This window comes from Gluconacetobacter tumulisoli, from assembly GCF_014174155.1.
In the GTDB taxonomy this organism is placed as follows: Bacteria; Pseudomonadota; Alphaproteobacteria; order Acetobacterales; family Acetobacteraceae; genus Gluconacetobacter; species Gluconacetobacter tumulisoli.
Window position 1 is genome coordinate 172,439 of record NZ_JABEQM010000005.1, and the last position, 57,671, is coordinate 230,109.

The following is a 57,671-nucleotide window of genomic DNA, read 5'->3' on the forward strand; positions in this document are numbered from 1 at the left end:
CCGGTGGCAGACCTGCCGAACATCGACTTCCCGGTGATCCAGGTTCAGGCCCAGCAACCCGGCGGATCGCCCGAACAGATCGCCAGCTCCATCGCCGAACCGCTGGAACGGCATCTGGGCCAGATCGCCGACCTGACGGAAATGACGTCGCAATCCAGCCAGGGCCAGCTGCGCATGACGTTGCAGTTCGCGCTGTCGCGCGACATCAACGGCGCCGCCCGGGACGTGGCCGCCGCGATCCAGGCGGCGCGCGCCGACCTGCCGACGACGCTGCGCCAGAATCCCAGCTATTCGAAGGCCAACCCGAACGATCCCCCTGCCCTGATCGTGGCCCTGACCTCGGACACACGGCCGCTGACGCAGGTCTACGACCAGGCGTCCAACCTGATCCTGCCTCGCCTGTCGCAGGTCAAGGGCGTCGGGCTGGTCCAGGTCAGCGGCAGCGCCCTGCCGGCGGTGCGGGTCGAGATGAATCCGCTGCCGCTGTACAAGTTCGGCATCGGGTTCGAGGACGTGCGTGCGGCACTGGCTTCGGCCAACGCCCATACACCCAAGGGCTTCATCGACCAGGACGGCCAGCGCTTCACCCTGGACACCAACGACCAGGCCCGCGACGCCCAGGCCTATCGCGACCTGATCGTGGCCTATCGCAACGGTCGCCCGGTTCGCCTGACGGATGTGGCCCAGGTCACCGACGGGGTCGAGGACCTCCGCAATGCCGGCTATTACAACCGCAAGCCGGCCATCGTCGTGCAGGTCTTCATGCAGGCCGGGGCGAACGTCGTGCAGGCGCTGGACCAGATCAACGCCGAACTGCCCTATCTGAACACGACCCTGCCGGCGGGGATCGCGATGCAAACCGTCATGGACCGGTCGCTGACGATCCGCGCGTCGCTGGCCGACACCCGCCGCACCCTGATCCTGGCGGTTGTCCTGGTCGTGGCGACGGTGCTGCTGTTCCTCGGCACGCTGCGCGCCACCATGATCCCGGCCATCGTCATCCCGGCCTCGATCATGGGCACGCTGGGCGTCATCAGCGTGCTGGGCTATTCGCTGGACAACATGTCGCTGATGGCGCTGACCATCTCGACCGGTTTCGTCGTCGACGACGCCATCGTCGTGCTGGAAAACATCACCCGGCATGTCGAGGACGGCCTGCCGCCGTTCGAGGCCGCGCTGCGCGGCGCGGCCGAGGTCGCGTTCACCGTGACGTCCATCACCCTGTCGCTGATCGCCGTGTTCCTGCCGATCCTGCTGATGGGGGGTATCGCGGGGCGCCTGTTCCACGAATTCGCCGTAACGGTGTCCGTCACGCTGGGCGTGTCGCTGGTCCTGTCTCTGAGCCTGACGCCGATGCTGTGTGCGCGCGTAACCGGCCGTCCGACCGGTCCCGGGCACCCGCCGGGGCGCCTGGCCGGCTGGGTGGAGACCGCGCATGCCGCCATGCTGGGCGCCTATGCGCGCTGCCTCGACTGGGCGCTGGCCCATCGCGCGATCATGCTGCTGTCGCTGCCGGCCACGATCGGACTGACGGTGCTGGTCTATGCCCATATGCCGCAGGGCCTGTTCCCCGACGAGGACACCGGCATGCTGCTGGGCCGGCTGATGGGGGACCAGGCGATTTCGTTCCAGGCCATGGAACGGAAGATGGACCAGACCCAGGCCGCCCTGCTGCGCGACCCCGACGTGGCGGGGGTCGCGGGGTTCCTGGGCGGACGCGGGTCGTCGAACCAGGGCAACCTCTTTATCCGCTTGACGGACAAGTCACGGCGCGGCGATCCGCCGTCGACCACCATCGCGCATCTCAATGCCCGCCTGCGGGACATGACCGGCGCGCGGTTCTACGCCCTGCAGCGCGGGGCGATCCGGATCGGCGCCCGGCCCAGCAACGCCGCGTATCAATATACCCTGCAGGACGACAGCAGCCCGGCGGAGCTGTATGCCTGGACACAGAAGCTGGTGACCGCGCTGTCGCCCCACCCCGAGCTGACGGACATCTCGTCCGACGTCCTGCTGGGGGGACACACGCAGAATATCGGGATCGACCGCGCCACCGGCGCCCGGATGCAGATCACGCCGCAGCTGGTGTCCAACACCCTGTACGACGCCTATGGCCAGCGGGCGGCGTCGATCATTTATAACAGCATGAACCAGTATCGCGTGGTGATGGAGGTCGAACCCCGATTCTGGCAGGACCCCTCATCCCTGCAACAGGCCTGGGTCAGCGTCGCGGGCGGCAGCCCCCAGGGCGGCACCCTGGCCAACACCATCCGCGTCGTCACCACGACGACGGCAACGGCGGATGCGGGGCTGAGCGCGCAATCCTTCCGCAACCAGATCGCCAACACGCTGGCCGGCGGTCATTCGACCTCGACCGGGTCGGCGGTGTCGACCACCGCCGAGACGATGGTGCCCCTGTCGATGGTCGCCCGGACAACACCGGGCCTGACCCCGCTCTCGATCAATCACCAGGGCCAGGCCGTCGCCGCCACCATTTCGTTCAACCTGCCCACCGGCGTCCCGCTGGGCCGCGCGATGGAGGTCGTCGACGCCACCATCCGCCAGCTTCACCCGCCGCCAAGCATCCACGGCGCCTTCTCCGGCAATGCCGCGCAGTTGCAAAGCTCGTCCAGCAGCGAACCGCTGCTGATCCTGGCCGCGCTGGCGGCGGTCTACATGACATTGGGGATCCTGTATGAAAGCGTCGTCCATCCGCTGACGATCCTGTCCACCCTGCCGTCGGCCGGCGTCGGCGCGCTGATGGCGCTCTGGGCCTTCGGCGAGGAATTTTCGCTGATGGCCATGATCGGGGTGATCCTGCTGATCGGCATCGTGAAGAAGAATGCGATCATGCTGGTCGATTTCGCGATCGACGCCGAACGCCACCATCGTCTCTCCCCCGACGAGGCGATCCGCCAGGCCTGTCTGCTGCGATTCCGCCCGATCATGATGACGAGTTTCGCGGCGGCGCTGGGCGCGTTGCCCCTGGTGCTGGGGCATGGGTACGGGTCGGAACTGCGGCGGCCGCTGGGCATCGCCATCATCGGCGGGCTGGCCGTCAGCCAGGCCCTGACCCTGTTCACCACGCCCGTCGTCTATATCTGCCTGGACCGGATCGCCCTGTCCGTCGCCCGGTGGCGGGCGGAACGCGCGTCGCGCCTTCACGCACCGACCCATCCGGCCCGCTGACGGCGACCGGCCGGTGCCCCCGGTCCGACGCGACGATCAGCCCGCCTGTCCCGGGCCGCGCCGCCGCGTTCCGCCCCCCGCGATCCGCATATACAACGACGGCAGGACCAGCAGCGTCAGCGCGGTGCACGATATCAGGCCGCCGATCACCACGGTGGCCAGGGGCTTTTCGACCTCGCCGCCCTCGCTGAGGGAAAAGGCCATCGGGAAAAAACCCAGGCAGGCCACGGTGGCGGTCGCCATCACCGGGCGGAACCGCTCCTTCGCCGCGCTGGTCGCGGCCTCGGCCACGCCCATGCCCGCCTGGCGCTTCTGGCGGATATAGCTGACCAGCACGACGCCGTTCAGGACGGCGACGCCGAACAGGGCGATGAAGCCGATCCCGGCGGAAATGCTGAACGGCATGCCCCGGATATAGAGGGCGACGATCCCGCCTGTGGCGGCGAAGGGCAGGTTGATGAAGACCAGCCCCGCCAGGCGCAATTCGCCCAGCGCGACCGTCAGCAGGCAGAAAATCAGGAACAGCGCCACCGGCACGACGATGCCCAGCCGCGCCACGGCGGATTGCATGTTCCTGAACTGGCCGCTCCATTCGATCCGGTAGCCGTGCGGCAACACGACCTCCCGGGCGACGCGGCGCTGGGCCTCGGCCACGAACGATCCCAGGTCGCGACCGCGCACATTGGCCTGCACCATCATCCGCCGCTGCCCCTGGTCGCGCCGGATGGCGGCGGGACCGTCCTCCAGCACCACCGACGCCACCTGCGACAGGCGCACCACATGGTCGTTGCGCGTCAGGACCGGCAGGTTGCGGATCTTCTCCACCGTGTTCCCGGCATCGTCGGCGAAGCGGACCTGGGTGGGGATCAGCGCGCCGTCCAGCACGACCGGCGGTCCGATATGCCCGCCCAGCGCCTCGACGACATCCATGATCTCGGTCGTGTCGACATTCAGGCGGGCCGCCGCCGTGCGGTCGACGTCGATATGCAGGAACGCGATCGTGCCGACATCCTGGGGCGCCACGTCGGCGGCGCCGGGAATGTCGGCGATCAGCGCCGAGGCCTGCGCCGCCAGGCGGCCCAGGGTCGGCAGGTCGTCGCCATAGATCCCGACCGCGATCTGCGAACGCACGCCCGACAGCATGTCGTCCATGCGCATCTGGATCGGCTGGCTCCAGGAAAACAGCGACGCGGGCACGTTGCGCTGCAAGGCCGCCGTAAAGGCGCGCACCAGCCCCTCCTGCGTCGTTGCGGTCTTCCACGCCGCGCGCGGTTTCAGCAGGATGAAGCTGTCGGTCTGCTCCCATCCCTGGGGATCGGTGGGAATGGCCGCCGTGCCGGTGTTGCTGACGACCGTCTGGATATCGGGAAACTCGCGCAGGGTCTTCTCGATGGCGGTGACGGCCCGGATCGAGGCGTCGAGCGAAATGCTCGGCAGGCGCGTCGAGGTCACCACAAGGTCGCCTTCCTGCAACTGGGGAATGAATTCGCCGCCCAGGCGCATCGCCAGCCCGCCCGAGCCCACCAGCAGCGCCAGCGCCAGGCAGATGACGATGGTGGAATGGGCGGTGCACCAGGCGAAGGCGGGTTCGTAATACCGCCGGCAGAACCGGATGAAGGCCGTGTCGTGATGGCCCTTCGGCACGCGCACCAGCAAATGCGTCAGCACCGGCACACAGACCAGCGAGAAGACCAGCGATGCGACCAGTGCCAGGATCACGGTCTGGGCCATCGGGCGGAACATCCGTCCTTCCACCCCCTGGAGGGTCAGGATCGGCAGGTAGACCATGACGATGACCAGGATCGCGAAGGTGACCGGGCGCACCACCTGCGACAGCGCGGTCGCGATCAGCTCGGCCATGGAGGTGCGTCGATGGGTCTGCATGCTGATGACGCTCTCGACGATCACCAGCGAACTGTCGACCACCATGCCGAAATCGATCGCGCCCAGGCTGAGCAGGTTCGCCGAGATACCCAGGTGATGCATGCCCACCATCGCGGCGATCAGCGCGAACGGGATGACCGAGATGATGACGACCGACGCCCGCCAGTCCCCGATCACAACCAGCAGGACCACCAGTACCAGCACCGCGCCCAGCGCCAGGTTTTCCTTGACCGTGCCGATCGTCGAGTCGGTCAGTTCGGACCGGCTGTAATAGACGTCCAGCGACGTGCCGGGCGGCAGGGCCCGCTGGATGCCGGGCAGGGCATTATCGATCCGCGCCAGCGTGGCCTTGGCGCTGGCGCCCTGTTGCAGCAGCACGACCGCGTTGACGATTTCGCCCTGTCCGTCACGGGTGACGGCGCCCAGCCGCGGGCGCGCCCCGCGCGAGACGGTGCCGAGATCGCGCACATGGATGACCTCGCCATTGGGGCCGGAGCGGACCTGGATCTCGCCGAATTCGGCCAGATCGTCGATCAGCGTCCGGCCGACGATGACGCGCTGTTCGTCATTATGCTCGATCCAGGCGCCGCCCGCCGCCGCGTTTCCCTTGTCCACCGCCTCGAACACGTCGGACACGGACACGCCGTACTGCTGCAGCCGGGCGGGATCCAGGGCGACCTTGAAGGATTCCTCGGCGCCGCCATTGACGTTGACGTCGGTCACGCCGGGAATCAGCTTCATGCGCGGCACGACCTGCCACGTCATGATCCGGTTCAGTTCCGGCAGCGACAGGCGCGGCCCGCGCAGCTGGAACTGCATGATCTCGCCCATCCCGGTGGCCATCGGCCCCATGGTGAACGACAGCCCGTTGACGAAGATGTGCGACCGGGCCTCGGCCATGCGCTGGGACACCAGGGTACGGTCCAGATAGATGTCCGACCCGCTCGCAAACTGAAGATAGACGACGGCGACGCCGGTACGCGACACCGAGCGCATGCCGGTCATCCCCGGGATACCGGCCATCGCGACCTCGACCGGGAAGGTGACCAGTTTCTCGACCTCCTGGGTCGGCAGGCCGGGCGCCAGCACGGACAGCATCACCTGCGTGGGCGAGATATCGGGAACCGGCTCGACCGGCAGGGTCCGCAGGTCGGCGATGCCCACCAGGGTCAGCAGCGCCATCAGCCCCAGCACGATGCTGCGGCTGCGCAACAAGGCGTGAATCAGCTTCATGTTACGGCCCGCCGCCGGGTCGCGCGAGCATCAGCTGCGATTTCAGGGTGAAGCTGCCATGGGTGACAACGGTGTCGCCGGCGGACAGGCCCTGCGTGACCACCGCCCGTCCATCGGCGGTGGGGCCGACCTGCACATCGCGGGCGGCATAGCGTTCCGGGGCGATGCGCACGAAGACGACGAACCGGCCATCGATGGTCTGGATCGCACTGTCGGGGACGATGATGCCGGATACCGGCACCGACCTGAACAGCGCGGTCGTGACCAGCATGCCCGGACGCAGCCGCCGCGCGTGGTTATCGACCAGGCTGCGCACCAGAAGCAGGCGTGTCTGCACATCGACGGAGCCGTCGATGGTGTTGATCCGCGATTCGATCCGCCCGGCCGGATCGCTGCCCGGGAAGGTCAATTGCGGGTTCCCCGGCGCAAGCTGCGTGGCGTCGCGATCCATGACCTGCGACACGACCCAGACGGACGACAGATCGTCTATTTCGACCAGCGGCAACGGACCGGAGGCAGTGCTGTCGCCCGCCGCCACATTGACCGCGCGCACCACGCCCGCGACCGGCGACACGATCAGCGAGCGATGGCCGTCGGGACGTTCGGTGCGCGACGAAAACTGGGCCAGCCGCATGCGGACATTATCCAGCAGCGCCTGCTGCTCGCGGACCGCGCCCTCGGCATGGCGCAGTACCATCCGGCGCCGCTCCACCTCGCCGGCGGCCAGCGCGCCACCGCGCAGGGCATCGGCCCGCCGTGCCGCCAGCGCCGCGCCGTCGCGGGTGGCCTGCGCCTCCTCCAGCGTCGCCTCGGCGGCACGGACCTGCTGCTGGACGTCGGTCAGGGTATAATCGTCGTACTCCATCAGGACCTGGCCCGCGGACACGATCTGGCCGGGATAGGTCCGGACCTGCAGGATCCGGCCCTGCCCGACCGCATGGATGCGCGCGACGGCCCGGTCGTCGGGCACCACATAGGCCGGACAGGTCACATGGCCGCGCAGGCTCCCCGTCACGGCCTGGGCGGTGCCGATCTCCATCTTCTTCAGGGCGTCGGGGGAAATCGTCACCACCCGATCGGCCGCCACCGCCTGGAATACCCCCAGCCCGGACAGCAGGACGGCACACGCCACAAGCGGCAGGACGGAAAGGCAGCCCCGTCCGCGGGAAACACGGGTTTTCAATCGAGACCTCACGGCGTGGATCCGGCGGAAATCATGATGCGGGCAATGGCGCTGTGCCAGGCGACCGAGGCCGTGCGCTCCTGCTCCTGCGCGGCCAGCGCATCGCGGCGCGCCCGCAGATATTCGATGACCGACACCTCGCCGACCTCCCATGCCTTTTGCAGGTCGTCCACCCGCGACGCCAGGGCCTTCCGCTTGGACGTCGCATGCGACAGGATCGTGACGGCGGACGCCAGGCGCACGCGCGTGCGGGTATATTCCGCGCGGATCATGCGCTGCGCCGTCTGCACGTCACGATCCGCCGCCGCGATCTCGCGCACAGCCTTCATCCGCATAGGCACGTTGCGCGCGGCGCTGGGCAACGGGACGCTGACCTGCACCCCCACCCGCGTATTCCAGGGGCTGCCATATTGTTTTTCGTGAATCGCGTCGACGCCCAGTTCGGGATTGGGCATGAACGATGCCTGGACAAGATTGTCCTCGGCCCGCGCCGCGGCCAGCTGCGCCTGGGCCAGGCGCAGGCGCGGGTCGCGCCCGATCGCCAGGTCCAGATTGCCCGGATGGGCCGCCACCAGGGTCTGGCCGGTAATGTCCGACAGGTCCGGAACGTCGTCGCGCCCGGTCAGCTCCTCCAGCCCCGCGCGCGCGTCGGCCAGCTGCTCCTGCGCGTTCGCCAGCCGGTTCTCGACATCCTCGCGCTCGCCGGACACGGCGTGGCTGTCCGCGGCCGAGACCTCGCCCGCCCCCAGCAGCCGCTGCATGGTCCCCTCGACGGTATCCAGCGCCCGCCGCTCGTCCGCCAGCGCCTGGACCTGCGCGGCACACAATGCCGCGGTCGTCGCCAGGTCCAGCACCCGGACGGCAATGGCCATGCGTTCCACCTCCAGGCGCGCCCGGGCCACATCCTGGTCGGCCAGGGCGCTCCGGACCGTGGCCGTGCCCTGGCCGGGCAGCCACAGCGGCACGGATACCCCGGTCTGGTAGGTCGTGTAGCCCTGGTTGCTGCCGATGAAATGGTCGTCGTAATATTGCCCCGAAACGGTCGGACCGCCGGGAAACCACGATCGCGCGGCCTCCGCGTTCCGGCCGGCGGCGTGGCCGTCGATCGTCAGGGAATGGCGCAGCGGGTCCTGGGCCCAGGCCTGGCGGATCGCCTCATGCAGGGATGTGGCACATGCGGGACGGGCCATCCCGATCAATGGCAGCAGCACGGCCAAGGCCAGCGGCGTGCCCCGTATACCTCGTATGACCCGTGTGCCGTCTGACATGCGTCGGACAATGGAAGAAGAAAAACCGGATTCCTGCATGGCTCCATGGATATCGCTCGCGTAAGACGCCACTTACGCGCCCATCAAGCGATCAAGCTTACCGCAACGAGATCGATCCATTCAGACAAAGCATGTCCAGCTTGTAAATAAGAATTTACCGTCCACCGGCTTGCCCGCATCATCGCATTTCATTTTTATTTCGTTATGATAGTGCCGTCCGAAGCATCCGCATGCCGGATCCCCCCAACCGGACGCGCCACGGCGTCTCCGCCAACGGCTGCCGGAAATTCCTTCGCCATTTCGGCGCATTTCATATCACACGCGCCATGCCGCCGGAACGATGGTCCGGACGCGATTCGGGCGCACGGCGCCCTGCCCACCGGCCGCAGCTATTTCGGGGCGGACAGGCTTTGCAGATAGGCGATGATGTCCGTGCGGTCGAGGTTCGATTCCACGCCTTCGAAACCCATGCGGGTTCCCGGGGCGAAGACCGCGGGATCTTTCAGCCATGCCGACAATGTCCCGACCGTCCAGACCTCCCGCCGGTGGGCCCGCAGGGCCGGCGAGAAATCATAGCCCGCGGTCCCGGCCACGGGCCTTCCCACGACCCCGTACAAATCGGGACCGATCATCGCCGGTCCACCCTGTACGAACGCGTGGCAGTCGGAACAGATGCTGTCGGCCAAATCCCGTCCCCGGAGGATATCCCCATGCAGGACCGGGGACGCGCCAGGTGGGGCGGCCCGCAATCCTGCCGGCAGCAGGCCCGTCGCCACGACGATGCCGACCATCATGGCGCCGCAGGCCGCGCCCAACGCCATTCCCCGCCGCGTCAGCCCCGCAACCGGCGTCCGCCCGACCGCCATGCCATCCTCGATTACCCGCAAGCCCATCTATCGGCACCTTACATGGAATTTCGGATCATTCTCGATAAACAAAAGCGATCTCCTGTTCCGCCATTCTGCCATCACCGGGCCGCAAGGGGGATATGACGGATAAATTATGCTGCGACCCGACAGGAGACTGATAAATTTGCGGCCCATTCCATCGGTTGCCCGTGCAGGCGCGTCACGGCGCGTGGCGACCGTCCCCGGAGGACAGGACAGGTGACGGAACTGACCCCGGTCGTGGCGCGACGCCCGGTCCAGGAACATCAGGACGCCCAGGCGTGCATCCGCGAAAGCTCACCGCACGCCTCTCGCCGCCCTGCCGGCGACAGGGTGATCCGGGGAATCTGCATCGGCCTCGTCCTTTCGCTGTTTCCTTGGGCGGCGCTTTTTGGTCTTGTGGTGTTCCTGCGTCATCTGTGGGAATAGAATTCGTCCGGGACAGGCAGAGCGCCGCCTCCCGGACCGGCCGGCTGGTTTCATTACCCTTCTCGAAAATATGCGCGGGCGGCAATCCGGCGTGCGGTTTCAGAAGGGCTCTCATCTTCTGGTTTCCGGGCCCGGCGGGGCGGGTGCAAGACGCGGTCCGACCTTCGCCCATATCGCCTCCGCCAGAAAGGCCTGCCCCAGGGCGGTGGGATGCGTATCGTCGTCCTGCCAGTACGTACGGTTTTCCACGCTGTACAGGGGCTGGCCCGCCGCGAACGGATCCACTTCCACGTCCGCGGGGATCGCGCCCGTCCGGACAGCATCCTGGATGGGCTGCCGCGGCGCGCCGTCGGTGTTCGCCTCATCCACGATCGCGACGGTAAAACCGTATGTCTTCAGGTTTTTCACGATCATTCCGAGAGTCGCAATCGTCTCCGCGACCGGGATATGATTCGTCTCGAGTTGATCGTTGAACCCACCGAAGATGACCGCCACGCGTGTCGAAGCCCTCCGCGCCAGCGCATCGGCCGCCGGCAGGGCCGCGCGCATCTGCCGGGTGGTGGCGCCCGATACGGAAAAATTATAGCTCTGATAACGGGCTTTCCGCTGCATGAGGACAGGCCAGTTAAGGCCGTCCTGCACCTGATACCCTTCGGTCCGGCTGTCGCCGATGGCAATCAGGACGGATTTGAGCTGGGGCATGAAATTGCCCACCGCCGCCGCCGAGGCCCGAAAGTCGCGCAGGCTGCCATCGGATATGCCGCCGTCCGCGATGACGATGCCCGTCCACTGACCGGTATTGCGTCCCTGGGAATACCAGCTTCCGCCATCCGCATTGTAGCCGACATAGCCCCCTGCCAGCGTGCCGGCCGGGACGGCCGACCGGTATGAACTGATGGCGTTTCCGGACATGAGATCATACCCGCCGGGCTCTGCGGTTACGCCGAAGGCCGCCGGGCTGTTTGTCACGACCAGGCCGGTTTTCTGATCCGGGCTGTTCGGATCGGCCAGGTGCACGAACCCGTCGAGGGTATAGCTGCCCGTGAAGAGCTTGAACGCACGCCCGCCTTTCCGTCCGCCGAGCAGTACCGGCACCGGATAGGCGCCCGAGGCGGTATTGGACGACGCATACATGCCCGTCGTGCCGAAGAAGAAACCATTTGCAGGGACCGTCAGGCTGTCGGGAATCACGAATCCGCCCGGACCGTTGTCCTCGCCCCACGAGATCGTTTCGTGTCCGGCGATTCGGATTGCGCCGATATGTGCGACTTCCCGCCCCGGAATGGCCGTCAGGTGATTGCCGTGACCGGACTGGTCATAGATCCGCAGGACGATCGCGTCGGTGCCGGGGTCCCTCTCCGCCAGGGCGGCGTCGAGCGCCCCGCCGTCGAACGTGCCGTCGGGACGAACGGCGATTGTCCGCGTACGACGCTGGCCGGATACCAGGACGGCCAGATCGAGCACCGGTCCGGCATATCCCGTCACCATCTGCATCGGCCCGCCGGCGAAGACCGTATGCGCGCCGAAGGCGTCCCCCGGACGCCCGGTCTTCAGCCCCACCCACCTGGCGGCCCCGGCCTGAACCGACGCGGCCCGCCAGACCTGTCCCTGCGCCTGCCACAGATCGCCCTCGGCATAGCCGGCGCGGCTGTCATCCTGCGCCGTCGGGCGGCGATCAAGCCTGGTGGAGGCATTGCCGGCGGGAATGCAGAGGGGCAGTCGCAGGCCGCCGCCATCGGCCGGACACGCCGGCGCCGCCGCACAGGCCGACCGGACGCCGACGACGGACAGGCAGGCCAGGACGGTACGCAGGAGAGCAGTTGCGGGAAAGATCGGCGGCCGTCCCTGTCGCCGACCGATCCGCTTGCTTCGGCAGGCTACCGGGACCGGCATGCTGGTATCTCCCCTCACTGGCCGTCGAACACATAGTGAAGCAGCAGCATGCCGCTGGCCTCCGACCAGCTTCCGGCGCGGGTATATCCGCCCTCCAGGCCCAGCCTCAACTCGGGATTCACCTGGTAGGCCACGCGCGCCCGCCCTGTGCCGGCCACACCGCTTGCACCCTGCTTGCCGAAACTGTTCGGCTGCGCCGCCATCGATGCCTGTTGCAACCCGTCATCCAGCGGATAGTACGGCGCGGCGGCATCATCGTAATTCTGGTACCCGGCCTCGCCGCGCAGGAACCACGTCCAGCGGTCGACATGCCCGGAATATTCGATCGTGGGCATGATGGCGTAATAGGATTGCGGCGAGAAATACCCCCCCTGGCCCCAGGTAAAGACGTAGGCGTTCCTCTTGTAGCCAAAATACGTCAGGTCGATGCCCAGCCGCAGACGCTGACGCTGATCCATCTCCCATACCGTCGCGCTGCCGCCGAGCCCGGCCTCGATTTCGGTATTGTCGGCAACATGGGTTCCACTGAGATACGCGAAGCCGCCGCCCGCATAGAGATTCCAGATCGGCGTCGCCCATTCCAGCGCGCCGTGGCCGCTCAGCCGCGTCACGCCGCCCCACACGCGCCCCGTGCCGGGATCGCGCATCCCGGCGTAGGAAAGCTCGCTGTCCGTCACCATGCGGCGGTCGCCGGTGATCCGCAGGGTCAGGCCGGGCGCCAGATGCGGGGCGAATTCGACACCGCCCACGACATTGGCGATCGGGAAACCCAGCGGGGTCGATCCGACATCGGCCGAAAACCAGTGATTGACATAGCGAAGGTCCAGCCCGACCCCCTGGGCATAATAGTGATGATAGGCCGACGCCGCCGCGCCGTTGACCAGGACGGTGCCGAACTGGCGCGCGGTGTAGGCGGCATCCAGCGGATCGCCGGTGAACAGCATGATCGGCGTCACCGAAAAACTCATCCGATGCAGCCAGGACGAAAAAGGCAGCGTCCCGGTCATCGGGATGGCCAGTTCGGTCAACTGCCCCAGCCCGCCGCTGCCCAGGCGGCTTCTGACATAGACATTGGCATCGACCTGCGGCGAGACGGAATCGCGCAGATAGACGATCTGCCGATTCACCGCCGCTGCCTGGCCGTCCTGCGGCCGATAATGGTAACTGGCCGGCAGGGCCGCGCCACGCTGGGGATCGTACGCGATGTCGATCTCGGGCCAGCGATCATCCGGCTGCCGTAGCGCATCCGCGCCGCATTCGGCGTCGGCCGCCGCGCGGCATTGCAGGTCGCGCAGATGCCGGAGGTCCGCAAGCTGCTGCGCGTCGTGGCCATCGGCACGGTCGTTCTCGGCCCGCACCTGCCATGAAAGGGGGTTGTCAGGATCGCGCGTCGTCAGTTGCTGCGCCATCGACCGGGCCAGGGGACGATCGTTCGTGGCAAGCGCATCCAGCGCGACGGCGGCCATCGCCTCCACGCTGTCGGGCCGCATCCGCAGGGCGCCCTGGTCGGTGCGCAGCGCAAGGTCGGATTTGCCCTGCGCGCGATAGACCCGTCCCAACGCCAGCCACGCTCGCGCGGCGTCGGGATGCGCCGCGACCACGGGCGCAATGGTGCCGTAGGCATCGTCCGGCAGTTTCTGCCCGACCAGACGGTCGGTCTTCAGGACCGCAAGGCCGACCGCCACATCCTCGCGCGCCTGGGCCTCGTCCGCCGTGGGCGACATGACCTGTTCCTGCATCAGGCGGTCGTAATCCTCCAGGAACCGCTGCGTGTCGCCGACCGATTGCAGCCGCAGGGACAGGCCGGCATAAGCCAGCCGCTGGCTGGGTCGGGGGGACGGGGTAATCGCGGCCTCATGCGCCACGACCCATCGCGCGCTGCCTACATCGTGCCCGTCCAGCAGCGCGTTCACCAGGATCGCAGCGCGATCGCCCGTGGGATCGGGCTGGTCCGCCAGGACAAGGATCGAGCGCATGTCGTTGGGCGGCAGCGCCCTGATCTGCCGGTACAGGGCAATCTGCCGCGTGATCCGCGCCATGTCGGCATTGTCCGCCGCAGGCGGCAGCCGGGCTATCAATCGTTGCGCCCAATCGATATCATGACCGGACATGGCAAAGATGATCCCGGCCTGGAGATTGGCCGCCGGCGCATGGACGTCCTGTGTCAGCCCGGCCATCAGGTCGCGGGCGTCCCGCGTCCGGCCGTCGCGGTACAGCGCCTGCGCAAGGCCCAGGGTCCGCCACGGATCGCCGGGCATCCTGTCCAGCGCCTGGCGCAGGAAGCCGATCCGTTCGACGTCGGTCCTGGCATGGGCGGCACGGTCCGCATCGTCGGCCGCCTGCAGCCGCGGCAGCAGCGCCGGCCGGTCCGTCGCCAGGCGCGCCATCAGAACCCGGGCCTCGTCCCCCTGCCCGCGCTGGAACAGCAGGTCGGCCAGGTTGAAGCTGGCGTCGGGATCATGCGGACGACGACGCAGCACCTCGCGATAGATCCGTTCGGCATCGGCGACGCGTCCCTGCCGCCGGTCCAGGCCGCCCTCCATCATCAGGACGGCCAGCGCCAGTTCGGGCCGCTGCTGCGCCAGGCGGGCCAGGGCGGCACGCGCCGCGTCATACTGGCCGTCCGCCATCAGACGGGTGATCCGGACGATGTCGGGATCATCCCCCCCGACCTCGTCAAGGCTCCTGATCGCCGCGCGCCAGTGCGGCGCGCGCGCCGCGTCCGCCGCGATCGCCCGACGGAAATAACCGCGCGCCACCGCCGGCTGCCGCCGCCGCTGGGCAGTCAGCCCCAGCCCGCCCAGCACGTCCGCATCCTGCGGATTGACGGCCAGGGCACGCTGGAACGCCGCGTCGGCCGCATCCAGCCGCCCATGGGCCAGCAGCACATAGCCTTCGGTCCGGTCGTTCCCCTCGTCGATCATCGCCTGGGTGGCCCGCGCCTTCTCCAGCCGGCCGACGATCATGGCGTCGTCGGGATGCAGCGCCAGCCAGTCCATGTAAAGCGGGATGCTGGCACCGACGATCGGCATCCACGACAGCGTATCCCGCCACGCCCGCACCGCCAGCCCGCGAATGACCGGCGGGGCGGTGCCCAGCGCCAGCCGGCGCAGTTCCGCCAGCCCCGCCGGACGCGTGACGTCGCGATAGGTCAGGATCTGGGCCAGCGTCAGGCGCGCATCCAGATCGTGCGGACTGCTGGCGACCAGCGCCGACAGTTTCGCGCGGGCGTCGTTATATCCCAGGATGGTCCCACCCAGGACACGGTAGTATTCCAGCGCCAGCCCGGGCGGGGGATCGCCATTGTGAAACAGGTCGCGGTAGCGAAGCATCGCCGCCAGCATGTTGCCCGATCCGGCAAGGCGGCGTGCCTCCGCCAGCCCCTGGGGATCGACCGGACCGAACCGCAGCGCCGCGCGCAGGCGTCCCACCTGGTCCGCGCTGCCGCCCGCCCTGACGAGGCGGTCCAGCGTGTTCCGGGCGCTGTCCAGATCGCCGCCGTCGACCTGGATGATCCCCAGCATCGCCAGCGCGTCCCCATTGCCGGGCTGGATGGCGAGCGCCCGCTGGATGCTGTCCAGCGCCTTGGCGGGCTGGCGTGCATCGATCCAGTAATGTCCTTCCTCCAGGACCAGGTCGAGAATGGATTCCGCATGCATGCGCCGCGCCTCGTCGGGCGACAGCGCGACCTGCTGGATGCCCGCCGCCAACGACCCGTCGGGCGGCCCGCCCCGCAGCAGCGCCGGCGCGTCCTGGGCAAGCGCGGACGCACCCGCGACCAGTCCGCCCAGGAACAGCCCGCCCAGCATCGTCGCCCCACATGCATGCGCCCACGGGCCGCCGTCGACCCACGCGCGGGGGCGCCCGCCCCGGCCTGGAGGGGGAGGATGACTAATGGACACGGGACAGGGCCGAGATGGAGAACAGCACCAGCGCCAGCGTCGTGCAGGCCCCCACCAGGATACCGGCCCCACGCACCCGCGCGCCCGTGGGGGCCGTATTCTCGTAATCCAGCCCCACCCGCTCGACGAACAGGTAGCTCAGCAGGCTGGCGACCATGGCGATGCCCAGCACGGCCGCCATCGTCCAGCCCTGGACCCGAAACGCCATCAGATAGTTCGCAATGACGATCGCGGGCCAGTGCCAGAGATAGATCGAATAGGAAATCACTCCGACCGGCGACAGGGGCACCAGTCCGCCCCGCGCGGCGGCGGTCTGTGGCAGCAGGATCAGCACGACGACGGCCAGGCACGGAAGCGCCATCATGTAGGACGGGCAGGCATAGTCCAGCCTGTAGGACAGCGCCACCCCGACAAGGACCGCATAGGCGGCAAGAAAGACCAGATTGGCCACCGTCCTGGACAGGCGCAGGGGCGGCAGGATCCAGATCATCGTCCCCAGCGAAAACTGCCACATCCGGTCGAAGATATTGTAATAGCCCTGCGTGTCGCCGCGCAGGTGGTCGACCATGCTGAAGGCGAACGACAGCAGGCAGATGGCGCAGATCGCCCATTTGCGATGCCGGACAAAGGGCAGGAAAAGCGCCATCAGGAAAATGACGGCGTAGAACTGCATTTCCAGGGACAGCGACCAGGTGTGCAGGAACGGATAGGCGATGCTCTGCCCCTCGAAATAACCGACATGTCCCGATGCCCAGTTATTCGACAGATAGACCAGCGCATAGGCGCCGTTGAGGGCGATGTCGGCCCGGTCGCTCGGCAGGACCCACCACAGCATGCCGGCCGATACCAGCATGATCATGCACAGCAGGGCGGGCAGCAGGCGATAGAGACGCCTGCAGACGAAATTCACCGGCTTGAACGGATGTTGCATGAGCGCGGACCGGCCCATGAAATAACCTGATATGACGACGAAGATGTCGACACCGACAAAGCCGCCGCGCAGCCATCCGGCATGGAACAGAACCACCATCAGAACGGCCACGCCCCGCAGCCCGTCGATATCGCGTCGACGGTCCGTAGGGAAGAATTCATGCTGCAGGAGCCGTGTCCAGGACGTCTTCGCAGGGGGCATCACATAACGCTCAAGCATGCCGGTGTTCCGTCAGAAGCGATATCGGGGGAAGAAACGAGGCGGCGGGACGTCCGCCCCTGCTCGGGCAGGACGTCCCGCATTCCCCTACAGAGCGGGCGCCCCTCCATCCTTCACCTTCTGCAGCATCGGAACCGTCGCCTGGACGATCAGGTCGCCCCAGACCTTGTAGCTGGCCGGCGTCGCGTGGATTCCGTCGATGGTCTGGACCGTTCCCGGCTTCATCAGGGCGGTGCCGTCGACATAGGCGCAGGGGGCGACCTCGCCTTTCAGGAAGGTCGCCATTTCGGTCGCCCGCGCGTCCGTCTTGCCGTAGCGCGGGCTGTACTGCCCCCAGGTCGGACCGATCCAGATGCAGGCGGTCTTGCCGATGGTGTAGGTCAGGGTCTTGACCTGCTGGTCGACCCAGTCCCTGGAAAACGAGTCCTGACCGTACGACGCCATCGTATCGCCCAGAACCACCATCACGACATTCGGATGCCATTTGTCAATGAGCGACGAAATCGGCGGCGGCGAGGCCGGCTGCATGTTCGGCGGCCCCAGCGGTTCGTCATCAACCCGCTGGGCGGCGCCGCAGCCATTGTTGGGATTGGGCACGACCCAGTCCGCCGCCTGCGACGAACAGACGCCGTAGGCCACCACTCGCGCGCCCTGACGGGTCAGTTCGTCCGGAAGAATGGATAGAAGCGAGTCCTTGAACGTCACGTGGCTGTCCCCGATGATCAGCAACGTCAGACCCGCAAGAAGGGCACTCATACTCAACTCTCCTGATTGCATGCGTCCGGCGGATTGCGTCCCCCGGACGGTCGACATGCCCTTCCACCTGCCCCGGGGCGGAAGGACATGGCATTAAGGCTCCTCGGCCGGGTCGGCGCTCCCGCCTCTGCGCACCGCGCGGACCCGCAGCCACCGCCATGCCACCAGCGCCAGCAGCCCCGCCCCGACGAGCCCGACAAGATACAGCACGACCGGATTGTCGCCGAAATACCAGTCCGGCCACATCCAGAACGGCAGCGACCCGACCGTATAGGACGGGGCGGTGCGATAGCTGGTGACCTGGTCGCCGTTCTTGAGCGCCAGGTCACCCTGGATCAGCGGGGCCGCGTGCCTGTCGCGCAGCGCCAGAACGACATCCTGCAGGCGCTGCGGCGTATCGCCCAGGACCGCGACGACCGAGCGATCGGCGGCGAAGGGCGACTGCGCGCCGATCAGCAGGCCCGCCCCCGCGATCGGCACGTTCAGGTTCGCCGAAATCCCGTTCCGTATCCCGCCATGGTCGCGATCGCCGAACAGGTACCCCATGCCCGGCAGAGCGATATGCTGCCCAACCGAGATCCGCCCCTCCGCGACGACATACGGCGAACGCGACAGCAGCGGTTCGGCGCCGTACAGACGATCGGCCGTCGACAGCAGCACGATGTCGCCCGACGGCGGATGACCGGCCAGTTCGTCGGGATAGGCGATCCGGACCCCGGTCGCCGGATACCATGTCGACGCGCCGAAGAACCCCATCAGGTCGAAATAGGCAGCCGCCGTCGCGACATCCGGATTGCGCGGCATGACGATCGTGGTCTCCGACAGATCCGCCATGCGCGAGAAGGGAAAGGCCGCCCCGGTGAAATAGGACAGGTTCGGCAGGGTGGCGAAATGGCGGCCCCGGCGGAAATCGAGCGTGGAGTCGGAATCGACGCTCATGCGCAGGTCGCCGGGCACACGGCGGCAGGCGCCGTGGTCTATCGGACGCGCGTCGAAATCGAATTGCAGCCGGTTCTGCCCGAAGACCAGCCACGCCGGCAGCGCGGTCCGGTGACCGATGGCGCCCGCATGCGGATCCATCAGCCGCCGCGACCATCTGTCCCACGTGCCGGGGGGAACCAGGGAATAGCTCTGCAGGTAATTGTCGTTGAGACGGACATCCAGCCGCGACGTCTCCAGGTCCACGATCGGACCGCCGGGCGCGCGGACCCACAGATTCATCATGAAGGGACGGTGCCGCCATGTATAAAGGTCGGGCGGCAGATGGAACGGAAGCGCCAGCGGGGCCGGCACGAAACCGTCGGCCTGGAGGTCCCTGGCCGGCACCAGCTCGCCAAAGCGCACCGGACGGTCGGTGGGCACGAAGGCCGGGGCGTCATAGGGGCGGCGCGGCGTCATCGTGACGTCCGTCACGACCTTGGACCCGACCGCCCCCAGCGTGTCCGGCGACAGGACCATCGTGCGCGCCGCGATCTCGACCTCCCGCGCGTCGCGCCCGGTGACCAGCAGCACCGTTCCCCAGCGATCGTGGGGGTTGGGGATTTCCGCCAGGGTAGGTCCCATGGGCAGCCTGCCGTCCGGATCGGTCGGCAGGTTCTCGCCGATCTCGATCGCGTTGCCCGCCACGGGGATGTCCGCCGTCACGGGGAAGGACACCGCGCGGAAATCCGCCACCTTTCCGAACCAGGATGCGATCACGCCGCCAGCCTGCAGGCTGCCGCTGGTGGGCGACGGCAGCACGATCGGAATCCGCAGGGCCGAGCGCAGGTTCGGATCGAAGAACGGGGCCGGCAGGCGCGCCAGCATCCGTTCGGGCGCGATCCGGACCGTGGTCAGCGTAATCCGGGACAAGTCGGAAATACGCGCCCACAGGACCTCGTTATACAGATCGTTGCAGTCCCGCCGGTACTCGCCGGCAAAATGAAAATTCAGGGTGTTCCTGCCGGCGAAATACAGGGGATTGACGTCGAACGTCAGCGGCCCGAATTCCGGATGTTCGGGATCGACCTTGATCGTCCCGATATATTGTTCGTTCAGCGTGACGGTGACGGCGCTGGCCTCGGGCAGCAGCGACGGCGACAGCGCGCCGGACAATGTCAACTGCGCATGGGTCACGACGCGATTGAACGGCACGGCGACGTCCAGGCCCTGAATCGGACTGGACCCCCGCAACGTCAGCGGACCGTTCACCGCGCCCAAGTCGCGAAAGGACAGGGTGTTGGTGACCTCGACATCCGATACGCGGTCGGCCGCGGCCTGGTCGATCGCAGGCTGCGCCGCAGGCGCGACGTCCCCCGCGTTGGGATCGCCCAGTGGCAGGTCGGATTGCACCGAGGGGGACGACAGGGGCGTCGTCGTCTGTGCCCGGGCCACAGCCATCGCACCCGTCGCGGCAATTCCGAACGCAATCATGAAGGAGGCAACCGCTCCACACCGGGCGGTACGTCGCGCAGGTTGCAGCACGAGGCTTCTCTTTTCCAATTTTTCTTCCTTGGCGGCGGCGCCGGCCGCCTTGTCCGTGACGGGGAGTGTCCGTCCCTCATAGCCCGCCCTGGGCTTGAACAGGCCGATGATGCTTTTCAGGACGATGTAAAAGCTCCGGATCGGGCGATCCGGCGCGTAATTCGCCCATTCCGCCCAGGCATCGTGACGCCCGAAGACCATGGCCACAACCTGGCGTTCGTCGGCCAGACCACCCAGGACCCATTTCGCGTGCAGCAGGCCGTCACGCTGACGCAGGATCCGCGCCGGTACCGACACGTCGATAGCGTCCTGCGCGTTGCGATAGCCGATGGTCACCTGCATCTGTCCGGTCTGCATCTGTTCAGTCTGCGACGGCGTCCATGGCGATTTCATGCCCAGGCCGCCCAGCGAGATGTCGGTGGTCCGGGTGGTCCATACGTTCCCCGATGCGGTGGTAACCGTAATCGGCAGGACCGCCCGCACGCGGTGCTGCATGCGGGTCTGGCGCGTTTCGCGACCGACCGAAATGGAGGCCAGTACGGTGAACAGGCTGATTGCGGCCCACACCATGTTCAGCATCAGGGACTGGAAGACCAGACGGTCCTGATGCTGCCAGATCGCGCCAATCACCCCGCGTACCAGCCCCGCGCCGAGAACGGCCGCCAGGATGACGTTCGGATATATCGCGCCGAAATCGAGGAAATCCTTTTCCAGCAGCGTCCCCTTGGCGGTGACGTTGAAGCGGCCGGATTGCGGCCGCAACAGCGTCATGACCGTCAGGCGGACCAGGAACAGGGCCAGCGACGTCTCGTAGATCTCGCTCCAGAACGTGTAGCGCCAGCGCCCTTCGATCCGGGACAGGGTCATGATCGAATGTACGATATGCGGCCCCACATAGACCATGATCGCCAGCGGCGACGCGGCGACGATGTTCTGGCCCAGCGCCAGGAAGGCCAGGGGCGAAATCAGGAAAATAACCCGTGGAATCGCAAAGAGAAAATGCGACATCGCGGAGAGGTAGCACAGCCGCTGTTCCCAGCGGAGGCCACGTCCCGTCAGCGGGTTGTCCAGGCGCATGATCTGCAGCATGCCCCGTGCCCAGCGCATGCGCTGGCCGATATGGAAGATCAAACGTTCGGTCGCCAGCCCGCCGGCCAGCGGTTCGCGCAGATAGGCGGTGCTCCAGCCCTGGCGCTGCATCTTGAGCGCCGTGTGCGCATCCTCGGTAACCGTTTCGGTCGCGAAACCGCCGATCCCCAGCACCGCGGTACGCCGGATTACCGCGCAGGATCCGCAGAAGAAGGTCGCGTCCCAGAAATCGTTGCCGTCCTGGATCAGGCCGTAGAACATGTTTCCTTCGGGGGGCACTTCCTCGGCCGCCGTCAGGTTCCGCTGAAACGGATCGGAGGAATAGAAATGATGCGGCGTCTGCAGCATCGCCATCCCGGGTTCGGCAACCAGCCATCCTACCGTCTTCTTCAGGAACCCGCGGGTGGGCACATGGTCGCAATCGAAAACGACCATCAGTTCCCCGTCGGTGACGCTGACGGCGTGATTGAGGTTGCCGGCCTTGGCATGCCTGTTGTCGGCACGGGTGATGTAGCCTGCCCCGACCTCTATCGCGAAATCGCGAAATTCACGGCGCCGGCCATCGTCCAGAACATAGACATTCAGCTTGTCGGCGGGCCAGTCGAGATCCAGCGATGCCAGCACCGTCGGCCGCACTACCGCCAGATCTTCTCCATAGGTCGGGATATATACGTCAATCGTGGGCCAGCCGTCCTGATCGGCCGGCAACGGATACGAACGGCGCCGCAACGGCCATACCATCTGGAAATAGCTGAGGCACAATATCAGCAGGGCGTATATTTCGGCCAGCAACAGCATCATGGACAATATCGCCTGGAGCCAGTTCCCCCATTCGATCGTCGTGTTCAGCCGCCAGGCCATGTACCGCATCGACACCAGCAGCGACAGCGCCATCAGGTAGCAGTTCGCGGCACGCCCTTTCCGGCGTTTCACGAGAAGCATCAGGCCGATTGTCCCGATGGAAAGCAATCCCTGCTGGTACAGGCTCAGCTCGACACCTCCCACGACAAGCATCATGCCGATACCGAGGGCCGCGACGGCCATCGAGACGAACGGAGAGCTGAGAAACCTCTCCGTCGTCGCAAGACCATTTTCCATATTCACATCACGCATCGCAGCCGTTCGTTTCGAACCCACATCGGAAAGCATCCCTGACTGACACTTTCCTTCCTTCCCCTACGCGTGCACTGCACGTTGCCCGCTTCCGATACGCGGCGCGCACCCAAGAGCCGCCCCGACAGCCCGACCTCGAGAGCGTCGCCGCAAGCCGATTTACGCCCCCGACCGCTTGACCGGAGGGACGCAAACCCGCATCGTCCTGGCGCATCAAAACCTGCGTACCAACGGCCCGGCCACGGGACCACACCGTTGCGCCTCATGTACGTGCGGAGATACCCCATCGTAGCATTGCCCCCGCAATGAACCTTTATTTAATAGTAATTAATCCATAACGCAAAGGAACGAATAGCCTTTCAGGGGGATGGACAAATGCCGATAAACCCTATAAAGGCGAAAAAATTTTTTTAAATTATTTCCAGATCGATTCCCGCCTCGTTGAGATATGGCGGGTCTTCCCCGATATTATTTAAGCAGGGGCCGCTTTCCGGGAATCCCATAAGTAATGCCGATACCATCCCGGATCCTTCGGCATCTTGTCCCCCTTCCCGACCATTTCCCGCGCGGACGATTTTAAAGGGACGCAAGGTGCCCGATGGATTGTCGACGTTGCATATGACGCATGCGGGACAACGGAGTCCCCCGACCAGAAAAGACAGTGCGGCATTACGCCACGCCCGTTGCCGAAAATCCGGCGAGGCCGGTTTAAAATTCGTCCTGCTGGGCAAGAGCCCCCCAGTGGCACGCCCATCGTATTTTCCCACGCATCGGAGCGCAGCAGCCTTATCGGCCATGCGCGGAGAAGCACCGGAAAAGCGCGAACATCCGCACAGGGCATACCCGACCATGGATGTCGAATACGGACCGCGCTACAAGCGGCACCTCGCCTTCCGCATCTGGGGACAGAAACAAATATTGCGCAAAAGGATCCAAATAAAACCGCGACACATGTACGCTGGCGCAAAAGGCGAGTCCCCCGGAAGCCTGGTCGCCCGGCTCCGGGATGGCGCGTGGCCCACCCCCGATCGGGTGCATGCCTATTTCCGAATTTACGTTGCCGTCATGCTGGCCATCCTGATCGGATACGTGTTTTCCGTCGCCCTGGCCGCCCGTTCGGCCACCCCTCCTGCCGGAGCGGATTTCGTCACCTTCTGGAGCGCAGCGCGCCAGGCCTGGGATGGACATCCGGCCGATGCCTACGTCCCGATGCTGCACGAAGCCACGACACGGCTGGCGTTCCGCACCGCCGCGTCATTCCGGCTTCCGTTTTTCTACCCGCCGCCCCTGCTGCTGCTTTGCCTGCCGTTGGCGGCACTCCCTTATCTGGCCGCTCTGGGCGCCTGGACAATCACGGGTCTCGTCGGCTGGATGGGCTGCCTGCGTGCGCTGTTCCATGACCGCCTTCCCATCCTGCCGGTGGCGCTTTCGCCCCTCGCGCTCCTGAACGCCCTCAACGGGCAGACGGGGTTCCTGACCGCGACCTGTTTCGCCGCGGGAACGGCGCTCCTGCGGCGCCGGCCGATGCTGGCGGGCATGTGCTTCGGGGCGCTGGTGATGAAGCCGCATCTCGCCCTGGCCGTTCCCGTGGTTTTCTGTGCTGCGTGCCGATGGCGGGCCATCGTTGGCGCCGCGGCGTCGATGGCGACCTTGTGCATGCTGTCCTGGGTCGCATTCGGGAATGCCATTTGGCGCAGCTTCCTGGACCATGCGCCGGCGGCCCGCACGGTCCTCACCCGGGGGATGCTGGACCCCGCCAGGATGTCCAGCATCTTCGGGGCGGCGCGCGTCATGCACCTGCCGCAGGACATGTCTTTCGCCGTTCAGGCCGCTGCCGCCGTTATCGTTCTGGGCTTCGCCTGGAAGATCGCCCGGCGCCGTCCGGGCGCCGAGGCGGAAGGGATGCTCATCATCGCCGCCGCGCCGCTCTGCACCCCTTATGTCGTGGATTACGACCTCGTCTGTCTCATGATCCCGATCATATGGCTTGCCGGTCGCGGCAATTGCACCGGATGGCTCCCGTGGGAGCGGACGATCCTGTGCATCGCCTATACGACCCCGCTGCTGTTCCGGACGATCGCGATCGATCTGCATGTCCCGATTGCCCCGATGGTAACCGTGCTTCTCTTTTTCGCCATCGGCCGACGCATTCTTTCCGACGACCCTCCCCGACGGCCCGCCTGACACGCCCCGACACCGGGAAGTTTTCAGATCACCCGCGCAGGCGGGACAGGCGATCGGCCAGACGGCCCTGCATGACCTTCGCCGATACGCCCAGCGGCCAGGCGGCGTGGAACGGGATGGGGCGAAGGGGTCCCGGAGGCAGCAGGATATCCTCGGTCGTGGCGCCGAGCGCGCGGCGCGCGATCTCGCGGCCCAGCAGCGTCGCCATTGCGACGCCGCGCCCGTTATAACCCACGCAGGCCATGATGCCCGGCATCGGTTCGTGCCAGTGCGGGTAATGGTCCAGCGTCACCGCGATATGCCCGTTCCATCCATGCGTCCATTGCACGTCGCGCAGGAACGGCCACAGCATCCGCGCGTGGCGTTGCAGGAACGGAAAGGCCTCCGGCCCGGATCGGGATGCAAGTGTCGAACGGCCGCCGATCAGCAGCCGCCCGGCATCGTCGATCCGGTAATAGGTCGTGATCTCGCCGAGTTCGTACAGGACCTCGCGCGACGCCAGGATGCGCGCACGAATGTCCGGTGGCAGGGGGGCGGTGGCGACGATGGCGCTGGACAACGGCACCACGGTCCGGCGGAGGCGGTTCCACAGCCGGTCGGCATAGCCGTTGGTGGCGAAGATGACGCGGTCGGCCCGCACCGCGCCGGCGCGGGTGCCGATGCGCCATTGTCCCTGCGCGCGGCGCAGCGACAGGGCGCGCGTTCCACCGAAGATCAGGGCGCCCTGCCCGATGGCGGCCTCGGCCATGCCGCGCGCCAGGCCCAGCGGATTGACCTGCCCGCCGCGCCGGTCCAGCAGGGCGGCCCGATAATGGGTCGTGCCGGTGCGTCCCGCGATCGCGTGGCCGTCCAGCCATTCGACGTCGCCGCCCCGCGCACGGCATTCGTCCGCCAACTGCCGCAGGGCCGGAATCTGGTCGTCGGCGGTTGCCCCGCGCAATGTTCCGCCCCGGGCGGCGGCGCACGCGATGCCGTATCGCTCCACAAGGCCGAAGACCAGGTCGGGGGCGTTCCATGCCGCATGGGCCAGGCGCGCACCGCGTTCGGGGCCGAAATCGCGTTCGACCTCGGACGGCAGGGTCTTCAGGCCGGGATTGACCTGCCCGCCATTGCGGCCCGATGCGCCCCAGCCGGGGGCGTTGGCTTCCAGCACCGCAACGGCATGCCCGGCCTCGGCCAGGTGCAGCGCGGCCGACAGGGCGGTGAATCCGCCGCCGATCAGGGCGGTTCCGACGCGGATCTCCCGGCTCAGGGGCGGGGTCGCGACGGCGGGCCGGGCGGTATCGGCATACAGGCTGGCCGGCAGGGGCTGACCTTCGGCCGGGGCGGCGTGGCTCACGCTTCCGGTCCGTATCCCAGGATGGCCTTGATTTCCAGAAAGTCAGTCAGGCCGTACTCGCCGCACTCGCGTCCGTTGCCCGATTGCTTGTAGCCGCCGAACGGGGCGGCGACGGTCCAGGCGGCACCGTTGATGTTCACGTTGCCCGCCCGCAACCGCCGGGCCACCGCCCGGGCACGGGCCAGGTCGCCGGACTGCACGTAGGCCGCCAGGCCATAGGGGGTGTCGTTGGCGATGACGATAGCGTCTTCCTCGTCGTCATAGGCGATGATCGACAGGACGGGCCCGAAGATTTCCTCGCGCGCGATGGTCATGGCCGGCGTCACGTCGCCGAAGATGGTCGGACGCACGTAATAACCGACCGGCAGCCCCTCGGGCCGCCCGGGACCACCGGCGACCAGGGTCGCGCCCTCGTCGAGGCCAGCCTGGATAAGGGCCTGGATCTTGGCGAACTGCACGTCGCTGACCACCGGTCCCAGACGGGTCTCCGGGGCATCCGGGGGGCCGACGACGAACGCGGCGGCGGCCTCGGCGGCGATGGCCATTGCCTCGGTCATCCGGGCGCGGGGGACCAGCATGCGGGTGGGAGCGTCGCAGGACTGGCCCGAATTGCCGAAGCAGCCCGCCACCCCGCGCCGCACCGCGTCGGCGAAATCCGCGTCCGGCAGGATGATGTTCGGCGACTTGCCGCCCAGTTCCTGATGCACGCGCTTGACGGTGTCGGCGGCCAGGCGCGCGACGATGGTGCCGGCGCGGGTCGAACCGGTGAAGGATACCATCTCGATATCCTTATGGCGTGCGATGGCCTCGCCCACGCCTGGCCCATCGCCGTTCACCAGGTTGTAGACTCCGGGGGGCACCCCGGCCTCGTCCATGATTTCGGTGAAGACCAGGCCGCTCAACGGCGCGATCTCGCTGGGTTTCAGCACCATGGTGCATCCGGCCGCCAGCGCCGGGCCGACCTTGCAGGCGATCTGGTTCATCGGCCAGTTCCAGGGCGTGATCAGCCCGACCACGCCCACCGGCTCGCGGGTGATCAGCATGTCGTCCACCCGCTGGTCGAACGTAAAGTCGCGCAGGGCACGAACCATCTGTTCCAGGTGCGCCATGCCGGCCCAGGCCTGCGCATCGCGGGCGAAAGGCAGCGGCGCCCCCATTTCCTGCGAGATCGCGGCGGCCATGTCGTCCATGCGGCGACGATAGATTGTCAGGATCTGTTCCATCAGTTCGATCCGTTCCGCCCGGGTCGAAACCGACCAGGTCCCGAACGCCCGGCGCGCGGCGGCCACGGCCAGGTCGACATCCGCGGCGCTGCCCAGCGCAATGGTGGCGCAGGGGGCCTCGGTCGCCGGATTGATGACGTCGACCGTCCGGGGAACGATCGGATCGACCCATTTTCCGTCGATATACATCTGCAAGGCATGGGCCATCATGGGTCTCCGGTCAGGCGGGGCCTCCCGTCACAAGGTCGCGGGGCGACAGCAGGCTCCCGGGGTAGGTATGCGCCAGGCCGTCAGGCCTGGGACTGGCTCTGCGCGGGCGGAGGGGCGGGGGGCGGCTCCATGGGCGGCCAGAAGGCCTGGGCGATCTCGCCCTGGACATGCTGCAATTCGCGCTGCATCCAGTCGAGGAATTCATGCAGGCCGCGCAGGATGATGTCCTTGATCGTCTGCTCCGCCAGGGTGGCGCGCAGTTCCTCGATCCGTTCGGCCGCCGCATAGCCATGCTTCAGCCCGTAATCCGTACGCAGGTGCCCCACCGCCCAGTGCAGCTGCCGCAGGCAGGTGGAAAGCGACCGGGGGAAGCCGTCGTTCTTCAGCAGGAAACCCGCGACGGTCCCCGGCGTCATCTCGCCCGACACGACGCGGCGGAACGCGTGATAGGCGGCGGCCGAGCGAAGGACGGCGGTCCACTGGCCGATATCGACCTCCGACCCCACGCCCGCGACGCTGGGCAGCAGCGTGTGGTATTTGATGTCAATCAGCCGCGTGATCTGGTCGCCCCGTTCCAGGTTCCGCCCGATGATGTAGAACAGCCAGGCCTGATCGCGATAGAACGTGCCTTCGGTAATGCCGTGATGGGTCTGGCATTCCTGCTTCAGCCGGGTGCACAGCGCGGACAGGTTCGACGATCGGATGTCCGTGGTGCCCAGCCCCCGGACGGTATTGGTGAAGATGTTGAGCTGCGTCCACATCTCGGTCGAAATCAGGGGGCGCAGGGCACGCGCGTTTTCCCGCGCCGCATGGGCAATCGAGGCGATGGAATTGGGATTTTCGCGGTCCGTGACATAGAAACCGACCACGTTCTCCTCGGTTGCCACCGCGTGCCGTCCGAAGAACCGCTCTTCATCTGCATTGATCTGGATGATCGATTCCCAGCCGTTCACGGTGCTGCCCGACCGGACGAACGTCTCGGTCACGTCGATCAGGCGGGCGAGGTTCTCGATCCGCTCCATGTATCGCGCCAGCCAGATCGTGCATTCGGCATAGCGCGACAGCAGGTTGGGCATGGTCCCGCCCGCGGGCGGGGCATCGACGATGATCGGGTTCATGACGCCAGCACCCACGTATCCTTCGACCCCCCGCCCTGCGAGGAATTGACCACCAGCGACCCCTTGCGCAGGGCCACGCGCGACAGCCCGCCCGGCAGCACCCAGGTGGACCGGCCCGTCACCGCGAACGGCCGCAGATCCACATGCCGGCCCTCGACCCCTGCCTCGCACAGGGTGGGGCAGACCGACAGGCTGATGACCGGCTGGCTGATGTAATTGGCCGGATCCGCCAGCAGCTTGACGCGAAAATCGTCCAGTTCGGTCTGGGTCGCGTGCGGGCCGATGATCAGGCCATATCCGCCGGATTCGCCGACCGGCTTGACCACCAGCTTGTCCAGGTTGGCCAGGGTGTAGGCCAGGCCCTCGTCCTCGGCGCAGATATGGGTGTCGACATTCGACAGGATCGGTTCTTCCGACAGGTAATAGCGGATGATGCGCGGCATGTAGGCATAGACCGCCTTGTCGTCGGCGACGCCGGTGCCGATCGCGTTGGCGATGGTCACGTTGCCGCGACGGTAGGCGTCCACCAGCCCGGGCACGCCCAGCATGCTGTCGCGATTGAAAACCTGGGGATCGAGGAAATCGTCATTCAGGCGGCGATAGATCGAATGGACCGGGCGCAGGCCGGCGACCGTGCGCATGTAGACGCGGCCGCCCTCCACCACCAGGTCGCGTCCTTCGACCAGCGGCACGCCCATTTCCCGGGCCAGGAACACATGCTCGAAATAGGCCGAATTATAGATGCCGGGCGACAGCAGCACGACCTGCGGGTCGATGACCCCCGGGGGGGCGACCTCGGCCAGGGCCTGCTGCAGGCGCATGCCGTACTCGTCGACCGGCATGAGGTCGAGCCCCGCAGCCAGGTCCGGCATGACGCGCAGCATCATGTGCCGGTTCTCGATCACGTACGACACGCCCGACGGCGTGCGCGCATTGTCCTCCAGGACCAGGAACCGGCCATCGCCATCGCGCACGATGTCGGTGCCGTTGATGTGGACGTAGACGCCGCCGGGAACGTTCAGGCCCTCCATTTCCGACCGGTAGTTGGGGTTGCCCAGCACCAGTTCGGCCGGGATGATCCCGTCCTTCAGGATCCGCTTCTCGTGGTAGATGTCCCACAGGAAATGGTTGATCGCGGTGACCCGCTGCCGCACCCCGCGTTCCACATGGTCCCATTCGGCGGCGGTCAGGACATGCGGGATCAGGTCGAAGGGCAGGATGCGGTCGATCGCGTCGCGATCGGTATAGACGGTGAAGGTGATGCCCAGGTTGTAAAGCTCGGCTTCCGCCGCACTGGCCCGCTGGCGCAGTTCCGGCAGGTCGAAGCGCAACAGGCGCTCGCGCACCAGCGACAGGCTGTCGGGCGGGATATCCTTGCGGTTCATCAGTTCGCAGAAGAAATCCGGCGTGTCGTAGGTCACGAACAAGCCGGCCCGCCGGGCCGCATCCCGATCTGTCAGGTCACTCATGGTCCTATGTCCCCCGTCCGGAACGGGGGATCAGGCGCGAAGGAGTCATGTCCACCCACCTGCTGGTCCGTTAATTCCGTTACAGCCAAGCAAGAAATCGCCCGCTCGCCAAGGCCCAATCCGACGGCGGATCATGTTGCCGCCCACATGCCGTTCCGTGGCGCGGCCGCCGGCGTCGTCAGGCCTGAAATTTCACGATATCCGATTTTCTCGGGCACCCCCTGTTCGTCCGTATGTCAGGTGGGTTAGCGTTCTGCGGGCGGAACACTCACCTTAAGGTCGATGCATGACCCTGCACGTCGCGCTGACACATAGCACACGGTATCGTTACGATCGTCCGGTGACCCTCGGTCCACAGACGGTCCGGCTGCGGCCCGCGCCCCACGCCCGTACCCCGATCGTGTCCTACGCGCTGCGGATCGAGCCGAAGCCGCATTTCATCAACTGGATGCAGGACCCGTCGGGCAATTACCAGGCGCGAATCGTCTTTCCCGAGCCGGTGACGCATTTCGACGTCACGGTGGATCTGGTGGCCGACATGGCCACGATCAACCCGTTCGACTTCTTTCTGGAACCCGAGGCCGAGCAATGGCCGTTCGCCTACGATCCGGTCCTGGCCGGGGAGCTGGCGCCCTACCGCACGTGCGAGGCACCGGGCCCGCTGCTGCAGGGGCTGCTGGACGGGATCGACCGCACGCCACGCCATACGGTGGACATGCTGGTCGCGCTGAACCAGCAGATCCAGGCGCGCATCGCCTATGTCGTGCGGATGGAGCCCGGCGTCTGGACGCCCGAGGAAACGCTGGAAAGCGGCACCGGCTCGTGCCGCGACAGCGCCTGGCTGCTGGTGCAGATCCTGCGGCACCTGGGCTTCGCGGCGCGGTTCGTGTCGGGCTACCTGATCCAGCTGGTCGCGGACCAGAAGCCGCTGACCGGTCCCGAAGGCCCGACCGAGGATTTCACCGACCTGCATGCCTGGGCCGAGGTCTACCTGCCCGGCGCCGGCTGGGTCGGGCTGGACGCGACGTCGGGCCTGCTGACCGGCGAGGGCCATATTCCGCTGGCCGCGACGCCGGAACCCGCCTCGGCCGCCGCGATTTCCGGCCTGATCGGAAAATGCGAGACCGAATTCGAGTTCGCCATGTCCGTCATCCGGGTCCTGGAAACGCCCCGGACCACCCGGCCCTACAGCGACGCGCAATGGCGGGCGATCCTGGACGCCGGACGGACGGTGGACGCCAGTCTGGACGCCGGCAACGTGGACCTGACGATGGGGGGCGAGCCCACCTTCATCGCCGCCGACGACATGGATGCGGCGGAATGGAACACCGACGCGCTGGGCCCGACCAAGCGCGCCTATGCCGGGCGGCTGCTGCGGCGGCTGATGCCGCTGTGGACCAAGGGGGCGGCCATCCAGCACGTGCTGGGCAAGCACTACCCGGGCGAGCAGCTGCCGCGCTGGGCGCTGCTGTGCCACTGGCGCCGGGATGGCGAACCGATCTGGACCGATCCGTCGCTTCTCGCGTCCGACGACGATTCGGATACCGCGACCGAGGCCGACGCCGCCGTGTTCTGCCGTGCGCTGGCCACCCGGTTGCAGGTCGATCCCGGGCTGGTCAATCCAGCCTATGAAGACATCCATTATTACCTGTGGCGCGAGCATCGCCTGCCCGCGAACGCGATCGTCGAGGACGCGAAGCTGCGCGACCCGCTGGAGCGCGAGCGCCTGGCCCGGGTCTATGGCCACGGCCTGAATGTGCCCGTCGGCAGCGTGCTGCCGCTGCGCGTGGTGGAACGCGATGGCGTGCGGCGATGGCAATCCGGCCGCTGGTTCTTCCGCGGCGATTTGATGTTCCTGGTGCCGGGCGACGCGCCGGTCGGCTTCCGCCTGCCCCTGCAAAGCCTGCTCTGGGCCGACGAGGCCAGCATCGACCATGATATGGAGCGCGACCCCTTCGCGCCCCGCCTGCCGCTGCCGCCCCATCCGGGGCTGGCCCGCCGCACGGGCGCCACGGGGACGGTCGCACCCGAATGGACCAGCCAGGGCGTGCCGTCCGGCGCGGTGCCGGGCGACGCGGCTGCGGGTGGCGCATCGGGCGGCGAGGTGCCGGCCCTGTCCGACCTGCCGGCATTGCCGCCCTATCCCGGCGGGGGCACCGGGCGAATGTCGCTGGACCAGGCGATGCGCGACCATCTGGTCGCCGTCGGCCAGGAGGATCCGGAATTGGTCCGCACCGCCCTGGCGGTGGAGGCGCGGGACGGCATCCTGCATGTGTTCTTCCCGCCGCTGTACGCCGTCGAGGACTGGCTGGACCTGTGCGCCGCGGTCGAGGATACGGCCCGGGCGGCCGGCCGCAAGGTGGTGCTGGAAGGATACCAGCCGCCGCGCGACCCCCGCCTGCTGAATTTCTCGATCACGCCGGACCCGGGGGTGATCGAGGTCAACGTCCATCCGGCCGCCAGCTGGGACGAGCACGTCACCCGCAGCGAGCAGTTGTACGACCAGGCGCGGCACGTCGGCCTGATCGCCGAAAAATTCATGCTGGATGGCCGACATGTCGGCACCGGCGGCGGCAACCACGTGGTGATGGGCGCCGCCCGCCCCACCGATAGCCCGTTCCTGCGCCGGCCGGACCTGCTGAAGTCGCTGGTGGGATTCTGGCATAACCATCCGTCGCTGTCCTACCTGTTCAGCGGGCTGTTCATCGGCCCCTCCTCGCAGCATCCCCGCGTCGACGAGGCCCGCGACGACAGCGTCGCGGAACTGGAAATCGCCTTTTCCCAGGTCCATCCGGACCAGCCCACGCCGCCCTGGCTGACCGACCGCCTGTTCCGCAACATCCTGGCGGACATGACGGGCAATACGCACCGCACGGAATTCTGCATCGACAAGCTCTATGCGCCCGAAAGCAGCACGGGACGGCTGGGCCTGGTGGAATATCGCGCGTTCGAGATGCCGCCCCATCACCAGATGGCGGCGGCGCAGATGCTGCTGATGCGGGCCGCGGTGGCGGCGTTCTGGAAGCAGCCCTATGAACGGCGGCTGGTACGCTGGGGTACGCGCCTGCATGACGATTTCATGCTGCACCATTACGTCCGGCAGGATTTCGACGATGCATTGGCCGAACTGCGTGCGCTGGGCGCGCCGCTGGATCCCGACTGGTTCGCGCCGCACATGGATTTCCGTTTTCCCGAAATCGGATCGGTGTCCGTGCTGGGCATGACACTGGACCTGCGCCATGCGCTGGAACCGTGGAATACCCTGGCCGAGGAGCCGGGATCGGGCGGCACCGTCCGTTATGTCGACAGTTCGGCCGAACGGGTGCAGGCGCGGGTGACCGGCTGGGTGGACGAACGCTATGTCCTCGCCTGCAACGGCGTCGGCATCCCGCTGACGCGGACCGACCGCCAGGGCGAATATGTCGGCGGCGTCCGCTTCAAGGCCTGGAACCCGCCCAGCGCCCTGCATCCCACGGTGGGTGTGCAGTCGCCGCTGATCTTCGACATCTACGACAGCTGGACGGGGCGCAGCGTGGGCGGCCTGACCCATCATGTCGCCCATCCGGGCGGCCGCAATTACGAGACGCGGCCCGTCAACGCCAACGAGGCCGAGGCCCGGCGGCGCACGCGCTTCTTCCCGTTCGGCCATACCGTGGGCACGATGACGCCCCCGGTCCTGCGCCGATCGCTGGAGCAGCCGCGCACGCTGGATCTGCGCCGCTTTTCCTGACGCATCCCCCTTTCCCCGCCTGGGGGGAACGGCCGCCGCCGCCCCGGCGTTATTCCCTTTTCGGGGACAACTGCCGTGGGGGCACGTCGTGAAACTGTTTGCCTGTCAGTCCTGCAACCAGATCCTGTTCTTCGAGAACACGATGTGCGAGCGCTGCCATCATGTGCTCGGCTACCTGCCCGATTGCAACGACCTGACCGCGCTGGAACCCGTCGAGGACAGCGAGGGGACATGGCGCCCGCTGTCGGAAGCGGCCGGCACCGATACGGTGCGCTTCTGCGCCAACGCCGAGCATGGGGTGTGCAACTGGCTGGTGCCGGACGGGGGCGACGCCTTCTGCGTGGCCTGCCGCCATAACCGGGTGATCCCCGATTTGTCGATCGACGGCAACGCCGAACGCTGGCGGCAGCTGGAATCGGCCAAGCACCGGCTGTTCTATACCCTGCTGCGCCTGGACCTGCCCATGCGGACCCGCCAGGAAGACCCGCAGGGCGGCCTGGCCTTCGATTTCCTGGAAGACCCGACGGGCGGCGGCCGGGTGATGACCGGCCATCAGGACGGCGTCATCACCATTGCGGTGCGCGAGGCCGACGACGCCACGCGCGAGACCATGCGCGTCGAGATGGGCGAGCATTATCGCACCCTGCTGGGCCATTTCCGGCACGAGGTCGGCCATTATTACTGGAACGTCCTGGTCCGTGACGGCGGCCGGCTGGAGGAGTGCCGCGCGGTGTTCGGTGACGACAGCCAGGACTACCAGGCCGCGTTGCAGCGCCATTACGACTCGGGCCCGCCTCCGGGCTGGCAGGACGAATATGTCAGCGAGTACGCCACCACCCACCCGTGGGAGGATTTCGCCGAAACCTGGGCACATTACCTGCATATCGTCTCGACGCTGGAAACCGCGCAGGCGTACGGATTGTCGGTCGGGGTGCGGATTTCCAGCGACCCGTCCTTCCAGACGGCGGTCGATTTCAACCCCTATACGGTGGATTCGTTCGATCAGGTGGCGCGGGCATGGCTGCCGTTGACCTATGCGGTGAACAGCCTCAACCGGTCGATGGGCCAGCCGGATTTCTACCCGTTCGTCCTGCCGCTGGCGGTGCTGCGGAAGCTCGCCTTCATCCATGCTCTGGTGCATCGCGCGGCGGTGTCTCCGGCAACGACCTAGGGGCACGGCGACGCAAGGTCGTTTACTGTTGACCGCCGTTCGCCCATACATCGGGCATCATGAACCTGGAGCGCATCCCCCTCGACGAAATGGTGGACGGACGCGGCGGCGTCCGACCCCATTGGCGCGGCCTGCTGGGCACGATCAGCGATCTCGGTCACCGGGAACTGCTGGAACGGGCGCGGCAGATGGCACGCTCATTGCACGACCAGACCGGCGTCGCGGGCGCGGCGGCCTCGCTTGCCGGGGGATGCGATCCGGTCCCGCTGCTGCTGACGGCACAGGAATTCGCCCGCCTGGGGGAAGGAATCGTGCAGCGCGCGCGCATCCTGGAGGAGACGCTGCGCGACCTGTACGGCCCGCGGACCCTGCTCGCCGATGGCGTTCTGCCGCCGGCGCTGGTTTATCCGGCACGGGGCTTCCTGCGCATGGGCGACGATCCCGCATCGAAGCCGGAGGCCCCGGCCCGTCGTTTCCTCTCCTTCTATTCGGCGGACCTGATCCGTGGACCGGATGGCGCGTGGCGGGTGGTGGCCGACCGGGTGGCGCGGGCCAACGGGATCGGACGGGCACTGGAAAACCGCCGGCAGATGGCGCGCGTCCTGCCGGAACTGTTTTCGGGCCGCGAGGTCCGGCGCCTGACGCCATTTTTCGAATCTTGGCAGGACAGCCTGCAACGCCTGGCGGACCTGCCCGACCGCAATCCGGGGCTGGCGCTGCTGACGCCGGGACCGCGCGGGCCGCACTGGGCGGAACATGTGATCCTGGCGCGGGAACTGGGCTGCGTCCTGGCCGAGGCCGGGGACCTGACGGTGCGCGACGGTGCCTTGTGGCTCAAGACCGTGCGGGGCCTGCGCCGGGTGGATGTGTTGCTGCTGCGGCAGGACGGGTGGACGGTCGATCCGCTGGAACTGGACGGCGGGCCGGTGCCGGGCATCGCGGGGTTGCTGGATGCCGCCCGCGGCGGGGCCGTGCATCTGGTGAACGACCCGGCCGCCGGCGTGGTGGAGGCCCCGGGAGTCGCCGCCTTCATGCCCGATCTGGCCGCCCGGTTCCTGGATCAGGACCTGCTGCTGCCCGACATCCGGACCATCTGGCTGGGCGGGCATCGATCGGATGCCGGCCGGCTGGACGATCTTCTGGCCGGCGACCGGTCTCGCTGGTGGCTGCGTCCTGTCGCGGATGCCGCGGCGCCGGCCCGGCGTCTGGACCGGCAGACCGACGAGGCCATCGCGGCCTTGCGCCGCGCACCCGACCGGTTCGTGGCGGTCGAGGCCCTGTCGCCCTCGGTGATGCCGTCGATCCAGCCCGGCGGGATCGAGCCCGGCGCGGTCGTGCTGCGCCTGTTCGCCCTGTTCGACGGCGCGGACTGGCAGGTGCTGCCCGGCGGCCTGGCGCGCCTGCTGCCCGACGCCGACGCGCCGCCGGGCCGGCCCTGGAGCGGACAGGTCGTCACCAAGGACGTCTGGGTCACGGCCGAGGACAGCACCGAAATCATCGGGGCGGCGGTGCTGCCGACGATGACGCTGGCCATCCGCCGCGGGCAGGGAGATTTGCCCAGCCGGGCCGCCGACGATTTCTTCTGGTTGGGCCGATACCTGGAACAGCTGGAAGACGCCGGCCGCGTGCTGCGCATCGTGACGCGGCGCATCGGCCGGGTCGACGGTTCGCCACGCGAACGGGTGGAACTGGAAACCATGCTGCGGCTGGCGGGCCATGTCGGCCTGCTGCAGGACGAACCGGCAAGCGGTGCCGGGTTTTCGACCCTGGTGCGGACGCTGTCGGGCGTCACGTTCGACTCCGGCCTGCCGCAGCGCCTGCTGTCCGAGATCGCGCGGGTCGCGGCGGGATTGCAGGATCGCCTGACGGCAGAGACCTACGACACCGTGGTCCAGGGAACCGGCTCCCTGCGCAGCCAGTTGCAGGATGCCCGCGTGCCGGGCGATCCGGGCCGCACCCTTGAACGGATCGAGCGCGTCACGGACGGGCTGCTGCGCTATGGCGCCACGATTTCAGGCCTGACGGCCGAGAACATGGTACGCAATGGGGGACGGCAGTTCCTCGATCTCGGCCGGCGGATCGAACGCGCGGGGGCGATCCTGACCTCCGTCGCGCTGGTGTTGCAGCAGAAGGACGTCGCCCAGCGCGGCCGGATGGAGGGCGCGCTGCGCCTGATGCTGGAACTGAGCGACTGCGTCATCACCTATCGCTCGCGCTATTTCGCGGTGCTGCAGCCCGCGCCGGTCCTGGACCTGCTGCTGCTGGACGAGGGCAATCCGCGCGGCGTCGCCAGCCAGCTGGCGATGATCGGCGACGCGCTGGCCGATCTGGGCCAGGCCGATCCAGACCGGCCGCTCGCCGAGCAGGCGGCGGGGGCGGACCTGGTCCTGGCCGTCCGCGCGATCATGGACCGACTGCGCGGAGTGGTCGGTGACGTGCTGGCGGCCCCGCGGCAGGACAGCATGGCCGCGACCCTGCCGGACCGGATCCTGGACATCCGCGACGATATCCGCGACCTGGCCCGGCAGATCGCGCGCCGGTATTTCGTCGTGCTGATGCCTCCGCGCGCGGTCGGCGGCGGCCATTACGTCGACAGGGGCGGAACGGGGGACGAATCATGATCTATCGCGTGCGCCACGCGACCCGGTACGCCTATGGCCGCCCGGTCGACCTGGCCGCCCATATCGTCCATGTGACGCCGCGCGCCCTGCCCGGACAGAAAATCCATTGGACGCGGCTGGAGGTCACGCCCGCCCCGGTGCGACGCGTCGACGGCGTCGATTATTTCGGCAATCCCGTCGCCTGGCTGTATCACGAGGCCCCGCACCGGACGTTCGACGTCCTGACGGAATCGGAGGTCGACGTCGATTTCGCCCCGCCCCCGCCCGAGGCATCGACCCCGGCGTGGGAGGATATCGTAACCCTGGCCCGAACGGGTGGCGCCCCGGCCTGGGATGCCGCGGAATTCCTGTTCGACAGCCCGATGTGCGCGGCCAGCTCGGCGGCGGGGGAGTACGCCGCCCTGTCCTTCACTCCGGGCCGCTCGATCCTGGCGGCGCTGCTGGATCTGAACCGGCGGATCTTCACCGAATTCCGCTTTCGCGCCGGCGTGACGACACTGTCCACCCCGGTCGACCAGGTCCTGAGCCGACGCGAGGGCGTATGCCAGGATTTCACGCATCTGATGATCAGCGCGCTGCGCCAGGTCGGCGTACCGGCGCGCTACATGTCCGGCTATATCCGCACGCGGCCCCCTCCGGGACAGAAGCGCCGCCTGGGATCCGACCAGTCGCATGCCTGGGTGGCGGCTTGGCTGGGGCCGGAGCACGGCTGGGTCGGGCTGGACCCGACGAACGGGATCGTGGTGGGGACCGAGCACGTGGTGCTGGGCTGGGGCCGCGACTACGGCGACATCAGCCCGGTGCGGGGCCTGATCCTGGGGGGCGGGGACGACGTGCTGACGGTGGGAGTCGACCTGGTTCCCGCCGACGAATGGCCCGCGCTCGTCCCGGCCTGACGGGCTCCCGCGCGATCGCGGGGCGGGGGGGCGTCAGGGGGTGCCGGTCTTCTGCAATCCGTCGCGGTAGCCCAGATCCTGCCATCGTTCCCGCTGGCTCACGGGACCATGATGATGCTTTCCGCCGCCCCCGCCACAGGCGGCGAGCAGGAGAAGAACAGCGGTCATGCTGAAAAGCCGGATTGTATGGGTCAAGGATGCCTCCTGCCGGGGAAGGCACCGTCCTTAGCAGACAACCCCGCCTGCGCGGAAGATGCGCAGGCGAAACGTGGGGCGGGGCGTATTCCGCCGACCCGAATCGCGCGGGGCTTCCCCTGGCGCGGGATCGGGCCGATATATCCCGGCAAGGACAGTCTCCCAAAGGGAATGGCAGAATACCATGCTGAAGACGCTTACGCCCGAGATGCGCACGGTCCATACGGTCGAAGCCCTGCGGCGCATCGTGCGCGGCTGGAAGCAGGACGGGTTGACGGTCGGACTGGTGCCCACCATGGGCGCGCTGCATGACGGGCATCTCAGCTTGGTGCGGGCGGCGCTGAGGACGATGGACCGGGTGATCGTCTCGATCTTCGTCAATCCGATGCAATTCGACAACCCGTCCGATCTTGGCACCTACCCCAGGACCGAGGACGAGGATTCGCAGATGCTGGCCGAAGCCGGGACGCATCTGCTGTACGCCCCCACGGCGACGGAAATGTACCCCCCGGGCTTTTCGACCAGCATCTCGGTCGGCAGCGTGGCCGAGGGGCTGTGCGGCGCCCACCGTCCCGGCCATTTCGACGGGGTAGCGACGGTGGTCTGCAAGCTGTTTTTGCAAAGCCAGGCCGACGCCGCCTTTTTCGGGGAAAAGGATTTCCAGCAGATCCATGTCGTCCGGCGCATGGCGACCGACCTGGATATCCCGATCCGCCTGGTGGCCTGCCCCACCCGGCGCGAGGAGGACGGGCTGGCGATGTCGTCGCGCAACCGGCGGTTGACAGGCACGGGCGACCGCGACCGCGCCGGCGCCCTGCCGGCGGCCCTGACCGACGCCGCGCGAGAGATCGCGTCCGGCCGCCCGGTGGGAACCGTACTGGCGGCAACCCGCGCGCGGCTGCTGAAGGCCGGCTTTGCCGAAATCGAATATCTCGAACTCCGGCGGGACGCCGACCTTGCGCCGCTGTCGGAACGCGACGGCCAGCCGGCGCGCCTGCTGGCGGCGGGCCGGGTGGGGACGGTCAGGCTGATCGACAACGTGCCGGTGGACGGCCCGAGCGGTCTGGACGACCGCACCGCCTGATGCGGCGCAGCGCCCGGCCCGCGGCTGCGCCCGCCCGCGACCCGCTTACGGCTGCAGCGGGCGCGCCTCGTCCGGCAGCATGATCGGAATGCCGTCGCGAATCGGGAAGGCCAGGCCGGCCTGGCGGCTGATCAGTTCCCCGGCCTCCCGGTCATAGATCAGCGGCCCCTTGGTGACGGGGCAGACCAGAACCGACAGCAGCCGGGGATCGAGGGGCGGTTGCGGGGGGGACGGTTGGGCGGTTTCGGTCATCGGATCGGCTTCCCTGCGAAAGATCAGGATAATGGGGGCCGGGATGCACCTTCGTCGGGTTCATGTCCAGCCAGGTCAAGAAGGGTCTGAAGAGTACGCGCGCGATCGGCCAGTGTGCCCGATTCCAGCAACGCCTGCTTTTCGGCGGCCAGGAAGGGACAGATCATCGGCAGCGTGACCAGCAGGGCCTCGTCGTCCATCTGCTCGATCATGCTCCATCGCGCGCCGATGCCGCGGCTGCGGCAGTAGCGGCGCAGGGCCTGCATCATCCGTTCCCGGTCGTAGAATGTCGCTTCGGCCTCGGTCAGGTCGCTGGCGAAGGACGAAACATCGATGCGGGCCCGGCGATAGCCGCGATGCAGCCCGCTTTCCCGCAACAGCCTGAAGCGCGCCAGACCGGTCAGGGTCACGGCATAGGTGCCGTCCGATCGCTCGGTCATCGAGGTTATGCGCCCGACGCAGCCGATTCGGTACAGGGCGGGGAACGGCCCGTCCATCCCGTCGTCCCGGCCTCCCTCCCCGTCCTCGTCCTCATCCCGTTCGTCATGGCGCGGCTGGATCATACCGATCAGCCGCGTTCCGGCCAGCGCGTCTTCGACCAGTGCGACATAGCGCGGTTCGAACACGTTCAGCGGCAGCTTGCCCTGCGGCAGCAGCAGGGCCTCGCGCAGGGGAAACAGCCCCAGCTCCGGCGGAATGTCCGCCAGCGTCATGTCGCGGGGGCGCGGAATCCTGCGGGGTATGTCATCCTCGCCCGTCACCGGCGGCGTGCCATCCGTGCTCGGGTCACGAGAACAGCAGCGACGACATGCGCCTGCGCGCCAGCAGGGTTGCGGGATCGTCATGTCCCCAGGATTCGAACAGTCGGATCAGCTGCAGGCGGGCCGCGCCATCATTCCAGGTCCGGTCCTGCCGCATGATGGTCAGCAATTCGTCGGCGGCTTCCTGCCGCTTGCCCGCGGCATTCAGGGCGGCCGCCAGTTCGTAGCGCGCCGCATGGTCGGCCGGATTGGCGGCCAGGCGCTGCCGCAGGCTTTCGGCTTCCTCGGCGGCCTTGCGGCCTTCGCGCTTCAGGTCCAGCGCCGCGCGGGCGCCGGTGATCTCCGCATGGTCGGCGATCTTGGCCGGGACGTCGGCCAGCGCGGCTTCGGCCGCCTCCTCGTCGCTCATCAGAATCAGGGCGCGCACCAGCCCGCCCCAGGCCGCGGGGTTTTCGGGCTCGATCTCGATGGTCTGGGAATACAGGCCGGCGGCCTCTTCGGCGCTGCCGTTTTCCAGAGCCGCGCGGGCGGCAGCGATCAGGTCGGCGGCCGGCATCGTGCCGCCCCCGGCGGAAGCCAGCAGGCCCTCGACGAATCGCTTGATCTCGCTCTCGGGCAAGGCACCCTGGAATAGATCAAGGATCTGTCCCTGCCAGAACGCCGCCACCAGCGGAATCGACTGCAGCGGCAGCCCCACCTGGGTCAGCTGCTGCGCCAGGGCACGGTTGGCGTCGATATCGATCTTCACCAGCCGCACACGGCCACCAGCGGCCCGGACGATCTTTTCCAGGACCGGGGTCAACTGGCGGCACGGACCGCACCAGCTGGCCCAGAAATCGACCAGGACCGGCAGGGTACGGCTGGCTTCCAGCACGTCCTGCATGAAACTGTCCTGGTTGCCGTCGATGATCAGGCCCGCATCAGCAGCCCCTGCCCTGCCCGAGGCCGAGGTCGAAGCACCCGCCTCGTCCACCAGTCCGTTGGCGGGGCGCTGGCCTGCGCGGGGCTGCCCGATGATATAATCCATAGAACCCGATCCTGCTTGCCTGTGTCGTTCCCCGCCGCCGGTCCGGGACCTGGGCGGCCGGGACGGCGCCGGGCTGCGGCGCCGTGGGATAATCCAAGGGATAACATTGTTATCCGCGCGATGTCCCACAAGCCACTCCCCCTTCCCGCCATAAAAAACGCAGCAAGCGTTTTTCCCCCCTTGTCAGGCCATCCAGTTTCCCTTAAACCGCCGTTCACCGACACGGTGGGCGGGCGTAGCTCAGGGGTAGAGCACAACCTTGCCAAGGTTGGGGTCGTGGGTTCGAATCCCATCGCCCGCTCCAGATTTTCCACGGAAAATCAGTCGGTTAAAGCGGCCCTTCGGGGCCGTTTTTTGCTTCCCCGCCCCTGGCAGACTGACCGGGGAAGCAGGGGGGAAGCAAACGGCGGCGTAATCGCGGTCGGTTGCGGATACTCGCGGCATGAGTCGTCTCCCATGACAGGCGTGTGACGAACGGTGGCTTTCCGCTGTTGTGACGGTCCTCTGAACCTATCCCAATCCGCGAGTTGAAGCGATGCGTTTCACGGGCCGACTTGCCTGGAGTTGCGTACCTCGCTCCGTATTCTCGTAAATCCACTGCGGCTCCAGTGTCGCCATTTGGTCGCGCCGGCGGCGAGCCATCACGGTTTGGCCGTGTGGAATCCTGTTCCGATTATTCGGTGTGTGACCGGGAAAGAGCTAAAGGGAAGTGGCGGTTTCGCGACGGATTCAGGGGATGGAAGAGAGGCTTTCGCCCGTCCGTCGCGGAGTGTTCCATCATGGCAACCGCCATCCAGAAAATCACCCTTAGCCCCTCCCGTGACATCCCGTTCGGCAAGCTGGTGCTGTCGCAGGCTAACGTGCGGCGAGTAAAATCCGGCCTGTCGATCGAGGAACTGGCCGCCGACATCGAGCGCCGTGGGCTGCTCCAGAGCCTGAACGTCCGCCCGGTCCTCGACGCCGAGGGCGCGGAGACCGGCACGTTCGAGGTGCCGGCCGGCGGCCGCCGCTATCGTGCCCTGGCCCTTCTGGTCAAGCTGAAGAAGCTCACGAAGACGGCGCCGATCCCCTGCGTCGTGCGCGAAGCCGGATCGGCGATCCCGGCCGAAGAAGACTCGCTGGCAGAGAATGTCCGGCGGCTGGATCTGCACCCGCTCGACCAGTTCCGGGCCTTCCGCGCGCTGCTGGACAAGGGCCGCTCCGAGGAGGAGATCGCGGCCCGCTTCTTCGTCACGCCAGCTGTGGTGAAGCAGCGTTTGCGCCTGACGACCGTCTCCGACAAGCTTCTGTCGCTCTATGAAGATGATAGTATCCGGCTCGATCAGCTCATGGCGTTTTCGATTTGCGATGACCCCCTGCGGCAGGAGCAGGTCTGGGAGATCGTATCCCAGGGCCATAATCGCGAACCGTATCTGATCCGCCGCATGCTGACCGAGAAAACCGTGCGGGCATCGGATCGCCGCGTGCGTTTCATCGGGCTGGGGACCTATCTCGCTGCGGGTGGGCACATCATGCGTGACCTGTTCGAGGCCGACGACGGCGGCTGGCTGCAGGATCCGACGCTGCTCGACCGGCTGCTCATAGAAAAACTCCAAGAGGCGGCCGAACAAATCCGCGCCGAAGGCTGGAAATGGGTTGAGACGGCATTGTCCTTCCCGTGGGGGCATACCCGGCAGTTTGCAGAGATCGATGGCGTGCCGGCCGCCCTTTCGGAAGACGAAGCTGCGCGTCTTGCGGCGCTGCACAGCGAGCAGGAAATCATCGAGGCGGAATACGCGCATGCCGATGAATACCCCGAAAACGTCGATGTCCGGCTGGGTGAAATCGAACACGCCATCGAGGCTTTGGAAGAGCGCCCGTTGGCGTTCGACCCGGAGGACATTGTGCGGGCCGGCGCTTTCGTTAGTCTTGACACGGACGGCACGCTGCTGGTCGAGCGGGGTTTCGTGCGGGCGGAAGACGCGCCGGCGGAACTGGAGGAAGATGCCATTGGGGCCGAAGGCAGCGGTGAAACGACAACCTATGGAGACGGTGAAGAGACCGATGTCGAGGTGCTCAATTCCGAGGGCGAAAAGGTCCCCGAAATCGAGCCTGAGGAGGAAGACGGACTGAAGCCGCTGCCCGACCGCCTGCTGACCGAACTGACAGCCTGGCGTACACTTGCCCTACGCGACGCCTTTGCGGCCAATCCGCATATTGCCTTGACCGAACTGCTGCACACGCTGGTTCGCGATCTCTACTGGCAGGTCTCGGGTGCGGATTGCCTGGAAGCCTATGTTCGGGACATCCCGCTGTTGGTCCATTCGCCCGATATGCCTGGCAGCGTTCCCGCTCATGAGCTTCGCCAGCGCAACGAGGGCTGGAAGCACGACCTGTCGGAGGACGAGCAGGGGCTCTGGCAGTGGCTCGACCGGCTGGACGATACCAGCCGCCTGGCACTGCTGGCCCATTGCCTGTCCTTCGGCATCAACGCGCTTTACGAGCGGATGCCGCCCTACGGTGCGGTGTCACAGCGTAGCGTCTCAGAACGACTGGCCCGCGCCGACCGGCTCGCCACCGCGCTCCGGCTCGACCTGGCCGAGGCAGGCTGGCAACCGACGGTGGACAATTATCTCGGCCGCGTCACCAAGGCGCGTATCCTCGAAGCCGTACGCGAGGCACGGGGTGACGAGGCGGCAGATCGCATCGCCCATCTGAAGAAGGCCGACATGGCACATGCGGCCGAACAGGTGCTCGACGGGTCCGCCTGGCTGCCCGAGGCGTTGCGGACAAAGGGTTTGGCGGGGCGGTCTGAGACGGCAGAAGCGCAGGTGCGCACGCCCAATAGCCCTGAAGCAGCTGCGGCGGAGTGACATCAATTCCATTTGACACGGCGGCTTCCAATCTTCGGGAGCCGCTTTTTTGCTTCTCGGGTTACTTCCGCTTCCGCCCTCATGTCGGTCGTTCAGCCCAGGGACATGCTGTTACCAAAAACGGACGTAGATTTAATATGTTGTGCCCAACCGGACGGGCCGATTCCGGCACGGCGGTTTCCGGAAACTGAAGTAAAATTCTGTATTTTCTCTGAATATGAGGAGAAGGTTGGGGCCACGTCAATTGCTTAGATAGGCCTCTGGTTTCTCGAATGGTAATTGCGCTGTCTCAGATGATAGGACAACGATCGCGTATTTTCCAGAGAGAGCGCACATGCTCAATGCGTTCTGAATCGAACTGATAGCCTAGCCCAGATATACTTGAATCTACTTCGAAAATCAGTTTCGTTGGATAAGCTATGGCTAGGTGATCAGGAAGATAAGTGTAGAGGAAAGTGGCGTCGTCGCGATAGATTCTAAATCTCCGCCCAAGATCTAATTGATCATAGACCAAGCATCGATGCAAAGTTGGGTCCGTAAATGCATGCGTGTAATTCACATTCTCGCGATATTCTCGCAAAAAAGCGTATGCATCCTGAGAGTCTTGCGACGTAAACCAGTCATACTTAAGAACCGTCTGTCGAACTGAGTGCCAATTCCAGTGGTGGCTCGATTTACCGCCCTTGTAAAATTTTCCAGTCGAGGCATCGAGAAGCATCTCTTCGCCCCCATTAAATGGTATGATAGAGCGTATCAGCATCATCGTCTTTATGGAGTAGAATGCTGAATAATATAAGCGTATGATAGACCACGAAGACGATCCTTGTTGTATGCCTGAAATCGCTTCGATGTAAGAGATGATTGCCGCGTACGCCGTGTCTATTATTGCCACTGGCATTTGTTGGACTATTGACTGCAATTCCAGCGACGAAATGCTGAATTTAGTATAAGGAGTTCCCTTAGGCTTTCCAGAGAAACCTTTCTTCGCGAGTCTTGCCGGATCTGACATGATGGGGGCGCCTGTGACTAGATTTTGAAACCGTGGGCGGCCGTTGCGGGCCGGAAGGCGCTGATAAGCCGATCGCGGACTGCGTTCGCTGCTTCGGTACCTCCGAGGCCCTTCACGTCAACTTGGAGAATCCTAGCCGTCTCTTCAGCATCAAGCGCATCCTTGATCGTGTCGACTTCGAATGAAGACCGTCCCTTGCAATAATCGAACATATGGCTACGAAAGAATTCGATCGCTCCGATAAATCCCGATGCATAAATGAAGGCATTACTCCGATCGTTCCAAGAATGCCCATAAAGCGCTCGAAGCGCAGAAAAGTAATTTGAGAAAATCGCCTTTTGCATTTCGAGTTCAGTAATTCCTACCTGCTCCAGTATGCCTTTTCCATCCACCGTCGGCTTTATTGCGCTCACAGCTGTTGATAGGGCAACGCCCCCTCTTTGCCGCTCTTGGTTAGGGAGCTTTATCCAGCCGTGATAAGGCTGACCTTCGGAGCCAATGTGAGCTACGATGTCTCCGGCGCGCAAGGCTGTCGGGTCCATTAAATCGGAAGCGATGACACCATATAAATCAAATACCAAGCTCTTGGGTGCCGGACGCTGCTCAGTATTGATCGAGATGAAGATTCTAGCGCTGTTTGGCGTGTCGAGCCCCTCGTAGATTGCGACAGGTATCTCATAGGCGGCTGCAAGCGGGTTCTCTGCGATCGCATCCTTCAGTCCCGCAACTCGATGCTGACCATCTAAGATCTGCGCCAATTTCTCTTCATCTGGAATCTTAATTGAGCTTCCGTTGGAAACAAGAGGAGCTTTATTCCAATTCAAAACGATCGAAGCTGGGAAGTCCCCAATCCTTAAAGCGAAGTCTTTTACGCCTGCGATGCGAGCACCATTCAGAACACGTTGCACGGCACCTTCCTCGACATCCTTTCGACGAACTGCGGCGTATGCAATCTTCGTCAGCAATCCCGCTGGAAGAGAGGTGAGCTTAAAGGAGTGTTCCTTCTGCTTAACGGTGATGAACGGAAAATCTGGCATAGGTCCCCGATGTGCTTTAGCGATCGTCTAAGTCGAGCGCTGCGTTTCGTATAGACTGCTGGACAATTGCATAGAATTATAGTTTCACGCTCTCTCGCACAGAAATGTTCGTTCTGCCATAGGGCGCGGACATTTTCTCGTTTCAGGCTCCGGCCAGTCCAACGGGGTTACGGATCTCTCGGTGACCCGAGCCAGAGCGGTTTCTGTCCGATTTGAATCATTTGGGATTCCCCGATCAGGCATGATCTGATTCAAGGTGACGGCCGGGCCTGAATGTCGTCACGTACGTTGTCTCTTGATCTTCGGGAACGTGTTGTCGCAGCCGTGTCCGGTGGCCTGTCCCGCCGCCAAGCCGCCGAACGGTTTAGCGTCAGTCCAGCCAGTGCGATCCGCTGGTGCGCCCTGGCCCGAGAGACCGGCAGTGCCACGCCGAAGCCGCGCGGCGGCGATCGCCTCTCAGACCTGATCGAGGCGCAGGCCGCGCGTATTTGCGGCCTGATCGACGAGAAGGATGACCTGACGCTGGTCGAAATCCGGGCGCAACTGGATGAAGAAGGCCATCATTTCCGCGTCGGCTCGCTGTGGCGCTTCTTTGCCCAGCACCGGATCACATGGAAAAAAAAGACCGCCCATGCGGCAGAGCAAGACCGACCGGACGTCCTGAAGCGTCGGCAAGACTGGTTCGACAGTCAGCCTACCTAGACGACGACAGACTGCGCCGTCAGCGTGGTGCTCGCGTCGATATATATATGTAAATGAACAAGCTCTTCTGGGCCCGGCATAGCGCATCCCTGAATGCTTCAAATGAGCGCGGAACCGTCTCTAATGAATATCTCTTGAACGACCGCTTTCCTTGTCCCGCCGCCCGGAACCGGACGGCCTGGTTTCCCCGCCAAGCTCTCCATCTGCTCAACGGTCGTTGGTCGGATAGGCGGCAGCCGCCTCAACGCAGACATTGGGCACGGCGACCTCCATTCCCGTTAGCGGACATGACTTAAATCACAGCACAGCAGCCGGCTTGGGCCGAGAGCGGACTGGCGGCCTTCGGGTCAGAGTATCGTGGAAGTGGATACGTGCGCATTATCGGCGGGCACGGCTGTCATAGGGCCGGTTTCGGGCTGGCACCTATCGGCGTGCAAGGGGCGATGCCTGATTTTATGCAGATAGCCACGTTGCAGATTCGGCCAGTTCCACCAGTATCTTGGGCGGCACTTTATTTTGAGGGGGACGCAATTGGCTAGCGAAACGCCACGGACACCTAGAATGAACGCGGGTGGGCGGGCAACCGAAGCTGGGATGGACTTCCAGGCCGAGGTCGGCACTTGGCTCGCCGCCCATCTGCTGGCGCGGATGCCGGTTGGCAGGCGTTTCGGCCTTGCCAACACCGCCTTGCTGGCCTCAATCCAGCTTGAAACCGGCGACGGGCTCGACGACATCCGTGTGGAACTGGACGACGCTGGCCGCATCGACCTGCAGAGCAAGACCAGCGCCGGGCTGGACACCAGTCCTAAGAGCCCGCTCGGCAAGACCATCAGCCAGCTTGTTCGCGTCATGATCGATGCCCGCGCCGCTGGCGTCGTGGGCGATCCGGCGAAAGCGAGCGCCGTGCTGGCGGTTGCCGCCAATGCGCCGCGCACGCTCGACGTGCTGGAGCGCGGGTGCCGAGCATTCGATCTTGGTGGCAGCTGGGCAACCACCAAGGCCGGGAGATCCTCGACCGAGCGGGACGCGCTCGATCTCTTCGAGACCCATGCGCGAATCGCATGGTCGACGCACTCTGCCCGGCCGCCGACCGACGACGAGTTCGCGATGATGGCGCGGCTGTTCCGCATCGTGCGCTTCTCAATGAACGAGGGCGAAGACAATTGGCGAGAAGCTTCGCGGCTGCTCGGCGCACGGCTTTATGGTTCGGAAGCCGCCGGCGACGCGCCGTTGCGCGAGTTGAAGGGCATCATCCGGGGCATGATCGGCAGCGGCGCGTCCGCGAATCGTGTCGGCTTGCTGCGCGAGCTTCGTCGGCTGGGCCACAATGAGGTTGGCGCGGCAGACTACACCGTCGATCTGGAGCGCCTGTCGGCCGCGACCGAGACCGAGCTTGCGCGTCTCGCCGGACACACGCGCCTGCCGATCGCCGGCGGCATTCCGATCGCGCGGGCCAGCGACGGTCCGCTTGGCGCGGCGGTCGATACAGGCTCGCTGATCGTCATCGGTGAGCCCGGCGCTGGCAAGACCGGTGCGCTGGTCACGCTGGCGCACGCGCGCCGCGTGGCGGGCGACACGGTAGTGTTCCTCTCAGTCGATCGCTTCCCGGGCGTCGCCATCGCTGCCGATCTCCAGTCCGATCTGGGGTTGGCGCACCCGCTGACCGAGGTGCTCGCCGCCGCGCCGGGTTCGGGACGCAAGCTGCTCGTCATCGATGCGCTGGATGCCGCGCGCGGCGGTCCGGCGGAGGGCGTGTTCGCCCAGTTGATCGAGGGGCTGGGAGTATCGGCGCCGGACTGGACCGTCATCGCCTCGATCCGCACGTTCGATCTGCGCAACGGTCGGCGGTTCCGCGACGCCATGCTGGGCACTTCACCCGATCCGGCTTATGCGGCGACGGGCTTGGGCAATGTCCGGCATTTCCAGGTGCCGCGGCTCGCGGACGATGATCTCGACGCCGCCGGCGTCGCTGCCGCCGATCTTGGCGGGCTGCTTGCCGCCGCGCCCGACAAGCTGCGCGACCTGCTGCGCAACGTCTTCAACCTCTCGCTCGCCGCGCAACTGCTCGCTGATGGCGCAAGCCCCGACAGCATCCGCACCGCCGCCACCCAGTCAGATCTGATCGACGCCTATGAGGATCGTCGGCTCGTTGGAACATCGGTGCATCAGGCCGCAGCTGCGACGGTCGGTGCCATGGTGCAGCGCCGCCGTCTCGCGGTGCGGAAGGTGGTCGTCGGGCATGATCAGCTCGACATGGTCATCCAAACCGGCGTGCTTGCCGAATCTGGCGATCTGGTCAGCTTTGCCCATCATGTGCTGTTTGACCATGTCGCCGGTCGCTTTTTTCTCGAATGGGACGATCCCGCGCGGCTGATCTCCCAGCTCGGCGGTGACAGCTCAATCGCGCTCATGCTCGCACCGGCGCTGCGCTTCGCGATCGAGCGGCTGTGGCGGCATGATGCAGGCGGCAAGGCGCGCGTCTGGCGCCTGATAGCCGATATCTACGCCGATCCGGCGGTCGATCCGGTGCTCGCCAATGGCGCATTGCGCACCGCGATTGAGCGCGTGGGCACGCAGGCTGATATCGCGGGGCTAGTCGCGCTGATCGCGGCCCGCGCGAGCGACGAGGCATTGGCGACGATGCTCTCGCGGCTTGCCCGCTTCGTCAGTCTGGCGGTCGATGCAGTCGGCAGCGCCGTGCCGGACGAAGCGCTCGCCTGGGCGATGGTCGCCGACGCCGCGATCAGGGCGGGCTCGCGCGGCCTTTCCGACGCGACGCGCATCCTGCTCCACACCTTGTTCGACAAGGGCAATCTCGCCGAACCTGAGTTGGTCAATGTGTTCAACCGCGTCGCGCGGGCGCTGCTGGCCTTTGCCTGGGCCGCCGATCCACCGATGCAGCAGACGGCGACCAACGCGATCCGCTTCGTCGGCAAGAGCTTCGCGGCCGATCCCGCCGCGTCGCGGGCATCGCTCGACCGGATGCTCCGTGATCCGCATTTTTCGGCCCATGCCGACAAGGAGGCGACCTGGCTTTCCGAGCAGATCATGCCGATCGCGCGGGCCGACGCCGATTTCGCAATCGAGATCTACCGCGTGCTTTACTCGCGCGACATCACCGATAACAGCACCTCGTTCATGGGCGGGCACGCGAGCCGGATCATGCCGCTCTCGTCCAACCGCAGCCAGGATTACCGTCACTGCCGCTATAATCTGGGCCGGCAGGTCACACGCCTCCTCGAACTGTCGGTGCTGTTGGGCACCCGCGCGATCGTGGAGGCATCGCTCGGTGACACCGATCGCGCGGGGCCCTTGGGCGATCGCAAACAGGTCGTCGTGCCGGACCGCGCGTCGTTCGACCTGCTCGGTCACGATCATGAGTATAGGGCCTGGGACGACACGAAGGATCGCCACGGCACGCAGGACGACGATGTGCTCGCGCAACTCGTCGCGCATCTGCGTAGCTGCTCGCCTGCCGCCTTTGCCGAGACGGTCGATGCGGCCGCAACCGGCTATGCCGGGCCAGCGGTGTGGACGCGTATCCTCGGCATCGGCGCCGAGCGCGTCGGCGAGGTCGGAGACCTGTTGTGGCCGTTCGCATGCAACATCACGATCCTGGCGCACGGCGATATTGTCCGCGACGCCGTCCGCTTTTTGGCGGCGGTCTATCCGTCGCGTTCGCTTTCCGAGCGGGCGGCATTCGAGGACGAAGCGCTGCGGGCAAGTCTGTTTACGGGTGAAGCCGAGCAGCGTTGGTGGCGCCGCACGCTCAGCCGCTTCCTCTCGCTGGTCGATGCGGGCGTAACCGCGACCGATCCGATGCGTGCGCTGCGCGAGGAACTAATGGCGGCGGACGAACTGGCCGGCAACCCGCCGACGCGCTCGATGTTGGTGCGCTGGGAATCGTCGCGCGGCGCCGTGCGCGAGCAACTCGCCAGTGAAGGCGTCGATGTCGAGGGAGGCGTGGATGCCAAGATAATTTCTCGGTCCGAGGCGCTCGCCGAGAAAGTGGAGGCCACGCCCTCGTCCAGCGGCGGCCTGGGGCTCGCCGAGCTTTGGGCAGACGTGTTGGCGACGATCGGCTTATACGATGCTCATGCCGATACACTGCACGCGAAGGTCGAGCAGCTAGCCTGGGGGCGTATCAGTGATGCGGTCAAGCGCATCGCCGGCGCCACAGCCTATATGCCTGGCATCGATGACATGCCGTCGATCGAGAAACTGCTCGCCGTGTTGCGGCGGCTATGGGCGAACCGCTTCCCGTCAACCAGCGAGAAGGGCGACGATTCCAGGCTGTGCTGGGGAGATAGCGACGTGCGCGTCAATGCGGCCAGTGCCTATGTCTCTCTCGCTGATAGGTTCGGCGAAGATTATGGCGAGATCGTTGATATCTTCGATGCTATCCTCGACGATCCGGCTCCACAGGTCCGCCTGAAGGCAGTGCAGAATTTGCAGGTTCTGAGCCGCATCGCGCTCAACAGGATGTGGGCCCTGGCCGAGCGCGTCGCGCGAAATGAGGCACACATCGAGGTGCTCAGAGACCTCCTGCACGATGTGATCCGGCATTTCATTCGCCACGATGTCGAGAAGTGCAAACCGATCATCGAGATCGTCCGCACCCGCTGCGAGACGGCCAAGTGCGACAACGGACCTGCCTGCAACGAGGTCGCCGAAGAGCTCGGCGGCCTGACTGCACAGCTCTGGTGCTGGCAAGCAGAGACGTTCGCGCTCGGATGGCTCAAGGCCTGGGCCAGCGATCCTGCTACGCACCGTGAGTTCTGCACCGCCTTCCTGTCGATGTTGCGCGGCGCGTTCTTCGCCCGCTATGCGGATGGCGAAGAGCGCGACGTCGGGCTTGCCGATCGCTCGCAACAGGCGGCGATGGTCATTCTGGAGGCGTGCTCGGCGGCCGCAGAAGCTAGCCATGCTGCGGTAACGGGCGGGACGGTAGAGGGCGCCGAGCGCGATGCCACCATCGCCACCTACAGGGCGGCGGAGTCGGTGATCAGCCACCTTACGAACCAGCTCTACTTCGGCTCGGGCGCGTATGCCGGTAACCGCGAGGCGGCTGTCGGCCTTATGTCGCTCGACGCGAAGCGACGGTTCCTTGTCGATTTTCGCCCGATGCTCGCGCTGCTGGCGGCGTCGCACGAACCTTCGACGCATCATCGCCTCGTCGAACTCTACGAGTTTCTAATCCCCGGCGATCCGCCCGCCGTGTTCGACGCGCTCCATGTATTGCTTACAGGCCCGGCCGCGCAAGAGGGGTATCATCACGAAGGTCTTGCCGCGCCGGTCATCGTGCGGATGATCACCCGCTACATCGCTGATCATCGTTCGATCTTCGAGGATGACACGCGCCGCTCCGCGCTCGTCGAGATCCTACGCCTGTTCTCCGACGTCGGTTGGTCGGACGCGTTGAAACTGCTTTATGAACTCCCCGACCTGCTTCGCTGACGATGACCCAACCCGGCTATCGCGGAAGATCTGGCCAAGCTGCTGGATCTTGCGAGGACTCCAGATGAACCAAACGGCCACGTTCGGAGGCGCCTTCTCACACATCGAACAGCGGCTGAATTCGCGCTCATCCCGCACGCCTAGGTAATAACAACGGTTATTGGCACTGACCTGTGTGAGCCCACTTCCTGAGCCCGATGGATCGGATGGTGTCAGGCAGGGCGGCAAGGTTATTCCAAGCGGAACAGGCGGCGTCGATGATGTGCTCGATGCCATCGAAGACGGTATTGGACAGCCAGTTGGCGCGGAGGATCTGCCAGACATTCTCGACCGGGTTCAGTTCGGGCGCGCGTGACGGCAGAAAGATCAGGCTGACGTTGCGGGGCAGCTTCAGCTTGTCGGTAGTATGCCAGCCGCTCGGGGTCGTCTGGCGAAAGGAACGACGCCTAGTGCCGTGGAGCGGATCGCGCCGTTGACGCCGCATCCCGGACGTCGTGGACAGCCGCGCGAAATTGAGTTCCGCGAGGTTATCAACTCGGTGCGCCATCTGGTGTGTCCGGGCTGCGGCTAGCGAAGGTTGCCGATCCACTTCGGGCACTGGCGGACTCTTTACGGCTGGTTCCGCGAGCTGGCCCAATGCTTCTGTTTCAGTCCGTTCATGACGTGGAATTGGTGATGGACCGGGCTCCGGATATCGCACGGAAGGGCCGATCAGGGGGCCCGTTTCAAAATAACTTCACTGTTTCTGCCGCCGCCTTTTCGCTGAGTGTCGCACTGTCTTAGCGCCTTGGGCCAAGGGGGAAAGCCTTGTCGGAAACGTCCATAGCGAGCAGGCGCTTTCTGTGCTCAGGAATTGACAGCGGAGAGGCGCCCGCGTTCAGGATATCCTTCCTGGCCACGCTGGCATGTGCGCGGAGCTTCGAATTCGTCAACGGCTCCCACGATACGGCGAACGCGGTCGCGACCGTGATCTACACCAACAGCCTGCCGGCCGTGGTGGCTGTCATGTGGTCGGACGCGCGGAATCTGTTGGGCGTGCTGGTGGTCTCCGGTGCCATCGTCTGGAACCTCGCGACGTGGGCGATGTGGGTGTCGATGTTGATCAGCGGCGCGCGGCTCTTCATCTCGAGGCATGTCTTCTGAGCTGCAGACATGATGCGCAAGCTTCTCGGTCCCATTTCGCGCCACGTGGCGGGTCTCATGGTTGCCATCAGCCCGCTGATGGCCGGTGGCGCCGCCTTGGCCGCCAGCACGCCGCTGGTGACTGATATCCTGCCGTCGGGCGTGCCGCTGCCCTCTCCTGCACCCGGATTCGTGCTGCCGGCGGAGGATTCCAGCACCGAACTTCTGGGCGAGGCCGGGGGTGCGCGGCCCTGGCTGGCCCGTCATGGTATCCGCGTCAATATTCAGGATGTCGAGGAGTTATGGGGCGTCGCGGCAGGTGGTCTTCAGCCCGGACCTACCTATGATGGCATGACGGCTATGGCCCTGATGTTCGATACCCGGCGCGGCTTCGGCTGGCCCGACGGGCTGCTGAACGTCAGCGCGTTGCAGATCCGTGGCCGGTCGCTGACGGGTGAACGGCTCGGCGCAGTGAATGCCGTCAGCGGCTATGACGCGGGCCGTTCGACCCGTTTGTTCGAACTCTGGTATGATCAAGGATTCTTCGCGAACCGGCTGGATATCCGTCTAGGGTCAATCGATCTCGATACCGAGTTCCTCGTCAGCCAGAACGCCTCCTTCTTCCTCAATTCCAGTTTTGGCTGGCCACTCTCGACCTCCAGCAACCTGTATTCCGGCGGGCCGTCCTGGCCGTTTTCGGCCTTGGGGGCGCGGGTGAAATGGGTGCCTACCTATGCGCTGGTGCTGATGGGTGCCGTTACCAATGACAATCCGACAGGTGGCCCGTTCTACAGCGACGTCGCCCCCACGCAGCGCGATCCCTCTGGCACCGCGTTTTCTACCAGAGGAGGCACGCTGTTCATTGGCGAGGCCCAGCTTTCGCTCGATCTTGCCCGCCGGTTCGCCGGCAAGGACGCGCCGGCCCTTCCAGGCACGTGGAAGCTCGGCGGGCTCTACGACACCGGCCGTTTCCCCGATCAACGATACGACAGTCGTGGCGGCCTGCTGGCCGAGCCGGACAGCACCGGCCAGCCGCTCTATCATCATGACAACTGGATGGTCTTCATGGTGGCCGACCAGATGATCTGGCGGGCGTCTTCGGAGTCGAGCAAGACCATCAGCCTGTTCGTGCGCGCCACCGCCAATGACGGTTCGCGCAACCGGTTTTCGACCGAAATCCAAGGTGGCGTGACGTTCGACGGGCTGGTTCCGGGCCGGACCGACGACACGATCGGTATCGCCTGGGGGACCGGGTTCTACGGCAGTCGTGCGATCGGTAATGCGCGCGACGCCGCGCGCCTGGGCACCAGCCTGGCAGGCGCGCTGAAGCCCGAGCAGCATATCGAAGCGACCTATCAGGCCGCCGTGACCCCGTACCTCATAATCCAGCCCGATTTTCAATATTTCTGGCATGTTGGCGGCACGTCGTTCGATCCCCAGACGGGGCGGCCGATCGGCAATGGTGTCGTGCTGGGCGTAAACGTGACCACCACGTTCTGACGGTTTCGGGTTATGGATTTCATGAAAATTTCAAGGCGCTTGCCTGTCGGAAATCCTATTCCCGTGAATGCGGCGCACGGTGCGCGGCGAGGAGGCAACGACGATGGACGATGAGGATCTGAACAGCCTGTCGGCGGAAGAACGCGAGCGTGTGCAGATGCGCCGCGAACTCATCGACGACCTCGACGAGGAATTCGAACTCTCCCTGGAGGAAGAGGCGATCGGCGGGACGCTTGATGAAGCCGATCGCGCGTTCCGGCGCGTCTATTTCCGAGAACTGGTCCGCCTCCAGGGCGAACTGATCAAGTTGCAGGACTGGGTAAAGGCAACCGGCCATCGCCTGGTCGTGATCTTCGAGGGGCGAGACGCCGCCGGCAAAGGCGGCGCGATCAAGCGGATCACCCAGCGACTGAATCCGCGCCTGTGCCGCGTGGCCGCCCTGCCGGCGCCCAATGACCGCGAACGCACGCAATGGTATTTCCAGCGCTATGTGGCCCACCTGCCGGCGGCAGGTGAGATCGTTCTGTTCGACCGGAGCTGGTACAACCGTGCTGGGGTCGAGCGCGTCATGGGCTTCTGCACCGAGGATGAATATGAGGAGTTCTTCCGCTCGGTGCCAGAGTTCGAGCGGATGCTCGTCCGCAGTGGCATCCAGATCGTCAAGTTCTGGTTTTCGATCACAGATGACGAGCAGGAGGCCCGCTTCCGCGCACGGATCGAAGATCCGCTGAAACAGTGGAAGCTCAGCCCGATGGATCTGGAAAGCCGCCGCCGCTGGGAGGATTATACCCGTGCGAAGGAGACGATGCTCGAACGTTCCAGCATCGACGAAGCCCCATGGTGGGTGGTCCAGGCGGTCGACAAGAAGCGCGCCCGCCTGAACTGCATCGCCCACCTGCTCTCGCTCGTGCCCTATGAGCCGGTGGCGAAGCCGGACGTGTTGCTGCCCGAGCGCGTGCATCACCCCGATTACGAACGGCAGCAGACGCCAGATGCCATGATCGTGCCCGCGCGTTACTGAGGCGGCTTATGCGGCTCCACGGGCGACACCATCGCTCATGGGGCCGCGGCCCAGCGTCCTGCCTCCGGCCGCCCCGATCGCGGAGGCACGTGCCGTCGTGCGCCCAAGCCTGATGTCCATGGGGCGAACCTTCGATCCAAACCGTGCGGACGAAAATCCGAGCGGAAAGCTCGTGGTGTGAGTCATTTGTGACATTGAATATTCGCCACTTCGTTTAGTGCGCAGGAAGGCGAAACTGCTGGGGCCGTTCATGCGAGCCCGGTGCCTCTCTTCCATATTCTTGATCTACCGACACTCCTTTCTGTCCCTGATAGGCGGGCTGATGGTGACCGACGCCATCAGCGTCCGGGCGATTGATTGAATCATCTTCGTAGCGAATATACCCGCGTCGTAACGGTATCCGTTCCCGTCGTCAAAGCTGCTTGAACTTCGATAAGAACGTGTCTTTTCGCCTTCGGAGGTGGGGACGACCCGGCGATGTACCGTGCGTGAGGGAGCGGCGAAAGGGAGAGGGCGGCTTTGCCTCGGGTGCTGACTGGTCAGCATCAGAGGAGAGTCGATCATGAACACTATTTCTTCCTCCTGCACGCGGTCCGGCTTCCGCGTGGACACTTCGCGCGGCACCACAGTCGGACGGGTTTCCTCCGAATGGTGGTCCCGTCCTGACGACGAGCGGTTTCTGTCACTGGCGGATTTGCACGACGCAACGCTCGCCCGCGCCGACCGGGCCACCGCCCGCACGGTCGAGAGCCGTGCCGTTCGCGTGGAGGCGTCTCGCGACAACACCGAGCGCCTGACCCTGGGTGTGCCGGGGCAGGAGGAGTCCATCGCCCCGACACACTGGTCCTTCGGCCAGCTTTGCAGTCTGGTCGGGGCGCCTTCTTCCTATCTGCGCGACCTACCGGCTCCGTTGGCGGCGATCAATCTCCAGCACGGGCTGCTGTCGCACCGTGCCGAACTGGTCAAGACGCTGGAGACAGACGACGGCCGTGTCGAGCTGCGCGCTGTGACCGGACCCGATTATGGCCGCATTTGGGATCATGAGCTGGTCGGTGCCGTGCGGAAGATTGCTGGTGACGGGACTGGCGATACCAACTGGAAGGTGCCCGGTGTGATCGACTGGGCCACGATGACCCATAACCCCTATGTGGACATCACCAAGGAAACCACGACGCTGTATGCGTCAGACAGGGACGTTTTTTTATTCCTTGTGGACGATATGCACCCCATCGAGGCCGGGCGCCTGCCGAAC

Annotated in this window: 32 protein-coding genes, 1 tRNA gene and 3 pseudogenes (2 of these 36 running past the window's edge); 17 read left to right on the forward strand and 19 right to left on the reverse strand. The window is 65.9% G+C overall.

The features are described from left to right. Positions 1-3,189: the 3' portion of an efflux RND transporter permease subunit gene (locus tag HLH28_RS08185; protein WP_182957296.1), read on the forward strand. Its footprint begins 96 nt before the window's first position; the window shows 3,189 of its 3,285 coding nt (coding positions 97-3,285); its start codon lies beyond the left edge, outside the window; it ends in the stop codon at positions 3,187-3,189. Positions 3,190-3,225: 36 nt separating this feature from the next. Here the strand turns inward: HLH28_RS08185 and HLH28_RS08190 are convergent, their stop codons facing one another. The 4 genes from HLH28_RS08190 to HLH28_RS08205 all read right to left on the reverse strand — a co-directional run bounded on the left by HLH28_RS08190 (position 3,226) and on the right by HLH28_RS08205 (position 9,650). Next, on the reverse strand, positions 3,226-6,306 hold the full coding sequence (locus HLH28_RS08190; protein WP_182957298.1) for an efflux RND transporter permease subunit: 3,081 nt from the start codon (positions 6,304-6,306) through the stop codon (positions 3,226-3,228). A 1-nt stretch (position 6,307) separates the two neighbouring features. Further along, positions 6,308-7,489 (reverse strand): efflux RND transporter periplasmic adaptor subunit, encoded by a 1,182-nt coding sequence (locus HLH28_RS08195; protein ID WP_182957302.1) that lies wholly within the window; start codon positions 7,487-7,489, stop codon positions 6,308-6,310. An 8-nt stretch (positions 7,490-7,497) separates the two neighbouring features. Continuing rightward, on the reverse strand, positions 7,498-8,700 hold the full coding sequence (locus HLH28_RS18240; RefSeq protein WP_182957305.1) for a TolC family protein: 1,203 nt from the start codon (positions 8,698-8,700) through the stop codon (positions 7,498-7,500). A 446-nt stretch (positions 8,701-9,146) separates the two neighbouring features. Continuing rightward, positions 9,147-9,650 carry a c-type cytochrome gene (locus tag HLH28_RS08205; RefSeq protein WP_182957308.1) on the reverse strand — a complete coding sequence of 168 codons (504 nt, stop codon included), beginning with the start codon at positions 9,648-9,650 and terminating at the stop codon, positions 9,147-9,149. Between the two features lie 213 nt (positions 9,651-9,863). On the opposite strand from HLH28_RS08205, the gene HLH28_RS08210 reads away from it, so the two are divergent. Continuing rightward, positions 9,864-10,073 (forward strand): hypothetical protein, encoded by a 210-nt coding sequence (locus HLH28_RS08210; RefSeq protein WP_182957311.1) that lies wholly within the window; start codon positions 9,864-9,866, stop codon positions 10,071-10,073. Positions 10,074-10,184: 111 nt separating this feature from the next. On the opposite strand, the gene HLH28_RS08215 is transcribed toward HLH28_RS08210, so the two are convergent. The 5 genes from HLH28_RS08215 to bcsA all read right to left on the reverse strand — a co-directional run bounded on the left by HLH28_RS08215 (position 10,185) and on the right by bcsA (position 22,370). After that, positions 10,185-11,966: an SGNH/GDSL hydrolase family protein gene (locus HLH28_RS08215; RefSeq protein WP_182957314.1), complete on the reverse strand. Its 1,782-nt coding sequence runs from the start codon at positions 11,964-11,966 to the stop codon at positions 10,185-10,187. A gap of 14 nt (positions 11,967-11,980) precedes the next feature. Beyond that, a complete protein-coding gene (locus HLH28_RS08220; RefSeq protein ID WP_182957317.1) occupies positions 11,981-15,775 on the reverse strand; it encodes a cellulose biosynthesis protein BcsC in 3,795 nt (1,264 codons plus the stop codon). An 82-nt stretch (positions 15,776-15,857) separates the two neighbouring features. Then, entirely contained in the window at positions 15,858-17,018 is a 1,161-nt protein-coding gene (locus HLH28_RS08225) for an acyltransferase family protein (RefSeq protein ID WP_182957321.1), read from the reverse strand. 87 nt (positions 17,019-17,105) lie between these two features. Continuing rightward, a complete protein-coding gene (locus HLH28_RS08230; RefSeq protein WP_182957324.1) occupies positions 17,106-17,774 on the reverse strand; it encodes an SGNH/GDSL hydrolase family protein in 669 nt (222 codons plus the stop codon). A 93-nt stretch (positions 17,775-17,867) separates the two neighbouring features. Continuing rightward, the gene (bcsA, locus tag HLH28_RS08235; protein ID WP_246395857.1) at positions 17,868-22,370 is read right to left on the reverse strand and encodes a UDP-forming cellulose synthase catalytic subunit; all 4,503 of its coding nucleotides are present in this window, start codon (positions 22,368-22,370) and stop codon (positions 17,868-17,870) included. A gap of 1,020 nt (positions 22,371-23,390) precedes the next feature. On the opposite strand from bcsA, the gene HLH28_RS08240 reads away from it, so the two are divergent. Then, on the forward strand, positions 23,391-24,623 hold the full coding sequence (locus HLH28_RS08240; RefSeq protein WP_182957326.1) for a glycosyltransferase family 87 protein: 1,233 nt from the start codon (positions 23,391-23,393) through the stop codon (positions 24,621-24,623). Between the two features lie 28 nt (positions 24,624-24,651). Here the strand turns inward: HLH28_RS08240 and HLH28_RS08245 are convergent, their stop codons facing one another. From HLH28_RS08245 to HLH28_RS08260, 4 genes are all read right to left on the reverse strand, one after another. Further along, positions 24,652-25,962: an FAD-dependent oxidoreductase gene (locus HLH28_RS08245; protein ID WP_182957329.1), complete on the reverse strand. Its 1,311-nt coding sequence runs from the start codon at positions 25,960-25,962 to the stop codon at positions 24,652-24,654. Further along, positions 25,959-27,392: an aldehyde dehydrogenase family protein gene (locus HLH28_RS08250; protein ID WP_182957618.1), complete on the reverse strand. Its 1,434-nt coding sequence runs from the start codon at positions 27,390-27,392 to the stop codon at positions 25,959-25,961. The genes HLH28_RS08245 and HLH28_RS08250 overlap by 4 nt, the downstream gene beginning before the upstream one ends. Before the next feature lie 83 nt (positions 27,393-27,475). Continuing rightward, positions 27,476-28,513 carry an alpha-E domain-containing protein gene (locus tag HLH28_RS08255; RefSeq protein WP_246395817.1) on the reverse strand — a complete coding sequence of 346 codons (1,038 nt, stop codon included), beginning with the start codon at positions 28,511-28,513 and terminating at the stop codon, positions 27,476-27,478. Continuing rightward, positions 28,510-29,982 (reverse strand): circularly permuted type 2 ATP-grasp protein, encoded by a 1,473-nt coding sequence (locus HLH28_RS08260; protein WP_182957332.1) that lies wholly within the window; start codon positions 29,980-29,982, stop codon positions 28,510-28,512. The genes HLH28_RS08255 and HLH28_RS08260 overlap by 4 nt, the downstream gene beginning before the upstream one ends. Positions 29,983-30,268: 286 nt before the next feature. On the opposite strand from HLH28_RS08260, the gene HLH28_RS08265 reads away from it, so the two are divergent. The 4 genes from HLH28_RS08265 (at position 30,269) to HLH28_RS08280 (ending at position 38,400) form a co-directional block, all read left to right on the forward strand. After that, positions 30,269-33,712 carry a transglutaminase family protein gene (locus tag HLH28_RS08265; RefSeq protein ID WP_182957334.1) on the forward strand — a complete coding sequence of 1,148 codons (3,444 nt, stop codon included), beginning with the start codon at positions 30,269-30,271 and terminating at the stop codon, positions 33,710-33,712. Positions 33,713-33,800: 88 nt separating this feature from the next. Then, a complete protein-coding gene (locus HLH28_RS08270; protein WP_182957337.1) occupies positions 33,801-34,883 on the forward strand; it encodes a putative zinc-binding metallopeptidase in 1,083 nt (360 codons plus the stop codon). A gap of 59 nt (positions 34,884-34,942) precedes the next feature. Further along, positions 34,943-37,504 carry a circularly permuted type 2 ATP-grasp protein gene (locus HLH28_RS08275; RefSeq protein WP_182957340.1) on the forward strand — a complete coding sequence of 854 codons (2,562 nt, stop codon included), beginning with the start codon at positions 34,943-34,945 and terminating at the stop codon, positions 37,502-37,504. Continuing rightward, on the forward strand, positions 37,501-38,400 hold the full coding sequence (locus HLH28_RS08280; protein ID WP_182957343.1) for a transglutaminase family protein: 900 nt from the start codon (positions 37,501-37,503) through the stop codon (positions 38,398-38,400). The genes HLH28_RS08275 and HLH28_RS08280 overlap by 4 nt, the downstream gene beginning before the upstream one ends. A 33-nt stretch (positions 38,401-38,433) precedes the next feature. Here HLH28_RS08280 and HLH28_RS18245 read toward each other — a convergent pair whose 3' ends face one another. After that, the gene (locus HLH28_RS18245) at positions 38,434-38,568 is read right to left on the reverse strand and encodes a hypothetical protein (protein WP_275943715.1); all 135 of its coding nucleotides are present in this window, start codon (positions 38,566-38,568) and stop codon (positions 38,434-38,436) included. Between the two features lie 211 nt (positions 38,569-38,779). Between HLH28_RS18245 and panC the strand changes: the two genes are divergently transcribed. Then, positions 38,780-39,679, forward strand: coding sequence for a pantoate--beta-alanine ligase (gene panC / locus HLH28_RS08290; protein ID WP_182957346.1), 900 nt, complete (start codon positions 38,780-38,782; stop codon positions 39,677-39,679). A gap of 45 nt (positions 39,680-39,724) precedes the next feature. Here panC and HLH28_RS08295 read toward each other — a convergent pair whose 3' ends face one another. The 3 genes from HLH28_RS08295 to HLH28_RS08305 all read right to left on the reverse strand — a co-directional run bounded on the left by HLH28_RS08295 (position 39,725) and on the right by HLH28_RS08305 (position 41,719). Continuing rightward, entirely contained in the window at positions 39,725-39,931 is a 207-nt protein-coding gene (locus tag HLH28_RS08295; protein WP_182957349.1) for a Trm112 family protein, read from the reverse strand. A 23-nt stretch (positions 39,932-39,954) separates the two neighbouring features. Continuing rightward, the gene (locus HLH28_RS08300) at positions 39,955-40,644 is read right to left on the reverse strand and encodes an LON peptidase substrate-binding domain-containing protein (protein ID WP_182957624.1); all 690 of its coding nucleotides are present in this window, start codon (positions 40,642-40,644) and stop codon (positions 39,955-39,957) included. 73 nt (positions 40,645-40,717) lie between these two features. Beyond that, positions 40,718-41,719 carry a tetratricopeptide repeat protein gene (locus HLH28_RS08305; RefSeq protein ID WP_182957351.1) on the reverse strand — a complete coding sequence of 334 codons (1,002 nt, stop codon included), beginning with the start codon at positions 41,717-41,719 and terminating at the stop codon, positions 40,718-40,720. 229 nt (positions 41,720-41,948) lie between these two features. Here HLH28_RS08305 and HLH28_RS08310 point away from each other — a divergent pair. After that, positions 41,949-42,023: transfer RNA gene (locus tag HLH28_RS08310), tRNA-Gly, on the forward strand. Positions 42,024-42,498: 475 nt separating this feature from the next. Next, on the forward strand, positions 42,499-44,571 hold the full coding sequence (locus HLH28_RS08315) for a ParB/RepB/Spo0J family partition protein (RefSeq protein WP_182957354.1): 2,073 nt from the start codon (positions 42,499-42,501) through the stop codon (positions 44,569-44,571). A gap of 1,026 nt (positions 44,572-45,597) precedes the next feature. Here the strand turns inward: HLH28_RS08315 and HLH28_RS08320 are convergent. Then, a complete protein-coding gene (locus HLH28_RS08320; RefSeq protein ID WP_182957356.1) occupies positions 45,598-46,617 on the reverse strand; it encodes a DGQHR domain-containing protein in 1,020 nt (339 codons plus the stop codon). A 273-nt stretch (positions 46,618-46,890) separates the two neighbouring features. Here HLH28_RS08320 and HLH28_RS08325 point away from each other — a divergent pair, with 273 nt between their 5' ends. After that, positions 46,891-47,319, forward strand: coding sequence for a transposase (locus HLH28_RS08325; protein WP_182957358.1), 429 nt, complete (start codon positions 46,891-46,893; stop codon positions 47,317-47,319). A gap of 594 nt (positions 47,320-47,913) precedes the next feature. Then, positions 47,914-52,776, forward strand: coding sequence for an NACHT domain-containing protein (locus HLH28_RS08330; RefSeq protein WP_220789992.1), 4,863 nt, complete (start codon positions 47,914-47,916; stop codon positions 52,774-52,776). 157 nt (positions 52,777-52,933) lie between these two features. On the opposite strand, the pseudogene HLH28_RS08335 reads toward HLH28_RS08330, so the two are convergent. Continuing rightward, positions 52,934-53,194 (reverse strand): annotated as a pseudogene (locus HLH28_RS08335) (transposase); the annotation flags it as partial. Between HLH28_RS08335 and HLH28_RS08340 the strand changes: the two are divergent. The 5 genes and pseudogenes from HLH28_RS08340 to HLH28_RS08360 all read left to right on the forward strand — a co-directional run. Then, positions 53,183-53,499, forward strand: a pseudogene (locus HLH28_RS08340) (transposase); the annotation flags it as partial. The pseudogenes HLH28_RS08335 and HLH28_RS08340 sit on opposite strands and share 12 nt — an antisense overlap. 159 nt (positions 53,500-53,658) lie before the next feature. Continuing rightward, positions 53,659-53,853, forward strand: a pseudogene (locus tag HLH28_RS18050) (inorganic phosphate transporter); the annotation flags it as partial. A gap of 75 nt (positions 53,854-53,928) precedes the next feature. Then, a complete protein-coding gene (locus tag HLH28_RS08350) occupies positions 53,929-55,398 on the forward strand; it encodes a carbohydrate porin (protein WP_246395820.1) in 1,470 nt (489 codons plus the stop codon). 157 nt (positions 55,399-55,555) lie between these two features. Beyond that, positions 55,556-56,419, forward strand: a complete 864-nt coding sequence (ppk2, locus tag HLH28_RS08355) for a polyphosphate kinase 2 (protein ID WP_408869830.1) — start codon at positions 55,556-55,558, stop codon at positions 56,417-56,419. A gap of 562 nt (positions 56,420-56,981) precedes the next feature. Further along, positions 56,982-57,671 carry the 5' portion of a DUF932 domain-containing protein gene (locus HLH28_RS08360; protein ID WP_182957361.1) on the forward strand. It continues 495 nt past the right edge of the window, so the window shows 690 of its 1,185 coding nt (coding positions 1-690); it begins with the start codon at positions 56,982-56,984; the stop codon falls past the right edge of the window.

What these genes read in the sequence shown, in the direction of transcription:
- HLH28_RS08190 (WP_182957298.1), bottom strand. Translation starts at nt 6,306, where the DNA reads ATGAAGCTGATTCACGCCTTGTTGCGCAGCCGCAGCATCGTGCTGGGG.
- HLH28_RS08320 (WP_182957356.1), bottom strand. Translation starts at nt 46,617, where the DNA reads ATGCCAGATTTTCCGTTCATCACCGTTAAGCAGAAGGAACACTCCTTT.
- HLH28_RS08255 (WP_246395817.1), bottom strand. Translation starts at nt 28,513, where the DNA reads ATGAACCCGATCATCGTCGATGCCCCGCCCGCGGGCGGGACCATGCCC.
- HLH28_RS08275 (WP_182957340.1), top strand. Translation starts at nt 34,943, where the DNA reads ATGAACCTGGAGCGCATCCCCCTCGACGAAATGGTGGACGGACGCGGC.
- HLH28_RS08205 (WP_182957308.1), bottom strand. Translation starts at nt 9,650, where the DNA reads ATGGGCTTGCGGGTAATCGAGGATGGCATGGCGGTCGGGCGGACGCCG.
- HLH28_RS08220 (WP_182957317.1), bottom strand. Translation starts at nt 15,775, where the DNA reads ATGCTGGGCGGGCTGTTCCTGGGCGGACTGGTCGCGGGTGCGTCCGCG.
- HLH28_RS08305 (WP_182957351.1), bottom strand. Translation starts at nt 41,719, where the DNA reads ATGGATTATATCATCGGGCAGCCCCGCGCAGGCCAGCGCCCCGCCAAC.
- HLH28_RS08350 (WP_246395820.1), top strand. Translation starts at nt 53,929, where the DNA reads ATGATGCGCAAGCTTCTCGGTCCCATTTCGCGCCACGTGGCGGGTCTC.
- HLH28_RS08260 (WP_182957332.1), bottom strand. Translation starts at nt 29,982, where the DNA reads ATGAGTGACCTGACAGATCGGGATGCGGCCCGGCGGGCCGGCTTGTTC.
- HLH28_RS08295 (WP_182957349.1), bottom strand. Translation starts at nt 39,931, where the DNA reads ATGACCGAAACCGCCCAACCGTCCCCCCCGCAACCGCCCCTCGATCCC.
- HLH28_RS18245 (WP_275943715.1), bottom strand. Translation starts at nt 38,568, where the DNA reads ATGACCGCTGTTCTTCTCCTGCTCGCCGCCTGTGGCGGGGGCGGCGGA.
- HLH28_RS08265 (WP_182957334.1), top strand. Translation starts at nt 30,269, where the DNA reads ATGACCCTGCACGTCGCGCTGACACATAGCACACGGTATCGTTACGAT.
- HLH28_RS08215 (WP_182957314.1), bottom strand. Translation starts at nt 11,966, where the DNA reads ATGCCGGTCCCGGTAGCCTGCCGAAGCAAGCGGATCGGTCGGCGACAG.
- HLH28_RS08300 (WP_182957624.1), bottom strand. Translation starts at nt 40,644, where the DNA reads ATGACGCTGGCGGACATTCCGCCGGAGCTGGGGCTGTTTCCCCTGCGC.
- HLH28_RS08315 (WP_182957354.1), top strand. Translation starts at nt 42,499, where the DNA reads ATGGCAACCGCCATCCAGAAAATCACCCTTAGCCCCTCCCGTGACATC.
- HLH28_RS08225 (WP_182957321.1), bottom strand. Translation starts at nt 17,018, where the DNA reads ATGCTTGAGCGTTATGTGATGCCCCCTGCGAAGACGTCCTGGACACGG.
- HLH28_RS08230 (WP_182957324.1), bottom strand. Translation starts at nt 17,774, where the DNA reads ATGAGTGCCCTTCTTGCGGGTCTGACGTTGCTGATCATCGGGGACAGC.
- HLH28_RS08250 (WP_182957618.1), bottom strand. Translation starts at nt 27,392, where the DNA reads ATGGCCCATGCCTTGCAGATGTATATCGACGGAAAATGGGTCGATCCG.
- HLH28_RS08240 (WP_182957326.1), top strand. Translation starts at nt 23,391, where the DNA reads ATGTACGCTGGCGCAAAAGGCGAGTCCCCCGGAAGCCTGGTCGCCCGG.
- ppk2 (WP_408869830.1), top strand. Translation starts at nt 55,556, where the DNA reads ATGCGCCGCGAACTCATCGACGACCTCGACGAGGAATTCGAACTCTCC.
- panC (WP_182957346.1), top strand. Translation starts at nt 38,780, where the DNA reads ATGCTGAAGACGCTTACGCCCGAGATGCGCACGGTCCATACGGTCGAA.
- HLH28_RS08280 (WP_182957343.1), top strand. Translation starts at nt 37,501, where the DNA reads ATGATCTATCGCGTGCGCCACGCGACCCGGTACGCCTATGGCCGCCCG.
- HLH28_RS08330 (WP_220789992.1), top strand. Translation starts at nt 47,914, where the DNA reads ATGGACTTCCAGGCCGAGGTCGGCACTTGGCTCGCCGCCCATCTGCTG.
- bcsA (WP_246395857.1), bottom strand. Translation starts at nt 22,370, where the DNA reads ATGGCCGTCGCGGCCCTCGGTATCGGCATGATGCTTGTCGTGGGAGGT.
- HLH28_RS08325 (WP_182957358.1), top strand. Translation starts at nt 46,891, where the DNA reads ATGTCGTCACGTACGTTGTCTCTTGATCTTCGGGAACGTGTTGTCGCA.